Consider the following 55,080-nt stretch of genomic DNA (forward strand, 5'->3'; position numbering starts at 1 on the left):
GGGACTGCCCCGAAGCGCTATTTCGTCAAGACGTTCGGCTGCCAGATGAATGTCTATGACAGCCAGCGCATGGCCGATGCGCTTGCCGCCGACGGCTACAGCGCGACCGAGAACCCTGACGACGCGGACCTGATCCTGCTCAACACCTGCCATATCCGCGAGAAAGCGGCGGAAAAGGTCTATTCCGACGTCGGGCGGCTGCGGGAGATCAAGGCGCAGCGCAAGGCGGCGGGGCAGCAGACGACGATTGCCGTCGCCGGCTGCGTCGCCCAGGCGGAGGGCGCGGAGATCATCCGCCGCGCACCGCTGGTCGACCTCGTCATCGGGCCGCAGACCTATCACCGGCTGCCGGACGCGGTGCGCCGCGCCCGCGCGGGCGAGAAGGTGGTCGAGACGGACTACGCGGTCGAGGACAAGTTCGACCACCTGCCTGCGCCGAAGCCGGCGGCCACCCGCAGCCGCGGCGTGACGGCCTTCCTCACCGTGCAGGAAGGCTGCGACAAGTTCTGCACCTTCTGCGTCGTGCCCTATACGCGCGGCGCCGAAGTGTCCCGCCCCGTCGGTCAGATCGTCGCCGAGGCCGAGCGGCTTGCTGCGTCGGGCGTGCGCGAGGTCACGCTGCTCGGCCAGAACGTCAACGCCTGGCACGGCGAGGGGGCGGACGGCCGCGCCTGGGGGCTCGGCGAGCTGCTGCGCCGGCTGGCGGACATCCCCGGCCTCGCGCGCCTGCGCTATACGACCAGCCATCCGCGCGACATGGACGAGGGCCTCATAGCCGCCCACCGCGACCTGCCAAGTCTGATGCCCTATCTGCAACTGCCGGTGCAGGCGGGCTCCGACCGCATCCTGAAGGCGATGAACCGCAGGCATACGGCGGACGACTATCTGGCCCTGGTCGAGCGGATCCGCGCGGCACGGCCGGACATCGCGCTGTCGGGCGACTTCATCGTCGGCTTCCCGGGCGAGACCGACGAGGATTTCGAGGCGACCCTCGATCTGGTGCGCAAGGTCCGCTACGTCGCGGCCTATTCGTTCAAATATTCCCCGCGCGCCGGCACGCCGGGCGCCGGCATGGCGGACCAGGTGCCGGAAGCGGTCAAGGATGCGCGGCTCCAGGCGCTGCAGGCCTTGCTCAACGAGCACCAGGCCGATTTCGTCGGCGCGCTGAAGGGCAAGCCGGTCGAGATCCTCATCGAACGGCAGGGCAAGGAACCGGGTCAGGTCGTCGGTCGTTCTCCCTGGCTCCAGCCGGTGATTGTTGATGAAAAGGCCGGCGGAATCGGTGACATTGTCACAGTGCGAATCACAGGGACGGGGATTACCCTTTATGCCGAGCCGCTCTGACGGCGGCCGGCGCCCAACAAGGAGAGATGTTTGAACGCCGCTGCTGAACTGAAGACTACCCCCGCGGGGGCGTCCGACATGGCGCACATCGTCCTGACTTTCGACAACAACAAGCACGCCAGCGCGATCTACGGCCAGTTCGACCAGAATCTGGCCCTGATTGAGCAGAAGCTCGGCGTCGACCTGCGCTCCAAGGGCAACCAGCTCTCGGTGCGCGGCTCCACCGTGGCCGCCGAGCAGGCGCGCCGCGCGCTCGACTATCTCTATGAGCGCGCGCAGAAGGGCTCGGAGATAGCCCCGTCGGACGTCGAGGGTGCGATCCGGATGGCGGTCGCGGCCGACGACCAGCTGACGCTTCCGACGCTGGAGCGCAAGGGCCGGCTCGCCGCCGCGCAGATCTCGACCCGCAAGCGCACCATCTACGCCCGCACGCCCAACCAGGACGCCTATATGCGCGCGCTTGAGCGCTCGGAGCTTGTCTTCGGCATCGGCCCGGCCGGCACCGGCAAGACCTATCTCGCGGTGGCGCACGCGGCCATGCTGCTCGAACGCGGCATGGTGGAGCGGATCATCCTGTCGCGCCCCGCGGTCGAGGCGGGCGAACGGCTCGGATTCCTGCCCGGCGACATGAAGGAGAAGGTCGACCCTTATCTGCGGCCCCTCTACGACGCGCTCTACGACATGATGCCGTCGGACAAGGTGGAGCGGGCGCTCACCGCCGGCGTGATCGAGATCGCGCCGCTGGCCTTCATGCGCGGCCGCACGCTGGCGCACGCAGCCGTCATCCTGGACGAGTCGCAGAACACGACGTCGATGCAGATGAAGATGTTCCTGACGCGCCTCGGCGAGGGTGCGCGCATGATCGTCACGGGCGATCCGACGCAGGTCGACCTGCCGGCCAACACCAAGTCCGGTCTCGTCGAGGCGTTGAAGATCCTCGACGGCGTGCCGGGCATCGTCACGGTGCGCTTCAACGATGCCGACGTGGTGCGCCATCCGCTCGTCGCCGAGATCGTGCGTGCCTACGACCGCGCCGGCGCCGACAAGGGCGCCGTCTGACGAACATGCCGCGCGCTTCCGCAAAATCTTCGGCCACCGGTCTCCCGGTGGTCGAGATCGAATTTTCGGTAGAGGCCGGCGAGTGGCCGGCCGAGGCCGAACTCGCAGCGCTCGGCGATCGGGCCGTAGCGGCCGCGCTGCCCGAACTCGGCGCGAAAGGAAGCCGCAGCGAGCTCAGCATCCTTTTCACCGACGACGCGCATATCCGCACCCTCAACGCCGAGTGGCGCGGCAAGGACAAGGCGACCAACGTCCTGTCTTTCCCTGCTTTTCCGGTCCGGCCCGGCGATGCGCTGCCGCCGATGCTGGGTGACATCGTGCTCGCCGCCGAGACGGTCCGCGCCGAATCGGCACTGGAATCGAAGCCCTTCGACCACCATCTGACCCATCTCGTGGTGCACGGCCTGCTGCATCTTCTGGGCTACGACCACGAGACGGACGAGGAGGCGGAAGAGATGGAAGCGCTGGAACGTCGTATTCTTGCGAGGCTTGCCATCGCCGACCCCTATGCGGTAACGGATGAAGCCTGATTGAAGCGATGACGATGAACGACACTTCGGATAGCTCTGCGCCAGCGGGTTCGCCCCGCGACCAGGCGGGGGCGGACACCTCGGGCGACCCGCAAAATACGCCCGCGCGGACGTCTCCGCGCACCTCGCTCTTCGACGGGCTTCTGCATTTCTTCCGTGGCCGCAACGGCAACACGCTGCGCGAGGACCTTGCCGACGCGCTGTCAGAGGCGGCGCCCGACGGCGCATCCTTCACGCCCGCCGAGCGCGCGATGCTCAACAACATCCTGCGCCTGCGCGAGGTCCGCGTCGAGGACGTGATGATCCCGCGCACCGACATCGAGGCGGTGGAGATCGGCACGACGTTGGGCGAAGTAATGGAGCTCTTCGAGGAATCCGGCCATTCGCGCATGCCGGTCTATGCAGAGACGCTGGACGATCCGCGCGGCATGATCCACATCCGCGACGTCGTCGGCCACCTCACCCGCACCGCGCGGCAGAAGAAGGGTCGCGGCGCGCGCAAGGCCGATCCGTCGGGGCTCGACCTCGCCCAGGTCGACCTGAAGCGGCCGATCGGCGATCTCGGCCTGACCCGATCGGTGCTGTTCGTGCCGGCCTCGATGCTGGCCTCCGACCTGATGGCGCGCATGCAGGCCACCCGCACCCAGATGGCCCTCGTCATCGACGAATATGGCGGTACCGATGGCCTCGTTTCGCTGGAAGACATTGTCGAGATGGTCGTCGGCGACATCGAGGACGAGCACGACGATGACGACGAGCCGCTGATCACCCAGACCGGCGACGGCGTCTTCGTGGTAGATGCCAAGGCCGAGATCGACGAGGTCGCCGAGAAGGTCGGCGGCGACTTCACCGCCGGCGAGCATGGCGACTATGTCGACACGATCGGCGGCCTGATCTTCTCGACGCTCGGACGCATCCCGGCGCGTGGCGAGGTCGTCCGCGCCGTGCCCGGATACGAGTTCCACGTGCTCGACGCCGATCCGCGCCGCGTGAAGCGCGTGCGCATCGTCCAGGTGAAGGCGGCAGAGCCGCGTCGCCGTGCGCGGCCGGCGAAGGAAGAGACAGCGAAGCCCGAGGTTGCCGAGCCGGAGGCCGGCCCGGAGCAGTAGGCTCGATCAGCTCGCGTGCTTGAGGCTCAGTCCGCTGGCCTGGTCGAAGATCGTCAGCTTGTCCGGATTCCAGCCGAACCGCACCTCGTCCTCGATCGACAGGCTGGTGCGGGCGGGAACCGTCGCGCGCAGCATGTTGTCGCCGACGCGCAGCGTCAGGATCTTCTCGACGCCGTGGTTCTCGACATCGTGCACCTTGGCCGTCACCGGCGCTCCCTGTTCCACCTGCACGTCCTCCGGGCGGATGCCGAAGGTGAGCGGCCGGTCCGCCGCGCCGGCGGCAGCGGCTCCCGCGGGCAGTTCGAACCCCGGCGCGACCACGGCGCGGCCCGCGACGAGGCGGCCGTTGACCAGGTTCATTGGCGGCGAGCCGACCGAGCGGGCGACGAAGGTGTTCTTCGGGTTGGCGTAGATCTCCTGCGGCGTGCCCACCTGCACCAGCGCGCCGTTGTTCAGCACGCCGATCTTGTCGCCCATCGACATCGCCTCGATCTGGTCGTGGGTCACGAACAGGAAGGTCTGGCCGAGATTCATCTGGATGTTCTTGAGCTCGGTGCGCAGTGCCTCGCGCAGCTTGGCGTCGAGCGCCGACAGCGGCTCGTCCATCAGGAACACGCGCGGCTTGCGCACGATCGCGCGGCCGATCGAGACGCGCTGCATCTCGCCGCCCGACAGCCGGTCGGTCTTGCGCTGGAGCAGGTGCTCGATCCGCAGCGTCTTTGCCGCCTTGGCCACCCGCTCGGCGATCTCGCTGTCCGGCACGCGCCGCAGCTTGGATTTCAGCGGGAATTCGAGGTTCTGCTTCACCGTGTAGCGCGGGTAGAGCGAGTATTGCTGCAGAACCAGCGCCACGTCGCGCTCCGCCGCGCCCCAGTCGGCCACGTCGACGCCGTCGATGAGAACGCGTCCCTCGGTGGGCTTTTCGAGGCCGGCGATGATGCGCAGCGTCGTTGTCTTGCCAGCGCCGGTCTCGCCGAGCAGCACGAAGAACTCGCCGTCGGCGATCTCGAGGTTGAGGTTCTTGAGCGCGGTGTGGGCGCCGAAGGTCTTGGTGACGTTGTCGAGACGGATATGGGCCATCAGAATGTTCCTTCGGTCGCGTCTACGCCTGCGCCCCCTCCACCGCTTCGCGGTTCCCCTCCCCCGTAAACGGGGGAGGATCTGCGTCGCGGCCGGCCGCAGCCTTGGATCCTCCCCTGCGAAGCGGGGGAGCGGGACCGCCGAAGGCGGTGGAGGGGGCGGCAGGCGCTCACAGCCTCACCCCCAGGCTCTTGCCGCTGTCCGTGTCGAAGAAGTGTGCCTGCGCCGGGTCGATGCGGGCATAGACCTTCTCGCCCGCCCTCGGCACGAAGCCGGCGCGGGTGCGTGCCCGCAGCATGGTCGAGCCCACCGCCAGGTCGACGATGTCGTAAGCGCCGAGCGGCTCGATGATGTGTGCCTCGACCGGCAGGTAGCCCTGGCGCTCCTCCCGCTCGACCAGCACGCCCTCCGGCCGGATGCCAAGCTTCAGCGCGCCCGGTTTGTCCGCATGTCCGTTGAGCCTGCCCGCCAGTTCCTTCGGGAAGGCGAAGCCGTTCGCCTCTCCCCCCATCATCACGGTCGCCCCCTTGGCGTTTGACGTCACCGTAACCGGGGCGACATTCATCACCGGGCTGCCGACGAACTGGGCGACGAACAGGTTGGCCGGGTGGGCGTAGACCTCCTCGGGCGCGCCGATCTGCTGCAGCACCCCCTCGTGCATGATGACGATGCGGTCGGCGAGGCTCATGGCCTCGACCTGATCGTGGGTGACGTAGATCGTCGTCGATCCCTGCTGGAGATGCAGACGCTTGATCTCGGCCCGCATCTCCTCGCGCAGCTTGGCGTCGAGCGCGCCGATCGGCTCGTCCATCAGCATCGCCTTCGGCCGGCGCACCAGCGCGCGCCCGATCGCCACGCGCTGCATGTCGCCGCCCGACAGCGCCGACGGCTTGCGGCCGAGCAGGTCGGTGATCCGCAGCACCTTGGCGATCTCGCACAGAACGGTCGATGCCCGTCTTGTCGATGCCGGTGGCCCTGAGCGGGAAGGCGATGTTCTCGTAGACCGTCATGTGCGGATAGAGCGAGAAGGACTGGAACACCATCGCGATGTCGCGGTCCGACGCCTTCATGTGCTGCACCGGCTTGCCGTCGATGAGGATATCGCCCTCGTCGATGGTCTCCAGCCCGGCGATGGCGCGCAGCGTCGTCGTCTTGCCGCAGCCGGACTGGCCGAGAAGCACGATGAACTCGTTGTCGGCGATGGCGAGATTCATGTCCTTGACGACCTGGACGTCGCCGAACCACTTCTGCACGCCGCGAAGCTCGATCTGGGTCATGACTTGCCTTCGTGATGATCCGAGACGTCGAACACGCCGTCCTGGGCATTGTCCGGCTTGCCGAACCAGCCGGTGAACATGAAGGTGAGCAGGCCGACAATGATTACGGTCAGCCCGTAGCGGTGCAGGAACTCCACCCAGGGCTGGCAGAGGAAGACGATGCCGAGCACCATCACGATTTCCGCGATACGTTGCAGTTGCGTCGACTTGATCATTTGCGGATCGCCCCGAAGCTCATGCCGCGCAGCAGGTGGTTGCGCAGGAGGAAGGTGAAGATCGCCACCGGCAGCAGGAACAGGAAGGTGCCAGACGCGATCACGGTCCAGTCGGGCAGGCCAGAGCCGACCTGGCTGGGGATGAAGGGCGGCGCGGTCTGCGCGCGGCGGTTGGTCATGATCAGGGCGAAGGCATATTCGTTCCAGGCCGTGATGAAGCAGAAGACGGCGGTTGCGGCGATGCCGGTGGCGGCCTCGGGCAGCACGATCTTGAAGAAGGCCTCCATGCGCGTGTAGCCGTCGACGAGGGCTGCCTCCTCATATTCCTTCGGGATCTCGTCGATGAAGCCTTTCATCAGCCACACCGAGAAGGAGAGGTTGAAGGCGGTGTAGAGGATGATCAGACCCCAATGGGTGTCGTTGAGACCAACCGCCCGATACATCAGGAACATCGGGATCGCGACGACGACCGGCGGCAGCATGCGCGTCGACAGGATGAAGAACAGCAGGTCGCCCTCGCCCTTCACCTTGAAGCGGGAGAAGCCGTAGGCGGTGAGCGTGCCCATCCCCACCGCAAGCACCGTCGAGGTGATGGCGATGATCAGCGAGTTCATGAACCGGCTCGGATAGCCGGACCACTGAACTTCGCCCCGGCCGGAGCGCACGACCTTCTCGCCGCCGTCGAACACCAGCCGCTCCCACCACGGCGCGGCTTCGTATTCCTCGGTGGTGGGCGGCGCGCGCAGCTGCGAGCGCTTGGTGAACAGCTTGACGAAGGGCGAGATCTCGGGCGTGAACATCACGGTCGGCGGGATCGTCGTGGCAAGGTTGCGCGGCTTGAAGGCGGTCGAGGCGATCCAGTAGATCGGCGCCAGGAAGATCATCGTCACGACGAGCACCGCAACGATCGCCAGCCGGTTCAGGCCCTTTTCGGTGGAGGTCTGGACAGCAGCCATCTCAGCGCTCCTTCACCTTGTTCAGGTATTTGACGTAGATGTTGGTGATGGCCAGAACCATGATGAGCATGATGTAGGCGAGCGCGCAGGAGCGGCCCGTTTCCCAGGTCTGGAAGGCCATCTTGTAGAGCCGGATCGAGATCACTTCGGTCGTCGGCTGGCTGGTCAGGATGTAGGCCAGGTCGAAGGTCTTGAACGCTTCCATCGTGCGGAAGATGATCGCGATCATCAGGATCGGCGCGACCAGCGGCAGCGTGATGCGGAAGAAGGTGTAGATCGGTCCGGCGCGGTCGATCGCAGCCGCCTCGTAGAGATGCTTCGGCACCGCCGAGAGGCCGGCGAGCGACAGGAGCATCACGAAGGGCGACCACATCCAGATGTCGGTCAGCGCCACCGCGTAGAGCGCCATGTCGGGATTGGCCAGCCATTCGAAATTGCCGAGCCCGAGCGCGTAGTTGATGATGCCGAAGGACGGATCGTAGAGCAGCTTCCAGAACAGGCCGACGACCGCCATCGACAGCATCATCGGCAGGAGCAGCAGCGTCGTGATCAGGCCCTTGAGAGGAATGTCGCGGTTGAGCAGCATCGCCGTGCCGAAGCCGACGATCACCTGGCCCACCACCGAGACGATCACATATTTGGCCGTGATCGAGAAGTTCGCCCAGATGTACGGGTCGTTGAGCAGCTCGCGGTAGTTCTGCAAGCCGACGAAGTTGGCCGCGGCGCTGCCCGACGCGCGGAAATCGGTGAACGAGTAGCCGAGCGAATAGAGCAGCGGGAAGATGTTGAAGACGATCAGGAAGACGATCGTCGGAATGATGAAGAGATTGCGGATCGCAAGGTCGCTCATGCCGCGGGAGGCGGCGCGCGATGTGGGGTCGAGCGTGGTCAATGCTGCCGTGGCCAAGGCCACCTCCTCGGTGAGCGTCAGAGACGAAAACGGAGGGGGCGGGTCGCGCCCCCTCCGGCGAAGTCGGGATCACTTGATCCGGTTGTAGCTTCTTGAACGTGGCGTTCCAGTCGGCCGCCAGCGCGTCGAGCGCTTCCTTGGCCGTGCCCTGGCCGGCGGTGATGTACGGATAGATGCGCTGGTTCATCTGCATCAGCAGCTCCGCATATTCCGGCGTCGCCCAGAAGTCCTTCACCTTGAACATGGTCTCGTAGAAGGCCTTGTTGTAGGGCGTCGCATTCTGGAATTCAGGCGATTCCAGCACCTTGGCACTCGCGGTGTAGCCGCCGAGCTCTGCCCAGCGCTTCTGGGTCTCGTCCTTGATGAACCATTCCAGGAACTTCATCGCCTCTTCCTTGTTCTCGGAATAGGAGACGACGGAGATGCCCTGGCCGCCGAGCGCGGCGAACTGGTCGCCGTCCGGTCCCGCCGGATTCGCGAAGAAGCCCGTGACCTTGGCGTTGGGGTTCGAGGCCTCGTTCACCAGCGCCGGGAAGAAGGCGAAGTAGTTCATGCTCATCGCCGCCAGGTTCTCGGTGATCGCCTGGTTGTTCTCAACGAAGAAGGTCTTGGCCCAGCCCGGAGGCGTGAAGCCGTAGAGCTCGCGATAGGCCTCGAGCGCCTTGACGTTCTTGTCCGAGTTGATGATCCCGTCGACCTTGTAGGTCGCATAGTCGCCGAGTTCACCGCCATACGAGAAGATCGCGTTCTCGACGCCCATCACGAGGCCGTCATAGGAATTGTCGGTGTAGATCGCGACGCCGTAGCGCTTCTCGTCCGGACGGTGGAAGAACTCGGCGATGTCGCGCAGTTCCTTCCAGGTCTTCGGCGGAGCGAGGTCGTAGCCGTATTTGGCCTTGAACGCCTCCATCTCCTTGGGGTCCTCGAACCAGTCCTTGCGATAGGACCAGCCGACCGCGTCGCCCTCGGCCGGGATGGACCAGTATTTGCCCGAGTTGGACGGATACTCTGCGTAGTATTTCACCGTCGCCGGGGCCATCACCTCGCCGAGCTTGTGCTTGTTGAAGAACTCGGTCAGGTCGACATAGTGGCCGGCCTCGGACGCCGCGCCGATCCACTGCGAGTCGCCGACGACCATGTCGTAGGCCGAGCCCTTCGCGTTGAATTCCGTGAAGGCCTTCGTCTGGAAATCCTGCCACGGCGTGGTCTCGACCGTGACTTTGACGCCGGTTTCCTTTTCGTACTCGTTGACGAGTTCCTGCAGGTAGTTGGCCGGATCCCACTCCGCCCAGAAGATCGTCAGTTCCTGCGCGTGCAGCGACGAAACGCTGCCGGCAAGCGTAAGGGCCAATCCGGCCAAAAGGCCGGTCACTTTCCTGTGCATGTCATTTCCTCCCTGTCGTGCCTCGATCGGGCCCGTGCGCGGCCTGTCCGCGGCGCCGGCTCCCGTTGGCGGCTCTTCGCCGCCTCGTCCCGCCCTGGTCTCCTCCCGAGGCGAGCAGATTGAGATGACCGATCAGTTCTCCGCGGCAGACGCCGCGCTGGCCGGACATTCCCCTAAACTGGTATTACCAATGCCTCGGCCCGGTCAAGCGCTTTCTTTGCCGCCCCGCTCTTCCCCGCTTTTCTGCGGTTTTCCGACCTAGAGATGTCCACATACTGAACATTGTAATCGATTACATCGACGCGGCAACCGGGTGCTCAACCGCGACAGTGGCGCAATCTGGTAAGACCAGAGATGTATGAACTTTGAGCGTCGCTCCCGGCTGCTCCGGCAACCTGTGATCGTCCCATGTGAGACTATCATATCAATATGATACTCTCGTCTCAAAAAACCGCAATCCCCATTCCGCCCTGGACGGGGCGGGACCTTTTCCGCGCTCGACCCTATTGTTTCCGCAATCGCGACGATGAATTGTCCCGTGTCATCGGCTTGTGATCCCGCTAGGTTGGGATCGGCCGGCACCGGGCGGGTGGAGCGACGACATGTGGACTGCGTTTCTGGCGCGCGTGCCAGGCCTTGGAATGAGATCCGGTCTGGCCGCGGCGGCATGTGCCGTCCTCCTGGCGATGGGCGCGGCACCGGCTGCTGCCCTCGACATCATGCTGGACGCCCGTGTCGCCGAGGCGACCGCAAAGGGCGACACCGCGGCCGCGCTGGGCATCATCGACGCCGCGCTGGCGGCGGAGACTGATCCAGCCATCGTGGAAGACCTGCTGCGCCGTCGCGCCGTCGTCCATTCCGAGGCCGGGCAAGCGAAGGAGGCGGGAGAAGCCTGGGCGCGGCTTGCCGCGAAGCTTGCCGAACGTCTGAAGGACAAGGCACCCGAACTCATCCCGGTCTGGGAGAAGGCGGGGGCCGAGTTCGAGAAGGCCGGCGAGACCGGCCCGGCGGTCGATGCCTATGCCCGGGCGCTGGCCATCGTCGAATCCGCCGGCCTCGATCCGTCCGTGGCGGCGGAGACCTATGCGAAGCTCGACAAGCTGGCCGAGAACGCGCCCGACGGTCTCGTGGCCGACCAGGCGATCGATGCGCTCGAAGCCTTCGCGGATTATCGCCAGGACTTCGCCGACAAGGCCGCCGGCGGCCTGCGCGACACCTCCGATCCCGACAAGGGCTACAAGGAGGTCAAGATCTACTATGCGACCGACCGCGCCCGTTCGGGCAGCGAACTGCCGGGCGAGTTCTACGGCGGCCAGCGCGGCACGGCGCTGGAACTCGGCACCGCGGTCGTCTCCATTCCGCTCGACCATCGCCCGGGCCAGATCGAGGCGCCGTCGATCTGGAGCTTCGACTTCCGCGAAGACCCGCAGCGCCATATCGTCCTCGCCAGCGTCACGCCGTCAGCAAATGAAGCGGTGTTCGCGCAGATGCGCGAGCAGATGGCGAAAACACCCGCCAAGGAGGCATTCGTCTTCGTCCACGGCTTCAACGTGCCGTTCAACGAGGCCGCGATGCGCACCGCGCAGATGGCCTACGACATGAACTTCGAAGGCCTGCCGATCCTCTATTCCTGGCCGTCGCGCGGCTCGGTGCTGAGCTACATCGCCGACACGGCCGTGGTGAACCTGTCCGGCCGCCGCCTCTCGCTCTTCCTGGAGGATGTGGTGGCGAAGTCGGGCGCGACGCGCATCCACCTCATCGCCCATTCGATGGGCAACCGCGCGCTGACCGACGCGCTGGAACTCTTCGCCCTGCGCAACAAGGACAAGCCGCCGGCGTTCGACCAGGTTCTGTTCACCGCGCCCGACCTCGACGCCGGCCTGTTCGGCGAGATGGTCAAGACCATCCGGCCGACCGCGCAGCGCATCACGCTCTACGCCTCCAATCGCGACTGGGCACTCGCCGTCTCGCGCCAGCTGCATGGCGACGCGCCGCGCGCCGGGCAGGGCGGCAACGACATCCTGCGCCTGGCGGACGTGGATTCGATCGACATGACGACGATCGGCGAGGACATGCTGGCGCACAGCTACTACGCCAACAATCCCTCGGCGCTCACCGATATCCTGTCGCTGTTCTGGCGCGACGCGCCGCCCGAGCAGCGCTGCGGCATGACCAAGTCGACCACGGACAAGGGCGCCTACTGGGCCTATTCGCCCGAGCCCTGCGACAGCGCCGCACTCCTCTCAACCTTGTCGATCCTGCGGCGAGGCAGCGTCAAGAGCGCCAACGAGGCGCGCACCTTCCTCAACTCCTATATCCTCTCGCCGACGATCGACGCCGGCGAGCGCTCCCGGCTGGAGCAGGCGCTGGGACGGCTGTTCGGAAAGTCGTAGGAGTAAATCCCGCGTTCCCCGGGGCGGGTCCCGCTGCTTCGCAGCTCCCGCCCGTTCGATCCCTTCGGGAGGTCCACCGGACCTCCCGATCCGACTTCGTCGGACCGAGACCTCACCCCCTCGCCGGAATGTCCAACCCCCTCTGCACCGCCGGCCGCGCCACGCCGCGGTCGAGCCAGGCCTGCACATTCCTGAAATTGGAGAAGCCGACGAGGTCGCCTGCCTCGTAGAAGCCGACAAGGTTGCGCACCCAGCCGAGATGCGCCACGTCGGCGATCGTGTATTCGTCGCCCATCAGCCAGGTGCGGCCGGCAAGTCGCGCATCGAGGACGCCGAGCAAGCGGATCGATTCGTCCGCGTAGCGCTTGAGCGGGCGCTTGTCCTCGTAGTCCTTGCCGGCGAACTTGTGGAAGAAGCCGACCTGGCCGAACATCGGCCCGATCGCGGCCATCTGGAAGAATACCCATTCGATCGTCTCCCAGCGGGCGGCCGGGTCGGCAGGGATCAGCTTGCCGGTCTTGTCGGCGAGATAGAGCAGGATCGCACCGGATTCGAACAGGCCGATCGGCTTGCCGCCCGGGCCGTTGGGGTCGATGATCGCTGGGATCTTGCCGTTGGGGTTGAGCGACAGGAATTCCGGGCCCCAGGTCTCGTTCTTCATGATGTTGACTGCATGCGCCTCGTAGGGGAGGCCGATCTCCTCCAGCGCGATCGACACTTTCACGCCGTTCGGCGTGGGAAAGGAATAAAGCTGCAGCACTTCCGGGTTCTTGGCCGGCCAGCGCTTGGCGATCGGAAAGGCGGAAAGATCTGTCATCGTCGGGTCTCGCGTCATGAGGGGCGGATGCCGCCCCTGATATCGCAATCGCTCAGGCGGCGCGCAAGGCGATGACCGAATTCGTGCCGCCGAAGGCGAAGGCGTTGCTGATCGCCGCGCGAACGGGCCTCTGCCGCGCAACGTTGGGCGTCACGTCGAGATCGCAGGCGGGATCGGCCTCGCGATAGCCGATGGTCGGCGGCACCACGCCGTCGCGGATCGCCATGACGCAGGCGATCATCTCCAGCGCGCCCGAGGCACCGAGGCAGTGGGCGTGCATCGATTTCGTCGAGGAGACGGAGAGGCGGTCGGCATGCGCGCCGAAGACGCGGCGGATCGCCGTTGTCTCGATCTCGTCGTTTGCCTTGGTGCCGGTGCCGTGCGCGTTGATGTAGTCGATCTCATCCGGTGCAAGCCCCGCATCCGCAAGGCAGGCGCGGATGGCCGCCGCCGGGCCCTCGACGGTCGGCGCGACGATGTCGGCGGCATCGGCCGACATGCCCGAGCCGGCGAATTCTGCCAGGATGGTGGCACCCCGTGCCATCGCATGGTCGTAGCTCTCCAGCACCGCCATGCCGGCGCCCTCGCCGAGCACGAGGCCCTGGCGGTCGGCCGAGAACGGGCGGCAGGTGTCCGGCGACAGGATGCGCAGCGCCTCCCACGCCTTGAGTATGCCCCAGACCATCGGCGCATCGGTGCCGCCGGCCAGCATCACGTCGGCGCGTCCGAGCCGGATCTGGTCCGCCGCCGTCGCGAAGGCATGGTTGGAGGACGAGCACGCCGAGCTGACGCCGAAGACCGGCCCGTGCAGCCCGTACTGGATGCTGACCTGTCCCGCCGGCGCGCCCGGCATCACCCGCGGCACGGTGAAGATGCCGGCGCGGGTCTTTCCGTCGAGCAGCACACTGCGATAGTTCTCCTCGATCGCCTCCCAGCCGCAGATGCCGGTGCCGACCACGGCCCCGGTCCGGTCTGAGCTTTCGGGCTCGACGCTCAGCCCCGCCTGCGACAGTGCCTGGCCGGCGGCGAGCACCGCGAGCAGCGAGAAGCGGTCCATTGTCACCAGCCGCTTGCGGTCGATGTCGTGCGCGGGAAGCTGCTTGATCTCGCCGCCGGTGCGGATCTTGAGGTCATGCAGCGGAATCGTCTCCAGCGGCCCGATGCCGCCGCGGCCGGCCTGCATGGCGTTCCAGATGGCTTCGGTGTCCGTGCCTAGCGAGCAGAGCCCGCCCAAGCCGGTGATGACGATGCGGGGGCGGCTCATATCAGCCTTTTTTGTCGATCAGCGTTCGGACCGCGGCGACGATGTCGCCGATCGTCTTCAGGTTGTTCCAGGCGTCGACCGTGTTCATCTCGATCTCGATCGCGTGCCTCTCCTCGAGGTCGAAGATGATCTCCGTAAGCTCGAGCGAATGGATGCCCAGCGTGTCGAGTTCGGTTTCCGTCGTGATCTCCCCGGCGTCGGGACCGGCATGCGCCTTGATCAGCTCGATTGTTTCCGCGGCGAGCGGGTCAGACATGAATTTCCCCCTGTAAGGACATGCGAACGCGGACGTTCAGCCACCGTTCCCCCACTTCTGCGCCTTTTGAGCGGCGTTCGAGTTCCTCTATAGAAAGGGAAACCGGGGGTGGCAACAACTGGCGCCTCGACAGCGACATCATGCTCCGCCTAGGGTCGCGCACGATGATCCGCGTCTCGATCCCCCTGGACACCCCGACAGAGCCCGTCATGCAGCGCGTGCAGGCGACGGGGCAGCTCGCCGTCGCCGCGCATGGCGGCCGCACGCGCCTGGAGCGGCTGTTCCAGCAGGGGGCGGCCAAGATCAGGATGCCCGTGACGGCGGCCGGCCCGCTCGAGGCGATCCTGATCAACACCGCCGGCGGCATGACGGGCGGCGACCGGCTCGAATGGGAGATCGGGGTCGGCGCTGATGCCGCGGCCGTCGTGACCACGCAGGCCTGCGAGAAGGCCTACCGCTCGGCCGGCGGCGTCGCGCATATCCGGACCTCCGCACGCGTGGCGGCGGGCGGGCATCTCGCCTGGCTGCCGCAGGAGACGATCCTCTACGACCGCTCCGCGCTGCATCGCCGGCTGGATGTCGACCTCGCGCCGAGCGCAACGGCCCTCATCGTCGAATCCGTCATCTTCGGCCGCCGCGCGATGGGCGAGGTGGTGACGACCGCGCAGTTCCGCGATGTCTGGCGCATCCGCTCCGGCGGCCGCCTCGTCCATGCCGACGCGATCGCGTTCGACGGCGATGTTGCCGGCCAGTTGTCCCACGCTGCGGTCGCGGGGGGCGGCACCGCTTTCGCCACCGTGCTGCTGATTGCGCCCGACGCGGAAGAGCGCCTCGACCAGGCGCGGAAGATCGTCGGCGAGGCGGGCGGGGTGAGTTTCTGGTCGCTGCGCGGCGATGCGCAGGCGGCGAATGGCAAGCTTCTTGCGAGGCTCGTCGCAAGCGATGGCTACGACTTGAGGCGGCGGCTGGTTCCCTTGCTGGGCCTGCTCAACGCGCAGGCAGCTTTGCCTAAAGTCTGGTCAACATAGCATTCGGAGGGCGCATGAATCTGACACCACGGGAAAAGGACAAGCTGCTGGTCGCCATGGCGGCGATCGTCGCGCGCAAGCGGCTGGAGCGCGGCGTGAAGCTGAACCACCCGGAGGCCATCGCCCTGATTACCGATTTCGTCGTGGAAGGCGCGCGCGACGGCCGCTCGGTCGCCGATCTGATGCAGGCGGGCGCCCATGTCCTCACCCGCGACCAGGTGATGGACGGCGTCGCCTCGATGATCCACGACATCCAGGTCGAGGCGACGTTCCCGGACGGCACCAAGCTCGTCACCGTGCACGAGCCGATCCGGTAGAGCCGGCATGCTCGAGCTGCGCCCGAACTGCGAGTGCTGCGACCGCGACCTGCCGCCGGAGAGCGCCGACGCGATGATCTGCACCTTCGAGTGCACGTTCTGCAGCGACTGCGCGGAGCGGACCCTTGGCGGCACCTGCCCGAACTGCGGCGGCGACCTCGTGCGTCGGCCCCTGCGGCCGGCGGCGATGCTTCAGAAATATCCGGCCTCCACGCGCCGCGTGCTGAAGGCCGAAGGCTGCCCGCAGCGGGCGGCTTGACCGGCGACTGACAGAGAAGGGGACGACACAATGTTGAAGCGGATCGGATTGGCCTTCGTGGGGCTCGGCACCGGGGTAGCCCCGGCCTTCGCGCATCTCAACCCGGCCGAGCACGGCTCGTTCACGGCAGGTTTCACGCATCCGCTGTTCGGCCTCGACCATATCCTGGCGATGGTGGCAGTCGGCCTTTGGGCCACCCTGCTCGCCCGGGGCACCGACCGCAAGGCGGTCTGGCTGGTGCCCGCGGCCTTCGTCGGGACCATGCTCGCCGGCTTCGGCGCGGCCATGGCCGGAGCGCCGCTGCCTTTCGTCGAACCGGTGATCCTCGCCTCGGTGGTGGCCATCGGCCTGCTGGCGGCGGTCGCGCTCAGCGTTCCGACCGTTGCGGCCATGGCGATGGTCGGCTTCTTCGCCTTCTTCCACGGGCACGCGCATGGCGGCGAGCTTGGTGAGGCCGGCGCCTGGCCGTTCGCGATCGGTTTTGCTGCGGCGACCGCGTTCCTGCATGCAGCCGGCGTCCTGCTCGGCATCGGGCTTGGCGGTCGCTACGGACAGGCCGCGGCGCGCGCAGCCGGCGCGCTGGCAGCGGCGGGCGGGCTCTGGCTCGCCTTCGCGGGCTGAGGGGGATTGCCATGATCCTCGGAGATTTCGTTCCCGGCCAGATCATCACCGCCAAGGGCGACATCGAGCTCAACGCCGGCCAGCCGACGGTCACGCTCAAGGTCGCCAACACCGGCGACCGGCCGATCCAGGTCGGCTCGCACTACCATTTCTTCGAGACGAACGAAGGGCTCTCCTTCGACCGCGACAAGGCGCGCGGCATGCGGCTCGACATCGCCGCCGGCACCGCCGTGCGCTTCGAGCCGGGCCAGGAGCGCGACGTGACGCTGGTGCCGCTCGGCGGAAAGCGCGAGGTCTACGGCTTCCAGCAGAAGGTCATGGGCAAGCTGTGACGACCGGGGGCTCAGCCCGCCGGCTTCGCGGCCGCGTAGACGACGACGCGCCGGTCGTCGCCGATCTCGACCGCGAGCACGTCGCGCATCAGCACCTGCCGCGAATCGATGGCGTGGAAGAGCAGCGCATTGCCCTCGATCTCCTGCCGCAGCGAAGCGATCTCGCTTTCCCGCTCCTTCAGCTTGGCGTCGATATCGGAGGGAGGCCCGCCCTCAGCCGCCGTGGCGTCGGGCAGGAAGACGATGTCGACGCTCCTGACGTCGGTGACCTTGCGCACCGCTTCCGCGCTTTCACCTGCCCTGTCGATCGCCTTTACGATCCTGCCGTGGTCGGCGCTGGCCGAACTCTCCTGCTCGCGGATCTCCGAGCCGACGATGGCGTCGATCGCGCCTTCGGCGTCCAGTCCCTGCGCGAACGCGCCGCCTGCTGCGGTCGTCGCCGCGAGCAGGGCCATGCACATGGCTCGTCGCATCATCTCTCACCTCGTCTCGTTCGTGTCCGGATCATGGAAAACCGTCCGCATCGCGGATGGTTCCCCTCGCGATCCGGCATGTCCCCGTTTCCGCACGCTCACACCGGAGCCTGACCCATGCCCGCCCGCATTTCCCGCGCTTCCTACGCCCAGATGTTCGGCCCGACCACCGGCGACAAGGTCCGTCTCGCCGACACCGACCTGATCATCGAGGTGGAGAAGGACCTCACAACCTATGGCGAGGAGGTGAAGTTCGGCGGCGGCAAGGTGATCCGCGACGGCATGGGGCAGAGCCAGGTGACCCGCGCGGGCGGCGCGGTCGACACGGTGATCACCAATGCGCTGATCGTCGACGCGACCGGCATCTACAAGGCGGATGTCGGCTTGAGAGACGGCCGCATTCATGCCATCGGCAAGGCCGGCAATCCGGACACCCAGCCGGGCGTGACGATCGTGATCGGCCCGGGCACGGAGGCGATCGCCGGCGAGGGCAAGATCCTCACGGCCGGCGGCATGGACGCGCATATCCATTTTATCTGCCCGCAGCAGATCGACGAGGCGCTGATGTCGGGCATGACGACCATGCTCGGCGGCGGCACCGGCCCGGCGCACGGCACGCTGGCCACCACCTGCACGCCGGGGCCCTGGCACATCTCGCGCATGATCCAGGCGATGGACGCCGTGCCGATCAATATCGGCCTGTCGGGCAAGGGCAACGCCTCTCTGCCCGGCGCGCTGGTGGAGATGATCGAGGCCGGCGCTTCCTCGCTCAAGCTGCACGAGGACTGGGGCACGACGCCCGCCGCGATCGACAACTGTCTCTCCGTCGCCGACGACTACGACGTCCAGGTGATGATACACACCGACACGCTGAACGAGTCGGGCTTCGTCGAGAACACGGTGGCGGCGATCAAGGGGCGCACCATCCACGCCTTCCACACCGAGGGCGCCGGCGGCGGCCATGCGCCGGACATCATCAAGGTGGCGAGCTTCCCGAATGTCATCCCATCCTCGACCAATCCGACGCGGCCCTACACGGTGAACACGCTGGAAGAGCATCTCGACATGCTGATGGTGTGCCACCACCTGTCGCCGTCCATTCCCGAGGACATCGCCTTTGCCGAAAGCCGCATCCGCAAGGAGACCATCGCGGCCGAGGACATCCTGCACGACATCGGCGCCTTCTCGATCATCTCCTCCGACAGCCAGGCGATGGGTCGGGTCGGCGAGGTGGCGATCCGCACCTGGCAGACCGCGCACAAGATGAAGCTCCAGCGCGGCCGGCTGAAGGAGGAGACAGGCGACAACGACAATTATCGCGTGAAGCGCTACATCGCCAAATACACCATCAACCCGGCCATCGCGCATGGTCTGTCGCGGCACATCGGCTCGGTCGAGGTCGGCAAGCGGGCGGACCTCGTGCTGTGGAACCCGGCCTTCTTCGGCATCAAGCCTGACATGGTGCTGGTCGGTGGGATGATCGCAGCGGCCCCGATGGGCGACCCGAACGGCTCGATCCCGACGCCGCAGCCGGTGCATTACCGGCCGATGTTCGGTGCCTATGGCAAGGCGATGACGGCCTCGTCTGTGACGTTCGTCTCGAAGGCCGCCGTCGACCTCGGCGTGCGCGCAAAGCTCGGCGTCGAGAAGGAACTCGTCGCAGTGGAAAACACCCGCGGCGGCATCGGCAAGGCCTCGATGGTGCTCAATTCCGCGACGCCGCACATCGAAGTCGATCCGGAAACCTATGAAGTCCGCGCCGATGGCGAACTGCTCACCTGCGAGCCGGCGAAGGTGCTGCCAATGGCACAGCGGTATTTTCTGTTTTGAAACTCATCAACTGCGGATTGGTTCTGACCCACGGCTCTCAAGTCAGCACTTACTTATTTTTTGCTTCCAGAAACGTTTCACTGGCCGCATGATGCGCCCATGAACAAGGTCTTCCGCCTTCAGAAGTTGACGCCCTATGAGTCGGACTATGCTCTCTGGTGCGCCGAGCAGGGCGCGCTGCTGCGCGAGGGCCGTGTCGACGCGCTCGATCGCGAAAACCTTGCCGAGGAGATCGAGAGCTTGGGACGGAGCGACAGGCGGGAGATCGAGAACAGGCTGAAGGTGCTGTTGGTCCACTTGCTGAAATGGAGTTATCAGCCGGAAGGCCGAAGTGGAAGCTGGCGTTCGACGATCCGGGGGCAACGGCAGGGGATCGCGAAGATAATCAAGGAAAGTCCGAGTCTTCGCGGCCATCCATCGAAGGCACTTGCCGAGGAATACGCCTACGCGGTTCCGGAGGCTGCCGACGAAACCGGCCTTCCCGAAACGGTGTTCCCCACGACCTGCCCCTTCACGATCGAACAGGTTCTCGACTTGAACTGGCTCCCCGACGCAGGATAGATGCCCCGGCAGTCAAGTGCCTGGAGGAGACCTGCATGATCTACGTCGTCGCCACCATCGAGCTGAAGTCCGGCTCGGTCGATGCCATCCGCGCCGCGGCTGTGGCCTGCCGGGCCGAGACGCTGAAGGAGGATGGCTGCATCGCCTATGAGATGTTCTCCAGCCTGGAGAATCCCGACAAGCTGGTCGTGGTCGAGAAGTGGGCGACGCGCGAGGCGCTGACGGCGCATTCGAAGCAGCCGCACCTGAAAGCCTGGCGCGAGGCGAGCGCGCCGTTCACCACGTCGCGTAAGATCGAGATCGTGCACCCCGAGAAGGTCGAGGAGTTCTGAGCTTCGCCGGAGGCCGCGACGGGTTGATGCGACCCGCCTGCGGCGCTATCGATCCGTCATGGAACCGCACGCCGCAGCCGCCGACGTCTTCCCCCATGTCCGCGTCGTGCTCGGCATGGTCGTGGGGCTCGGCGTAACGCGCATCCTGTCGGGCTTCGCGCGCATCGTGCAGCACCCGACGCAATACCCGCTCTATCCGGTGCATCTTGCCTGGTCGGCGATGCTGCTGCTGGTGCTGGTGCATTTCTGGTGGTGGCAGTTCGGCCTGCACGCCATCCAGCACTGGACCTTTCCGATCTACCTGTTCGTGATCGCCTACGCGATCCTGCTGTTCCTGCTCTGCGCGCTGCTCTTTCCCGATTCGATGCGGGACTACGAGAGCTACGAGGACTATTTCTACGCGCGGCGCGGCTGGTTCTTCGGCATCCTCGCTGCAACCTACGTGCTCGACGTGATCGATACGATGATCAAGGGCGAGGAGCATTTCGCCAAGTTCGGAACCGAATATCTGGTGCGCACGCCGATCTTCTTCGCGCTGAGTCTCGTCGCGGCGATGACCAGCAGCCGCCGTTTCCACCTCGCCTTTGTTGCCTTGGCGCTGATCTACCAGATAGTCTGGATCCTGCGCCTGTTCGACGACATCGGCTGAGGCGCTTTCAGGCGGGAGGGATGAAGCGAATTACCAGGCCGTCGGATCTCCGGGCTCGCGCCTGACGCGGGTGACGTGGATGCTGGAGGAGCTCGGCCAGCCCTACGAGATCGTGCGGGCCAAGCAGTATTCGGACACGATGCACCGCTACAATCCGACCGGAAAGATGCCGGCGCTGATCGACGGCGATTTCGTGCTCACCGACTCGGCCGCCATCTGCGCCTATCTCGGCGAGAAGCATGCCGACCGGGGCCTCGGGCCGAACCCGGGCATAGAGGGCCGGGCGGAGATGACCTCCTGGATGCTCTATGCGCTGTCCGAGTTCGAGCAGCCGATGTGGAACAAGCTGAAGCACCGTTTCCTGTTGCCAACCGAACTGCGGGCCGAGGTGGCGCCTTGGGTCGGGCACGAATTCGCGGCCGAGATCAAGGGGCTGGAAGCCAAGCTCGCGGGCCGGCCCTATGCGCTTGGCAACCGCTTCTCGGCGGTCGACGTGATCCTTGGCCATTGCGGCCAGTGGGCCAGGAGCGGCAAGTTCGAGGTGGCGTCGAAGCCCGTGGCGGACTATTTCGAGCGCGTGCTCTCGCGTCCGGCGCTGGCGCGGGCAAGGCAGCGCGAGCAAGAGGTGCAGGCCGCATGAAACTGTCGATGAACACAGACTTCACCAAGATGCCACGCGCCGGCAGCGTCATTCGCGCTGCCGATCTGTCGGAAGGCGCGCGCATCATCCCGTTCGACCTTGCCGTGCTCGATCACGAAGGTCGGCACCTGCGCCGGCGCGTGGTCGAACTCGTCCACGGCGACAAGGTGCTGGTCGACCTGCCTGATGCCGTCCAGCTCGAGAACCACGACGTGCTGGTGCTGGACGACGGCCGGCATGCCGAGATCATCGCCGCCGAAGAAGAGGTCTACGACATCCGCGCGAAAGGCCCGGTGCATCTGGCCGAACTCGCCTGGCACATCGGCAACCGGCATCTCGCGGCCCAGATCGAGGAGGACCGCATCCTCATCCTGCGCGACCATGTCATCAAGGCGATGCTGGAAGGGCTGGGCGCCACGGTGACGGACGCGTCCGAGCCGTTCCACCCGGTGCGCGGCGCCTATTCCGGTCATTCGCACGGCCACGGGCCGCAGCCTGACGCCTACGGGCGTATGCCCCGCGATCCGCACTATGGTCACAATCACGGGCCGGATCAGCACCATCATGGCCACGGTCACCATGACCACGACCATGGCCACCACCATGGCGAGGCCGACCGTTTCGGTCGCCTCCCGGGCGACCCGCATTACGGCCACAACCATGGCTGACCTTCCCGGCCAGACGGCGCTGCTGCGCCTGATGGCCTGGCTGTCGCCGGCGTTCCCGATCGGCTCGTTCAGCTATAGCCACGGGCTGGAGACGGCCGCCCATCGAGAGCTCGTGGCAGACGCGACGGGCCTGCGCATCTGGCTGGCGGACCTGATCGAGCGCGGATCGGCGTGGAATGACGCGGTGCTGTTTGCCGAGGCGCACCGGCGGATGGAGGGTATCCTCGCGCCATCCGAAAGCGATGCCGCGCTTGCGGAGCTCTGCGAGCTTGCCGAGGCGCTCGCCGGCTCGCGCGAGCGGCATATGGAGACGATGCTGCAGGGCGCGGCGTTCCTGAAGGCGGCGGCAGCCTGGCCGCATCCCGCCCTTGCCGCGCTTCCGGCCGACTGCGCCTATCCGGTCGCCGTGGGCGCGGTCGCCGGCGCGCATGGCGTCGACCTGCACTCGGCGCTCGCGGCCTTCCTCCAGGCCTTCACCTCGAACCAGATCCAGGCCGCGATTCGCCTCGGCATCATCGGCCAGACGGATGCAATGGCGACGCTGGCCTCGCTCGAGGCTGCGATCTCGGATGCGGCCGGCCGTGCGACACAGTCCACGCTTGACGATCTCGGCTCGGCGACGATGATGGCCGAGGTCGCTGCGATGCAGCATGAAACGCACTATTCGAGGCTGTTCAGGACGTGACCCTGATCGCACTTGCCCTGACCGTGGTCCTCACCTTCGTGGCCGGTCTCCACGTCTACTGGGGGATCGGCGGCGTCTGGCCGGGAACCGACCAGCCCTCGCTCGCCCGCGCAGTGGCGGGGTTTCGCGGCATCGACGCGATGCCTTCTCCCACCGCCTGCTTCGCGGTCGCGGCCTGTCTGGTGCTCGCGGCACTCTGGCCGTCGGCCCTTGCCGGCCTGTTCGCCTCGCCGTTCCAGCTCGCCGGCCTCGTCGCCGGCGCCGTGATGCTGGCGCTGGTTTTCCTCGCGCGGGGCATAGCCGGCTTCACGCCGGCCTGGCGCCGACTTACACCGGAAGAGCCGTTTGCCACCAACGACCGGCGCTTCTTCTCGCCGCTTTGCCTCGCGCTCGGCGCGGGCTTCCTTTTTCTCGCTTTCGAAAGGGCATTGTCATGAACGCCAACGGACCCCTTCGCGTCGGCATCGGCGGGCCGGTCGGCTCGGGCAAGACGACGCTGACCGAGAAGCTCTGCAAGGCGCTGCGCGACCGCTACTCCATCGCGGTGGTCACCAACGACATCTACACCAAGGAGGATGCCATGATGCTGGCGCGCCTGCAGGCGTTGCCGGAGGAGCGCATCATGGGGGTGGAGACCGGCGGCTGCCCGCACACGGCGATCCGTGAGGACGCCTCGATCAACCTGCAGGCGATCGCCGAGATGAACCGCAAGTTCCCCGACCTCGACATCGTCTTCATCGAATCCGGCGGCGACAACCTCGCCGCGACCTTCTCGCCCGACCTCGCCGACATCACGCTCTACGTCATCTCGGTCTGCCAGGGCGAGGAGATCCCGAGGAAGGGCGGGCCGGGCATCACCCGCTCCGACTTCCTCGTCATCAACAAGTCCGACCTCGCGCCCTATGTGAACGTCAATCTCGACGTGATGGAGCGCGACGCGGGCAAGCAGCGCGGCAAGCGCCCGTTCGGCTTCACCGACCTGTCGCGCGGCAAGGGCCTGGACGAGGTGATCGCCTTCATCGAGGAGCATGGCGGCCTCGAAGCCCGCGAGGTGCGCGGCGCGGCGTAAGTCGCGGGCGTGGTTCCTCCTCCACGTTCACCGGGAGGAGGTGCGCGAAGGGCGGATGAGTGCATGTGCGATGTTTCGAAAGTACGCACTTTGGTGAACCATCGTCTCATCCCATATTAATCCCATGAACGACCCCCTGCGTCTCGACCGTGTCCAGCAGCTGCGCTCCGGCGCGCGCAATACGATTCATACCTGGCTTTTGGGCACAGGCAGCCTGCTGCTGCTGGCGGCGACGGCCTTTGCGCTCGCGGGCGGGCTCGGGCTCGTCTTCGCGGCAGGCTTCGCCTTCCTCACCAGCATCGCGGCGCGGCGCGTCAGCCCGAAGGTGGTGCTACAGATGTACAAGGCGCGGCCGGTTTCGCGGGCGAGCTTTCCTGGCGGCTTCGACATTGTGGAGCGACTGGCCGCGCGGGCGGGTCTGGAGCATGCGCCCGCGCTTTACGTCGTGCCGTCGAAGATGATGAACGCGTTTGCCGTCGGCAGCCGTCAAGATTCGGCGATCGCGATCACCGATGCGCTGGCGCGCAACCTCACGGTGCGCGAGTTCACCGGCGTGCTGGCGCACGAGATCAGCCACATCGCCAATGAGGACCTGAAGGTGATGGCCTTCGCCGATATGGTGTCGCGCTTCACCTCGCTGTGGTCGACCTTCGGCATCTTCGCGCTGTTCTTCAACCTGTTTGGCGTCGCGGGCGGTGGCGAGGCGATGGTGCCGTGGCCGGCGGTCGCGCTGCTGGTGCTGGCGCCGACGCTCGGCGGCCTGCTGCAGCTTGCCCTGTCGCGCACCCGCGAATTCGACGCCGACCTGCATGCCGCGATCCTGACCGGCGACCCGGACGGGCTCGCCTCGGCGCTGCGCCGGCTGGAGAAGGCGCAAGGCATGTACTGGGAGAGCCTGATGCTGCCCGGCAGCCGCACGCCGGTGCCCTCCGTGCTGCGCACCCATCCGGCGACGGAGGAGCGCGTCGCGCGGCTGATGGCTCTGAAGCGCGGCGGGCCGGTCGATCTCGGCCCGGACGGCCCTGTCATGCCGCCGCCGCAGCGCCGCCCGAGCATCGTGCCGCACATCCGGCCGCGCCACCCCGACCTCGCCGCCTTCATGCCGCTGCAGGCGATGGAGATGCCCATGCCGCATGACGAACCGGCCTGCGCGGCGGGACTGGCGGACGCGGACGGCAATCCGCGCATCCGGCCGATGCGCGGCGGGATCTATTTCTGAGGGGCCGGATGGCGAGGCCGAAGACCTATTCCGGCGGATGCCTGTGCGGGGCGATCCGCTTCGAGGCGGCTGGCCCGGCGGAAAAGCCTCATTCCTGCTCCTGCTCGATCTGCCGCCGCCACACCGGCGCGCCGACGGCCGTGTGGGTTGAGTTTCCGCGCGAATCCGTCCGCTGGACGGGGCCGGGCGGCGCGCCGGCGCTCTATCGCTCGTCCGATTTTTCCAGCCGCGCCTTCTGCGCGACCTGCGGCAGCTCGATCGGCGCGATCGACGACGCGCCGGTGGTGGCGCTGCTCGTCGGTGCGTTCGACCGGCCGGGCGTGAAGGAATTCGCACCGGCAAGCCATTCCTTCAAAGGCAACCGCCCGCGCTGGTGGCACCCGGATATGGCCTGAGGAGGCCGGAGCTGACGCGAATGTGATCGCGGGTTAACCGGCTGCTATCGCTTTTCAGGCATGCTGTGCGGATGCAAAGCACTGCCGCCGAACGTTCCCGTGTCGCCTGGGTCGACATCGCCAAGGGCATCTGCATCATCATGGTGGTGATGGTGCACGCGACGCTCGGCGTCGAACTCGCCCTCGGCGAGAAGGGCTGGATGCACTACGCGGTCGCATGGGCTCGGCCGTTCCGCATGCCCGACTTCTTCCTGATCTCCGGCCTGTTCCTTGGCCTGGTCATCGACCGGCCGTGGCTGCGCTATCTCGACCGCAAGGTGGTGCACTTCGCCTATTTCTACGTGCTGTGGCTGACGATCCAGTTCGCCTTCAAGGCGCCGGGCATGGCGATGGAGGAGGGCGCGGCCGCCGCGGCCTGGAACTATCTGCTGGCCTTCGTCCAGCCCTTCGGCACGCTGTGGTTCGTCTACCTGCTGCCGATCTTCTTCGTCTTCACCCGGCTGGTGAAGAGCGTTCCGGTCTGGATCGTGCTCGCCTGGGCGGCACTGCTGGAGATCCTGCCGGTCGCCACCGGATCGGTGGTGTTCGACGAGTTCTGCGCCCGCTTCGTCTATTTCTATGCAGGCTATGCGCTGGCCGCCAACGTGTTCCGCATCGCCGACTGGTTCAGGGACAATCCCGGCAGGACGCTGGCGCTGCTGGCGCTGTGGGCGCCGGTGAACGCCTGGTTCGTCTTCACGCCCGCATCGGCGGCCCTCGCGCCCTACCTGCAACCCGACCTCGGCAACACAGGCGCGCAGGGCGGTCTGGCGGAACTGCCTATCTTGTCGCTGCTTCTGGGTTCGGCCGGCCTGCTGGCCGTGGTCGCGGTCTCGACGCTGCTCTCCGGCCGGCGCTGGACCAAATGGCTGCGCTGGCTGGGCGAGCACTCGATCGTCGTCTACCTCGCCTTCTTCCTGCCGATGGCGGTGACGCGCGTCGTGCTGATCAGGACCGGCATCATCCCTGACGTCGGCACGATGTCCGTTCTGGTGATGATCGTGGCGGTGGCGGGACCGGCGGTGCTCTACGGCCTGGTGCAGTGGACCGGCTGGGGCAGGTTCCTGTTCGAGCGGCCGGACTGGGCGCATATCGACACGCCCGCCAAGGTGCGCAGCGCCGCGTGAGGCGGTTCAGGGCCGCGGCGCGAGCGTTGCCTCGATGGTGCTGACCATTCTGTCCACCGCGACCGCCAGCTCGCCGCCATTGTCGATCCGCACGATGTCGTCGCCGGCGAGGCTGATGCCGGGGTCGCGCGCCACCCGCGCGGCGATCGCCTCGCCGCTCTCGCGCCCGCGCCGGGCGATGCGTTCGGCGAGGATGGCGGGGTCGGCGAAGATATGCACCGCCACGACGGTGCGGTAGCGCTGGCGCAGGAGCGGCAGCACCGCGCGCGAGACATTGGCGATTGCGGCGCGGCCATGCCGCACCGCATCGTCCACCTCGGCCGGCAGGCCGTAGCTCAGCCCGTGCGCCGTCCAGCAGAGCGCGAAGGCACCCGCCGCATCGGCCGCGGCGAAGGCTTCGCGGCTCATCGTGTCGTGGTCCTCCGCTGCGCCGTCGGCCGGGCGCGTAACGATGCGGCGGACGAAGAAGGTGCGGTCAGGATCGACGCGGCGGCGCGCCTCGCCGATCAGCGTGTCCTTGCCCGAACCGCTCGGCCCCATGACGGCGATGAAGGCACCGGGCCCGATCGGTCCGGGCCACAGGCTGGGCCTCGACGCGATCGGGGACGCGCTCACGCGAAGCGCCGCTCGCGGCCGGCGCCGACCGGGTGCGACGACCAGACGATGAACGGCCCGCCGGAATCCGGCTCGACGAAGACAGCAAGCGTGTCGACGCTGAGCGGCGCGCCGATGACGTCGCCGAAATGCGCCTCGATCGCCTCGCGCACCCGCGGCACGTCCGACCCGCCGACCCGGCCGGTGAGCGTCATGTGGAAGCGGAAGCAGTCGAGCACATAGGGGTAGCCCCAGCGCTGCAGGTGGTTCAGCTCGCGCGGCGACAGCGCGTCCGGGTTGCGCCGGGCGAGGTCGGTTTCCGACAGCGGCGCGCGGAAGCGGTCGAACTGCTGCACGATGTCGGTCGCGAAGCTCTCCAACGGCAGGCTCCGCTCAGCGGGCACCAGCGCAAAGAAGCCGTCGATCTGCTTCAGCGCGAGGCGGGAGATGAGCGGCGGCGTGGCGGCGGCGGCGAAGGCGTCGACCGCGGCGGCAAGCGCGGGCTCGCTCTCGCCGGGCGCCAGCCGGAACGGCGCCTTCAGCGTCGCATGGAAGCCGTATCGCCGGGCCGACGCGGTGTGATAGGCGACCTCGCCGGCGGACAGCGGCCCAGACGCGATCGGCGCCGACTTCTCGCCGGTGAATGCATCGCGGCCGAGCCAGGTGGCGGCTTTTACCGCCAGCTCGCTCTGTTCGGGCGGACTGTAGTAGATCGCATAACGCATCGCTCTTCCTCGCCTGGGCGGTGGGAATAGGTGATTTCCATGACAGTTTGACGAAGCGGAAGGCCTGCGCGGACATAAATCGGCTAAAAGAAGAAACGCGCGCGCCGGTGCGGCGGACCAACACGGCGAAGTGACTTTTCCGGTCGCGATGTGCGTTGACGCTTCCGTGGCGCGGCGGCACAACCGGGCATCTTTTCCGGGAGATCGCCGTGAAGTTCCTGCTTGCCGCCGCCATGTCTCTGCTCGCCCTGTCGGGCGCGGCGCGCGCGGCCGATCCCGATCCGTCCGACTGGGCCAAGGTACTGGCCGAAGCGAAGGGCGAGACGGTCTACTGGAACGCCTGGGGCGGGGCGGAGAACATCAACGCCTATATCGAGTGGGCCGGCGACGAGGTCGAGAAGCGCTACGGCGTCAAGCTCGTGCACGTGAAGCTGGACGACACCGCCAAGGCAGTCGGCACCGTCGTCGCCGAGAAGGCGGCGGGCAGGAGCGAGGGCGGTGCGGTCGACCTGATCTGGATCAACGGCGAGAACTTCGCTTCGATGAAGCGCGAGGGCCTGCTGATGTCGCCGGGCTGGGCGGAGGAGCTGCCCAACTGGCGCTATGTCGACATCGACAACAAGCCGACCATCCGCACCGACTTCACCATTCCGGTCGAGGGGCTGGAAAGCCCATGGGGGATGGCGAAGCTGGTGTTCTTCCACGACTCGGCCCGCACCGACGCCGCCACGATGCCGAAGTCGGCCGACGGGCTGCTGGAATGGGCCAAGGCCCATCCCGGCCGCTTCACCTATCCGCAGCCGCCCGACTTCGTCGGCTCGTCCTTCCTCAAGCAGGTGCTGGCCGAGAAGATCGCCGACAAGGCCCTGCTGCAGAAGCCGGTGGACGAGGCGAATTTCGCCGAGGTGACCAAGCCGCTGTTCGACTATCTCGATGCGCTGAACCCGTTGCTGTGGCGCTCGGGCAAGGCGTTTCCGCAGAACTATCCGGCGATGAAGCAGCTGCTGGCCGACTACGAGGTCGACATCATCTTCGCCTTCAATCCGTCCGAGGCTTCGAGCGCGGTCGCGTCGGGCGAGCTGCCGGATACGGTGCGCTCGTTCACGTTCCCTAGGGGGACGCTGGCCAACACGCATTTCGTTGCGATCCCGTTCAACGCCAATGCCAAGGCGGGCGCGCTGGTGCTGGCCGATTTCCTGATCTCGCCGGAAGCGCAGGCGCGCAAGCAGGACCCGACGGTGTGGGGTGACCCGACGGTGCTGGCGGTGGACAAGCTGCCGGACGAGGCGAAGGCAGCCTTCGCGGCGCTGGACTTGGGCGTCGCGACACTGAAGCCTGAGGAGCTGGGCCCAGCGCTCGACGAGCCGCATCCGAGCTGGATGGAGCGCATCGAGACGGAGTGGAAGCGGCGCTATGGGGCGGCGAATTGAGAGACGGTAGAAACCGCGTCGCAGTGGTTTCGGCCGTCCACACCCCCTCTGGCCTGCCGGCCATCTCCCCCTCAAGGGGGAGATTGGCAGCTTCAACGGCATCAGCCATTCTCGAATGTAGGCGACAGGCGAAAGCCCTCGCCTCAGCCGATCTCCCCCTTGAGGGGGAGATGGCCGGCAGGCCAGAGGGGGGTATCGGCGCGAACGACCGGCGATCCGAATCGTTCACCTCTGTATCCCGCATCCTGCCATGCTGACTCGCCTCGGCCCGCCGCTGGCGATCCTACTCTTGACCGGGCCGATCCTGGCGGGGCTGGCTGGGACGTTGCTGCCGGCGTTCGGATACCTGCCGGCGCTCGGTGGGGACGTGGTGTCGCTGGAGCCGTTCCGGCAGCTGGTGGCGGAGCCGGGCATTATGCGGTCGGCGCTGCTCAGCCTCGGCACGGGGCTGGCGGCGACGGCGATCTCGGTGCTGGTGGTGGCGCTGTTTCTTGCCGGGTGGACGGGGACAAAAACCTTCGCGCGCGTGCAGCATCTGATCTCGCCGCTGCTGTCGCTGCCGCATGCGGCGGCGGCGTTCGGGCTGGCGTTCCTGATTGCGCCGTCGGGAATGATCGCGCGGCTGGTCTCGCCCGGCCTGACCGGCTGGGAGCAGCCGCCGGACTTGCTGATCGTCAATGATCCGATGGGACTGTCGCTGGTGGCTGGGCTGGCGGTGAAGGAGATCCCGTTCCTGTTCCTTGTGGCGCTCGCGGCACTCCAGCAGGCGAGCCCGGCGCCGCGGGCGGCGCTGGTGGCCTCGCTGGGCTATGGCAGGGTGGCGGGCTTCCTGTTCTCGACCTGGCCGGCGATCTACCGGCAGATCCGCCTCGCGGTCTTCGCGGTGCTCGCCTTCTCGACCTCGGTGGTCGACGTTGCCGCGATCCTCGGGCCGACCAGCCCGGCGCCGCTCGGCGTGCGGATCGTCGGCTGGATGGCCGATCCGGACCTGTCGATGCGCTTCAAGGCGTCGGCGGGCGCCCTGCTGCAACTCGCCGTCACGGCACTGGCGCTGCTGATCTGGACCGTGGTCGAGCGGGTGACGGCGGACATCCGTGACAGGCTGTGCGAGCAGGGCTGGCGCGCCCGGCGCGACGGCGCGCTGCGCTATGGCGGGCTGGGCGCGATGTCGCTGTCGGGGCTGGTGGTCATGGCCGGGCTGGCGACGCTCGGCATCTGGTCGGTCGCCGGCCTGTGGCAGTTTCCCGATGCGCTGCCTAAGGAATGGACCCTGTCGACCTGGATGAAGGTGCTGCCGCGCGTGGGCGGACCGCTGGCGACGACGCTGATCGTGGCGGCCATCGCGACGGCGATCGCTGTCTGGGTGACGATCCTCTGCCTGATGCGGGAGGACCGAACCGGCCGCGCCGCCGGCCGGGGGGCGCTGGCGATCGTCTACCTGCCGCTGATCGTGCCGCAGGCGGCTTTCCTGTTCGGACTGCAATTGCTGTTCCTGCTGGCGGGCTTCAACGCCTCGCTGCCGGCTCTGGTGCTGGCGCATCTCGTCTTCGTCATGCCCTACGTCTTCCTGTCGCTGTCCGATCCGTGGCGCGCCTACGACCGGCGCTACGACGCGGTCGCGGCCGGGCTCGGCAAGGGCCGGCTGCGCACGCTGCTGTCCGTCCGCCTGCCGATCCTCATGCGGCCGATCCTCGTCGCGGCTGCGGTTGGTTTCGCGGTGTCGATCGGACAGTATCTGCCGACGCTGCTGGTTGCCGGCGGGCGGCTGCCGACGATCACGACCGAGGCTGTGGCGCTTGCGTCGGGCGGCAACCGGCGCGTGATCGGCGTCTATGCCTTCCTCCAGATGCTCCTGCCTGTGATCGGCTTCGCGATTGCCACGCTGGTTCCGGCGCTGCTATGGCGGCGCTTCCGCGCGTTGCGATACTGACGGAACCCGATGTCCGAGAAAGGCCTCATGCTGGATCGCGTGACGATCGCGCTCGGCGGGCGCGTGCTCGTTTCGATCACGCATGCCGTGGCGCCGGGCGAGGTGCTGACCGTCATGGGGCCGTCAGGCTCCGGCAAGTCGACGCTGCTCGCCTATGTCGGCGGCTTCCTCGATCCGGCCTTCGAGGCGTCGGGGACCGTGAGCGTGGATGGCATCGACATCACCGGCCTGCCGGCGGAGGAGCGCCATGCCGGCCTGCTGTTCCAGGACGCGTTGCTGTTTCCGCACATGACGGTGGCCGACAACGTCGCCTTCGCGCTGCCGTCTGATGTGAAGGGCAGGGCGCTGCGCCGGACGCGCGCCGAAGAGGCGCTGGGGGATGTCGGGCTGGAAGGGCTGGGCGAGCGCGACCCGGACACGCTGTCGGGTGGGCAGAAGGCGCGTGTGGCGCTGGCGCGCACGCTGCTTTCTTCGCCGCGCATGCTGCTTCTGGACGAGCCGTTCTCGCGCCTCGACGCGGAACTGCGCCAGCAGATGCGCGAGCTGGTGTTCGGCAAGGCGAAGGCGTCCGGCCTGCCGATGATCCTCGTCACGCATGACGAGGCGGACGCGGCGGCTGCCGGCGGCCCGGTCGTGCGGATCGGGGCGTGACGATGCGCGACCTGCCGAAGCTTCCCGTCACCGAGGCGCTGCCCGGTCTGCTCGCGGCCTTGCGCGAGCGTTCGTCGGCCGTGCTGGTCGCACCGCCCGGCGCCGGCAAGACGACGCTGGTGCCGCTGGCCCTGCTGGACGAGCCGTGGCGCGGCGATGGAAAAATCCTGCTTTTGGAGCCGCGCCGCATCGCCGCCCGCGCCGCGGCGCGGCGCATGGCCGAGCTGCTGGGCGAGGAGCCGGGCGGCACGGTCGGCTATGCGATGCGCATGGAGAGCAAGGTCGGGCCGAAGACGCGCATTCTGGTCGTCACCGAGGGCGTGCTGGCGCGGATGATCCTCGACGATCCGGAGCTGACGGGTATCGCCGCCGTGCTGTTCGACGAATTCCACGAGCGTTCGCTCGACGGCGATTTCGGCCTGGCGCTGGCGCTGGACGTGCAGGGCGCGCTGCGGCCGGATCTCAGGCTGCTGGTGATGTCGGCCACCATCGACGGCGCGCGGGTGGCGTCGCTGCTGGGCGACGCGCCGGTGATCGAGAGTGAGGGGCGCAGTTTTCCGGTCGACATCCGCCACGAGGAGCGCGGGCCGGACGAGCCGGTGGAGGACGCGATGGCCCGCGCGATCCGTGGTGCGCTGGCGAAGGAGGAGGGGTCGGTGCTCGCCTTTCTGCCCGGCCAGCGCGAGATCGAGCGCACTGCCGAACGGCTGGAGGGCCGCATCCCGGCCAATGCCGACGTGGTGCCGCTGTTCGGCAATCTCGATGCGCGCACGCAGGACGCCGCGATCCGCCCGGCGCCGGCGGGGCGGCGCAAGATCGTGCTCGCCACTTCGATCGCGGAAACGTCGCTGACCATCGACGGCGTGCGCGTGGTGGTCGACAGCGGCCTGTCGCGGCTGCCGAAATACGAGCCGGCGACCGGCCTGACGCGGCTGGAGACGGTGCGGGTCTCGCGCGCCTCGGCCGACCAGCGCGCCGGCCGCGCAGGCCGCACGCAGCCGGGCGTCGCCATCCGGCTATGGCGTGCCGAGCAGACGGCGTCGCTGCCGGCCTTCACGCCGCCCGAAATCCTTGAAGCGGACCTGTCCGGCCTGGTGCTGGACGCCGCCGCCTTTGGCGTCGCGGACGTTTCGACGCTCGCCTTCCTCGACCCGCCGCCGAAGCCGGCACTGGAGGAAGCGCGCGCCCTGTTGCGCGAACTCGGCGCGATCGACGGCGAGGGGCGGCTGACCGATACCGGCAAGGCGATGCGCGGCCTGGCGCTGCCGGTGCGACTGGCGCACATGGTGGCGGAGGCGGCGAAGTCCGGCGAGGCACAGGCGGCAGCGGAAATCGCGATGCTGCTGACCGAGCGCGGGCTGGGCGGGCCGAGCGTCGATCTGGAGCGGCGGCTGGAGGGGTTCCGGCGGGATCGTTCGCCAAGGGCGGAGAATGCGCGGGGGCTGGCGCGAAGGCTGGCGAAGTCGGCGCTGCCCCTCATCGCCCTGCCGGGCACTTCTCCCCGTCATGACGGGGAGAAGGAGGCAGCTCCGGCGTCGATACCGGCACCGCAAACGTCCGCGGGCCCCTCTCCCCGTCCTTTACGGGGAGAGGGTAAGGGTGAGGGGCAGCCTCTCTCCCTCGGCGCGCTCCTCCTCTTCGCCTGGCCCGACCGTGTGGCTAAGGCGCGCGGGGCACTGGGGCGGTTCGTGCTGGCCAACGGGCGCGGTGCCATGGTCGAGGAGACCGATCCGCTGGCGAAGGCGCCGTTCCTCGTCGTGGCCGACCTGCAGGGCAAGGCGCAAAATGCGCGGATCGTGGCCGCGGCTGCGGTGACGGAAGAGGAGATCCGCGCCGCGCTCGGCGACCGGATTGCGCGGCGGATCGAGGCGTCCTTCGATCCGGAGAAGCGCGCCGTCAGGGTGCGCGAGGCGGTGACGCTGGGCGCGATCCAGCTTGGCGAGCGCCCATTACCGGCACCGACCGGCGTCGACGCCGACCGTGCCGTGGTCGAGGCGGTGCGCGAGAATGGGCTCGCGATCCTGCCGTGGGAGAAATCCGCCGAGGTGCTGCGGCGTCGGCTGGCTTGGCTGTACAAGGGTCTGGGCGCGCCCTGGCCGGAGGTGTCGGACGAGGCGCTGGTGGCGCGGCTGGACGACTGGCTGCTGCCCTATCTGCCGGGTGCTGCGTCGCTGTCGCGCATCGCTCCGTCGGTGCTGACGGAAGGGCTGATGTCGCTGGTGCCATACGATCTCCAGCGCAAGGTGGCCGAGCTTGCGCCGACCCACTTCACTGTGCCGACCGGCAACAGCTTGCCGATCCGCTACGAGGAGGAGGGACCGGTGCTGGCGGTGCGAGTGCAGGAGCTGTTCGGACTGGACGCGCATCCCTCGATCGCCGGCGGCACGGTGCCGCTGACGCTGGAGCTTCTGTCGCCGGCGCATCGGCCGATCCAGACAACGCGCGACCTGCCGGGCTTCTGGCGCGGCTCCTGGGCCGACGTGCGCTCCGACATGCGCGGCCGCTATCCCAAGCATGTCTGGCCGGAAGACCCGCGCCAGGCCGCGCCCACCGCGCGGGCCAAGCCGCGCGGGACGTGAGCGGGGCGGTTTTTGGTCTCGCCGGCGCCAGGACCCCCTCACCGTCTCGGGCTTCGCCCGATCCACCTCTCCCCCATTTCATGGGGGCGAGGAGTGGCAGCGTCGGCGATTGGCGTCTCCTCTCCCCCGGGCAGGGGGGAGAGGTGGCCCGAAGGGCCGGTGAGGGGGTGCTTGGCGCCATCGATGGAGGGAGGAACAATCTTCCCGACGACGACATATCGAGGCCCTTGGCCCGGCGGGCGCGCGGGCGCATAAGAGCGCGATGCTGCTCGACCTGCGTGCCCCGGACCCGCAACTTTCCCGCCGCCTGCGCCTCAACACGCTGATCCGGCTGCGCTGGCTGGCGGTCGCGGGCCAGAGCGCAGCGGTGATGGTCGTCGCCTACTGGATGGGATTCCCGCTTCCGGTCGGCCTCTGCTTCGCGCTCATCGCCTGCTCGGCCTGGCTGAACCTGCTGCTCGCCTTCCGCTATCCCTCGACGCACCGGCTGGAGCCGAGCGCGGCGATGGGCATCCTGCTCTTCGACACGCTGCAGCTTTCCGGCCTGCTCTACATGACCGGCGGCATGACGAACCCCTTCGCCGTGCTGATCGCCGTCCCGGTCGTCGTCTCGGCGACATCGCTGCCGCTCCAGCTCACCACGGGCCTGGGCGTCATCGCCATCCTGGCGACGACGGTGCTGGCCTTCTTCCATCTGCCGCTGCCCTGGTATCCGAACGCCGAGTTCCCGATCCCGTTCATCTATGTCGCGGGCCTGTGGATCGCGGTGGTCTCGACCATCGTCTTCACCGCCGTCTACGCCTGGCGCGTCGCCGAGGAGGCGCGCCAGCTCGCCAATGCGCTGACGGCGACCGAGCTGGTGCTGCAGCGCGAGCAGCATCTTTCCGCACTCGACGGGCTGGCCGCGGCCGCCGCACATGAGCTCGGCACCCCCCTCGCCACAATTGCGCTCGTCGCCCGCGAGATGGAGCGCGCGCTGGGCAGCGACCCGAAATTTGCCGAGGACGTGACGCTGCTCAGGACCCAGAGCGAGCGCTGCCGCGAGATCCTGAAGCGGCTGACCAGCCTTTCCTCCACCTCGGAGGAGCACATGGCGCGGCTGCCGCTCTCCTCGCTGATCGAGGAGGTGATCGCGCCGCACCGCGACTTCGGCATCCGAATCCAGCTCGAGGCGGGAGAAAAAACCGGGCCGGAGCCGGTCGGCCGGCGCAATCCGGGCGTCATCTACGGCCTCGGCAACCTGGTGGAGAACGCCGTCGACTTCGCCCGCGAGACGGTGACGATCCGTTGGGGCTGGAACCAGTCCAGCATCAGCCTCATCATCATTGACGATGGTCCGGGCTTCCAGGCCGAGGTGCTCGACCGGATCGGCGAGCCCTACATGACCACGCGGCCCGGCGGCGGTGCGGCGGACGGCCAGTCGGGCGGCGGTCTGGGGCTTGGCCTGTTCATCGCCAACACGCTGCTGGAGCGCTCCGGCGCGACGGTCTCGTTCCGCAATGCGAGCGAGAGCGGCAAGGGTGCTCTGGTAGAAGTTGTATGGCCGCGCGACGTGTTTCTGCGCGATGCGCCCGAAGAACCTGCGAAGATCGCTTCTTGAAGCCGGCGCAATGCTTGGATTATGAGCCGCGTGTCGCCTATAGTGCGACAAGAAGAAGCAGGGAAAAGGGATAGGGCGCCATGACGGCAGACACGATACAACCGGCGTTGGCTCCAGGCGAGGATGCAAGCCTCCTTATCGTCGATGACGACAAGCCGTTCCTCACCCGGCTTGCGCGCGCGATGGAAGGCCGCGGCTTCGCGGTCGAGACCGCCGAGAGCGTCGAGGAAGCCGTCGCCAAGGCCAAGGCGCGTCCGCCTGCCTATGCGGTGGTGGACATGCGGCTGGGCGATGGCAACGGACTCGACGTCGTCGCCGCGATCCGCGAGAAGCGGGCAGATTCCCGCACCGTGATCCTCACCGGCTACGGCAACATCGCCACCGCTGTCACCGCCGTGAAGCTGGGCGCCATCGACTACCTGTCGAAGCCGGCCGACGCCGACGACGTGGTGGCCGCGCTGACCCGCACCGGCTCCGAGCCGATCGCACCGCCCGAGAACCCGATGTCGGCCGACCGGGTGCGCTGGGAACACATCCAGCGCGTCTACGAGATGTGCGACCGCAATGTGTCGGAGACGGCACGGCGGCTGAACATGCACCGGCGGACGCTGCAGCGGATACTGGCGAAGCGGGCGCCGCGGTGAGAGAAGCCGGTTGGCCGCAGGCGAATTCGTCATGCCGGTGGCATGACGAAAGGCTTCGAGCGGCGGGAGGTGCCGCAGGCACCGGGCCCCGCCCGGTGTCTGCCGCAATGGTGCTTGCAGCAAGGCCTGAGAATCTGCGCTACTCAACGCATGACCGCGCCCATCAGCCCTCACTGGCTCCGCACCCCCTCCGGCCTCGTCCGCGCGCGTGGGCTCGGCCTACCTTTCCCCGGAGAGCCGGGGCCGCTCAACGCGATCACCGACGTTGCCGGCGTGGAGGTCGGCTATTCGACCATCATCCGGGGCGACGGGCCGCTGGTGGTCGGCCAGGGACCGGTGCGCACCGGCGTGACCGCCATCCTGCCGCGCGGCAAGGCCGGCCTGAACATCCCCTGCGCTGCCGGTTTCTGGTCGCTGAACGGCAATGGCGAGATGACCGGCACGATCTGGGTCGAGGAATCCGGCGAGCTCGACATGCCGGTGACGATCACCAACACCCATTCCTGCGGCGTCGCGCGCGACGCGACGATCCGCTGGCTCTATCCGCGCCTCGGCGGCATCTCCGATTCCTGGGGCCTGCCGGTGGCGGCCGAGACATTCGATGGCGACCTGAACGACATCAACGGCTTCCATGTGACCAACGAGCATGTGTTCGAGGCGCTCGACTCCGCGGCGTCCGGCCCGCTCGAACAGGGTTCGGTGGGCGGCGGCACGGGCATGATCTGCTACGACTTCAAGGGCGGCTCCGGCTCGTCGTCGCGGCGGGTGACGGCGGCTGGAGAGACATATACCGTCGGCGTCTTCGTCCAGTCGAACTTCGGCCGCCGGCACGAATGCACCATTCTTGGGGTGCCGGTCGGCAAGCATATCGGACACGATCTGCTGCGCGGCAAGCCGGCCGGCTCGATCATCGTCGTGGTTGCCACCGATGCGCCGATCGCAGGGCGCCAGGCGAAGAAGCTCGCCCGTCGCGTCGCGCTCGGCATGGCCCGCACCGGCGCACTCGGCCACGATTCCTCCGGCGACATCTTCCTCGCCTTCTCGACGGCCAATGCGGAGGGCTATGCGGCGCCGAGGGGCACGCTGAGGCGGATGGTCGAACTCTCCAACGCCGACATCGATCCGCTCTATGAGGGCGTGGTCGAGGCGACAGAGGAGGCGATCGTCGATTCGATGGTTGCCAACCACACGATGGTCGGCCGCGACGGCGCGACGTCGATCGCGCTGCCGCATGAGGAACTGGTGGAGGTCATGCGGCGGTATGGGAGGATGTAGGCTCCTCCACCGCCGTCATGCTCGGGTTTGTCCCGAGCATCTACCGACGTTGGCAAGTATCCGCCTCAACGATGTGTGCCAGTCTTGAGAGGCCAGTAGACCCTCGGGACAAGCCCGAGGATGACGACCAGCCGTCGCTACTCGCTCTCGCCGTCCACCGGCTCGATCGCAATACCGGCCATCTCCGCCGCCATCAGGCGCGCCGCACCCGTGCGGGCCATGCGCAGCGTCAGCGCCTTGCGCGTCGGGGCGGCGAGGCGGTGTTCCGGTGCCTCGCGCAGGATTTCGGCGCCGTAGCCGTCGGAGAGGATGAAGCCGCATTCGTCGGGGAAGATTTCGGCCGGCACGTCCGGGTGCGTGGCGAAGAAGAAACGGTCGCAGAACAAGCGATATTCCGGCCATTTGCGGTCGACGCGGAAATCCTCGATCGAGGATTTCACCTCGATGATCCAGACGTCGCCGTTCTTCATCAGCGCGACGAGGTCGGCGCGACGGCCCGTCACCAGGCACAGTTCCGGCAAAAGCGTCGCGCCCATCTCCCAGAACAGCCGCTGCACGCCGCGCCTGACCAGCATGGCGCGCTCGGACTGTCGGCCGTCCACCAGCGGGTTCGGGGGTTTGATCGGGGAGACAATGGGCATGGCGAGAGGTTAGGGGATTCGCCGCGGAAGGACAATATTCCCAAGTGCCGGGTCAACCATACATCGAGTTGATGACTCGGGGTGTTTTTTCGTGTACGGAATTGAAATGGAGATACTCTGGGACGAGCCGAAGCGGATCGCCAATCTCGACAAGCACGGCCTGGATTTCGCCGCGCTGACCGAAATGTTCTTCGAGACGTCAACGGTTATTCCCGCCAAGCACGAACGATGGATGGCGGTGGGGTATCTCGAAGGCCACAAGATCTCCGTGGTCTTCCGACCGCTCGGACGCGAGGCGCTGTCGGTGATGTCGATGCGACCCGCCGGTGCCAAGGAAAGGAAGCTGATATGACGAAGAAGATCAAACTCCTGAAGGAATTCCAGCCCGGTCGCGGCTACAGCAAGGAAGATTGGGACGCAGTCGACAGCCCGGAACCGACGGAAGAGGAACTGCGGCAGGCAAGACCATTCCGAGAAGCCATGCCTGACCTGTACGAAACATTGCAGCGGTCTCGCGGCCGGCCGCGTATCGAGAGCCCGAAGGAGGCCGTCACCCTTCGCCTGGATTCCGCGACCATTCAGAAATTCAAGTCCAAGGGTGCCGACTGGCGTGCGAGAATGGCAGAGGCACTCGACAAAGCGGCAAGCTGACCGCGCTCACCAGTGCGGCGGCCTGGTCACCGGGATCTCCGGGGCGGTCGCCTCTTCCAGTCCCGTCAGGCGCAGCGACATGGCGTCGAGGCGGCGGGTCAGGTCGTCGATGGTCTTCCAGGCTTTGCCGATCTCGGCGGAGAGTTCCTGGATCGTCCGCTCCTGCTCGGCGGCGAGCACTTCAAGCGAGGTGAGGCGCTCGTCCTTTTCCCGTGACATGACAGATGGCTCTCCGCGCTCGCTGTTTCGAAATTGACAATGACAGCCCGTTTTGTCGAGACTGCGTCCTGGGCATAGTTCCAGCGGGTTCTTGGCATCGAAACCCGCCGCATGCTAGGGATTTGACCAAACGATAAAAAGCCGGCGGGACCCGGCGTCGGAACGGGACGGCGTATGGCGGACGCGGCGATCGAACTGGTCGGCATCAACAAGAGCTTCGGCGCTGTTCGGGCCAACCGCGACATCCAACTCACGGTGGAAAAAGGCACCATCCACGGCATCATCGGCGAGAACGGCGCCGGCAAGTCGACGCTGATGTCGATCCTCTACGGATTCTACCAGGCCGATTCGGGCGAGATACGCATCGGCGGCAAGCCGGCTGCGATCAAGACGCCCAACGAAGCGATCGCACACGGCATCGGCATGGTCCACCAGCACTTCATGCTGGTCGAGACCTTCACCGTGCTGGAGAACATCATCCTCGGCGCCGAAGGCGCCGCGCTCCTCAACAAGGGCATTGCCAAGGCGCGGGGCGAACTGCACCGGCTGGAAGAGGAATACGGGCTCGAGGTCGATCCGGACGCGGTGATCGAGGAACTCGCCGTCGGCCTGCAGCAGCGCGTCGAAATCCTCAAGGCGCTCTATCGCGGCGCAGAAATCCTCATTCTCGACGAACCGACCGGCGTGCTGACGCCGGCCGAGGCCGACCATCTGTTCCGCATCCTGCGCAGGTTGAAGGATGAGGGCAAGACGGTCATCCTGATCACGCACAAGCTGCGCGAGATCATGGCCGTCACCGACAACGTCTCCGTCATGCGGCAGGGCCAGATGGTCGCGACGCGGAAGACGTCCGAGACGACCGTGGAGGAACTGGCCGAGCTGATGGTCGGCCGCCGCGTGCTGCTGCATGTCGAGAAGGGCGAGGCGAAGCCGGGCGAGGTGAAACTGTCGGTGCGCAACCTCACCGTCAAGGATTCGCGCGGCGTCACCATGGTCAAGGACGTGTCCTTCGACGTGCGCGGCGGCGAGATCGTCGGCATCGCTGGCGTTGCGGGCAACGGCCAATCGGAGCTGATCGAGACGATCGCCGGCATCCGCAAGGCGGTCTCGGGATCGGTCACGCTCGATGGCCGGCCGGTCGACGTCATGGGTGCGGCCGACCCGGCGGACCTGCGCCGGCGCGGCCTCGCCCACGTGCCGGAGGACCGGCACCACATGGGCCTGATCCTGCCCTTCGAGGAATACGAGAACTCGATCCTCGGCTATCACAACGATGCCGAATACGGCAAAGGCCCGTTCCTCGACCTCAAGGCGGTGGAGGCGGATGCCCGCGACAAGATCGCGAAATACGACATCCGTCCCGGTGACCCGCATTTGAAGACCGCGAATTTTTCCGGCGGCAACCAGCAGAAGATCGTGCTCGCGCGCGAGATGGAGCAGGACCCGGGCGTGCTGATCGTCGGCCAGCCGACGCGGGGCGTCGACGTTGGCGCGATCGAGTTCATCCACAAGCGCCTGATCGCGATGCGCGACGCCGGCAAGGCGGTGCTGCTGGTTTCGGTCGAACTGGACGAGATCCGCTCGCTCTCAGACCGCATTCTGGTGATGTTCGACGGCCGCGTCGTCGGCGAGCGCGGGCCGGACGCGACCGAAGGCGAGCTCGGCCTGCTGATGGCGGGTGTCGAGCAGAAGGAGGCGGCGGAATGAGCACGCCGGCTTTGCTCGTGATCGATGTGCAGAACGCGATCGACGATCCGGTCTGGGGCCGGCGCGGCCAGCCCGAGATGGAGGACAGGATCGCAGACCTGCTGCAGGCATGGCGCGCGCGCCACCTGCCGGTGGTCCATATCCGCCACGACTCGACCAATCTCTCCTCGCCCTATCGCCCGGGCAGTCCCGGGAACGATTTCAAGGCCGAAGTGGCGCCGCTGCCCGGCGAGCCGGTTGTCGACAAGCGCACCAACAGCGCCTTCATCGGCACCGACCTGATGGACGTTCTCGACGAACTCGACGTGCGCCAGCTGGTGATGACCGGCGTGCTTCTGGAGAACTCCATCGAGGCCACCGTGCGCATGGCGGGAAACCTTGGCTTCGAGGTGGTCATTCCCGAGGACGCCGTCGCCAGCGTCGATCGCACCGACCGGCGCGGCCGCCATTGGCCGGCCGAGGACGTGCATGCGCTCACGCTCGCGATACTTGAGAACGAGTATGCGCAGATCACCGATACGCGTTCCTTGATCGAGGCCCTGCCATGAGCACCCCGTATGCCAAGCTCCCAGGCTGGGCCGACTACGGCCTGCTTCCACTGATCAACCTGATCGTCGCCTTCTTCGTCGCCGGACTCGTGGTACTGCTCGTCGGCGAGAGCCCGTTCGAGGCGGTGCAGCTGATGCTCAAGGGCGCGTTCGGCAGCGGCCGCGGCATCGGCTACACGCTCTACTATGCGACGAATTTTATCTTCACCGGACTGGCGGTGGCGGTCGCCTTCCATGCCGGCCTCTTCAACATCGGCGGAGAGGGGCAGGCGTCAGTGGCAGGTGTCGGCGTGGCCATCGTCTGCCTCGCCTTCGATTCCGTCCTGCCGTGGTGGATCACCTATCCGATCGCTATCGTGGCCGCGGCGCTGTTCGGCGCGGCCTGGGCGCTGATCCCGGCCTGGCTGCAGGCCTATCGCGGCAGCCACATCGTCATCACGACGATCATGTTCAACTTCATCGCCGCCAGCCTCATGGTCTACCTGCTGGTGAACGTCTTCAAGGCGCCCGGCCAGCAGGCGCCGGAGACGCGCGTGTTCCTCGAAGGCGCCAACATTCCGAGCCTGGAGCCACTGCTCGGTGCGCTCGGCATCGCGGCACGGCGCACGCCGCTGAACATCACTTTCTTCGTCTCCCTGATCGCCGCCTTCGGCGTGTGGGTGCTGATCTGGCGCAGCCGTCTCGGCTATGAGATCCGCACAATGGGCCACAGCCCGAAGGCCGCGCGCTATGCCGGCATCGGCGAGAAGCGCATCATCATCGTGACGATGCTGATCTCGGCCGGCCTCGCCGGCCTGATGGCGCTGAACCCGATCATGGGCGCGCAGGACCGCATGCAGCTAGGCTTCGTCGGCGGCGCCGGCTTCGTCGGCATCGCTGTGGCGCTGATGGGCCGGTCGCACCCGGTCGGCATCATCCTCGCCGCGATCCTGTTCGGCATGCTCTACCAGGGCGGCGCCGAGATCGCCTTCGAGATGCCCAACATCACCCGCGAGATGATCGTCGTCATCATGGGTCTGGTGATCTTCTTCGCTGGTGCGCTGGAGCACATGTTCCGGCCGGCGGTGCAGGCGGTGTTCGCTTCGCTGAAACCATCGAGTATGGGGCTGAGGCCCAAAGCGGCGGGAGACGCCTGACATGTTCATCGACGTCCTCATCTCGCTGCTCGACCTGACGATCCGCCTGTCGGTGCCGCTGCTGCTGGCCTGCCTGGCGGGCCTTTATTCCGAGCGGTCGGGCGTGTTCGACATCGGCCTGGAGGGCAAGATGCTGGCCGGCGCCTTTGCCGGGGCCTCGGCTGCCGCCGTAACGGGGTCGGCGTGGCTGGGCGTGGGGGCGGCGCTGCTCGCCGCCGTCTTCTTCGCGCTGGTGCACGGCTTCGCCGCGATCACCAACCGCGGCAACCAGATCGTCTCCGGCGTCGCAATCAACTTCGTCGTCGCGGGCGCCACGATCCTGCTCGGCCAGGCCTGGTTCAAGGAAGGCGGCCGCACGCCGCAGCTCACCGGCGATGCGCGCTTCGACCCGATTACCCTGCCGTTCGCGAACGCGCTGCGGGAGGTGCCGATCATCGGGCCGATCTATTACGAGCTGATCTCGGGCCACTCCGTGCTCGTCTACATCGCCTTCCTGATGGTCCCGCTGACCTGGTGGGTGCTGTTCCGCACCCGCTTCGGGCTCCGCCTGCGCGCGGTCGGCGAAAACCCGGCGGCGGTGGACACAGCCGGCGTGTCGGTGGCATGGCTGCGCTATCGCGCCGTGATCGTCTGCGGCCTGCTGACGGGCCTCGCGGGCGCCTATCTGTCGCTGGCGCAGAGCCCCGGCTTCGTCAAGGACATGACCGCGGGCCGCGGCTTCATCGCGCTCGCAGCACTTATCTTCGCCAAGTGGAAGCCGGTGCCGGCAATGTTCGCCTGCCTTCTGTTCGGCTTCCTCGAAGCCTTCGGCATCCGTTTCCAGGGCACTGCCTTCCCGGTGATCGGGCAGGTGCCGGTGCAGCTGATGCAGGCGCTGCCCTATATACTGACGGTGATCCTGCTGGCCGGCTTCATCGGCAAGGCGGTGCCTCCCAAGGCGGGCGGCGTCGCATACGTCAAGGAACGCTGACATGGCCGTCACCGACGAGCTCTTCCTCGCCGCCCGCGCCGCGATGGCGAAAGCGCACGCGCCCTATTCGCACTTTCCGGTGGGTGCGGCGCTGCGCACCGCGGATGGGCGCGTCTACGCCGGCGCAAACATCGAGAACGCATCCTATCCCGAGGGCTGGTGCGCCGAGACGACGGCACTTGGCCATTACGTCATGGACGGCGGCGGCGAGATCACCGACATCGCGGTGGTGGCCGAGCGCATGGACCGCATCACGCCCTGCGGCGGCTGCCGCCAGCGATTGGCGGAGTTTTCGCGGCCGTCGACGCGGCTGCACCTGTGCGACCAGAACGGGGTGGTCGAAACCCTCACGATGGGCGATATTCTGCCTCTCGGCTTCTCCGGCGAGATCCTGAAATGACCAATGCCGTCGATATCCTGGTCGAACGCCTTGCCGGCCGCGCGCCCAAGGTCGCCCTCGTGCTGGGCTCCGGGCTCGGCGGCCTCGTGAACGAGGTCAAGGACGCGGTGCGCATCTCCTACGGCGAGCTGCCGGGCTTTCCGAAGAGCGGCGTGACCGGTCATGCCGGCGAGCTGGTGGCCGGCGACTTTAACGGCACGCCGGTGATCATGATGGCCGGCCGGGCGCATTATTACGAGCACGGCAATGCGGGCGCGATGCGTCCGGCACTGGAGGTGCTGCAGGGCATCGGCGTCGAGACGCTGATGCTGACCAATGCCGCCGGCTCGCTGGAGCCCGACATGGGGCCGGGCTCGGTGATGCTCATCACCGACCACATCAATTTCTCCGGCTCGAACCCGCTGTTCGGCGAGCCGACCGACAGGCGTTTCGTCGGCCTGACGCAGGCCTATGACGCCGACATGCGTGCGGCGCTCGAGGCTGCGGCGCAGAAGACCGGCACGCCGCTGCACAAGGGCGTCTACATGTGGTTTTCCGGTCCGTCCTTCGAGACGCCGGCCGAGATCCGCATGGCGCGCATCGTCGGCGCCAATGCCGTGGGCATGTCCACCGTTCCCGAAGTCATCCTCGCGCGGTTTCTCGGCCTGCGCGTAGCGGCCTGTTCGGTGATCACCAATCTCGCGGCCGGAATGACCGGCGGCGAACTCTCGCACCAGGAAACCAAGGATATGGCGCCGCTCGGAGGAGCACGGCTTGCGGCGATCCTGCGCGAGGCGATCGGAGGGTTCTGATGAACGCCAAGACGGAGCATGCGGTGGCGTCGGGCGCGGCGCCCGTCCACCTGTCCAATCTGCGTCCGCGCAACGACGGCACGCCGCTGAAGGCCGAATGGTTCGAGGCGATGGACGTCAACCTGTCGGCCGCCGAGCGCCGCGCCGCGACGCTGACCACGCGGCGCACGGTAAAAAAGGCCTGGCAGGCGGCATGGCTGATCCGTGCCATCGAGGTGATCGACCTCACCACGCTTGCCGGCGACGACACGCCCGGCCGCGTGAAACGACTCTGCGCCAAGGCGCGCCACCCGCTGCGCGACGACCTGGTCGAGGCGCTGGGGCTGACCGGCCGGCGCCTGACGACGGGCGCGGTCTGCGTCTACCCGACGATGGTGCCCACGGCCGTGAAGGCGCTGGAGGGATCGGGCATTCCGGTCGCCTCCGTCGCCACCGGCTTCCCGACCGGGCTGACGCCGCTGAAGCAGCGGCTGGAGGAGATCCGCTACGCGGTGGGCGAAGGGGCGGGCGAGATCGACATCGTCATCACCCGCGCGCATGTGCTGAACGGCGAGTGGGCGGCGCTCTACGACGAGGTCGCGCAGATGCGCGAGGCCTGCGGCGAGGCGCACCTGAAGGCGATCCTGGCCACCGGCGAATTGAAGACGCTGACAAACGTCTACAAGGCCTCGATGGTGGCAATGCAGGCGGGCGCGGACTTCATCAAGACCTCGACCGGCACGGAGGCTGTGAACGCGACGCTGCCGGTGAGCCTCGTCATGTGCCGCGCCATCCGCGACTATCTGGAGTTCACCGGCGGCGTGCATGTCGGCTTCAAGCCCGCCGGCGGCATCCGCGCCGCCAAGGACGCGCTCGCCTGGCTGATCCTGATGAAGGAGGAACTCGGCGACGCCTGGCTGCAGCCGGACTTGTTCCGGCTGGGGGCCTCGGCGCTGCTGGGGGATATCGAGCGGCAGCTGGAGCACTATGTGACCGGCCGGTATTCGTCCAACGACCGGCATGGGATGGGGTGAGATGCGGATGGCAACACCCCCTCACCCGGCCTCCGCTTCGCTCGGCCACCCTCTCCCCGAGGGGAGAGGAGGGCTGTCGGCGCTGCGGCCGATTTCCACCGAAAGCTGGCGCCGACGCTGGATCACCTCCTCTCCCCTCGGGGAGAGGGTGGCCGAGCGAAGCGGAGGCTGGGTGAGGGGGGCTTCGGCCAATGCCGGCTGCCCGCTGGACACTTCCTTCGCGCGCCTCTTCCATTCCGTTTCGGAGGTTCATCCATGAACCAGATCCAGGACATCCTGAAGACGATGGACTACGGGCCGGCGCCGGAGGAGGATGGGGTCGTTCGCGACTGGCTGAAGCGGCACAAGGCTAGGTTCGGCCATTTCATCGGCGGCAAGTTCACGGCCGCGACCGGCGACACCTTCGTCGTGCCGAATCCCGCCACCGGCGAGACGCTTGCCGAGGTCGCGATTGCCGGCAAGAAGGAGGTCGATGCGGCTGTGAAGGCGGCGACGAGCGCTTTCACCGCATGGTCGAAGCTCTCCGGTAACCAGCGCGCCCGGCACCTCTATGCCATCGCCCGGCAGGTGCAGAAGCATGCGCGCTTCCTCGCCGTGCTGGAGACGATGGACAACGGCAAGCCGATCCGCGAGACGCGCGACATCGACATCCCGCTGGTCGCGCGTCACTTCTATCATCATGCCGGCTGGGCGGAGCTGCGCGACGAAGCGTTTCCGGGTCATGTGCCGGCGGGGGTGTGCGGCCAGATCATTCCGTGGAACTTTCCGCTGCTGATGCTCGCCTGGAAGATCGCGCCGGCGCTGGCCGCCGGCTGCACGGTGGTGCTGAAGCCGGCCGAGCACACGCCGCTGACGGCGCTTGCGTTTGCCGAGATCTGCAAGGAGGCGGGCCTGCCGGCCGGCGTCGTCAACATCGTCAATGGCGGCGGCGAGACGGGGGCGCTGATCGCCGGGCATGACGGCATCGCCAAGCTCGCCTTTACCGGCTCGACCGAGGTCGGCCGTATCCTGCGCAAGCAGACGGCCGGCTCGGGCAAGAAGCTGTCGCTGGAGCTCGGCGGCAAGTCCCCCTTCATCGTCTATGCCGACGCCGATCTCGACGCGGCGGTGGAAGGCGTGGTCGATGCGATCTGGTTCAACCAGGGCGAGGTCTGCTGTGCCGGCTCGCGCGCAATCGTGCAGGAGGGCGTGGCCGAACGCTTCTACGCCAAGCTGCGGGCGCGGATGGAAAAGCTGCGCGTCGGCGATCCGCTCGACAAGTCGACCGATGTCGGCGCGGTGGTGGCGCCGGTGCAGATGGAGCAGATCGCGGCGCGTGTGAAGGACGGCATCGCCGAGGGTGCGGCGATGTTCCAGCCGAGCTGGGCAACGAAGCTGTCGACCAAGGGCTGCTTCTATCCGCCGACGCTGTTCACCGACGTGATGCCTGCCTCCAAGCTGGCGCAGGAGGAGATCTTCGGCCCGGTGCTGGTGTCGATGACCTTCCGCACGCCGGGCGAGGCGATCCAGCTCGCCAACAATTCGCGCTACGGCCTCGCCGCCTCGATCTGGTCGCAGAACCTCGACACCGCCTTCGACGCCGCGCGGCGGCTGAAGGCCGGCGTGGTGTGGATCAACTCGACCAACCTGTTCGACGCGGCGATCCCCTTCGGGGGCTACAAGGAAAGCGGCTTTGGTCGCGAGGGCGGCAAGGAAGGCATGCACGAATATCTCGTGCCGGGCTGGCTGAAGCAGGCGAAGCCGGCTGCGATCGCCAAGCCGCTGCCGGCGGCGGCGCCGCTCGATGCCGACGAGGGGCGCAGCGATGGCGCGTCGCTCGACCGGACGGTGAAGCTCTACATCGGCGGCAAGCAGGCGCGGCCGGATTCGGGCTATTCCTATCCGGTGCACGACCATGCCGGAAAATTCGTCACCGAGGCGCCGCTCGGCAACCGCAAGGACATCCGCAACGCGGTGGAAGCCGCGCACAAGGCGGACGGGTGGTCGGGCATGACCGGCCATGCCCGGGCGCAGGTGCTCTATTTCCTCGCCGAGAACCTGGAGCTGCGCGCGGCCGAATTTGCACGTCGGCTGGTGCAGGCGACGGGCGCGTCGGCCGCGAAGGCTTCGCGCGAGGTCGAGGCGACGGTCGCGCGGGTGATGTATTACGCCGCCTGGGCGGACAAGTATGATGGCGCGGCGCGCAGCCCCCAGGCGCGCATGCTGTCGGTGATGCTCAACGAGCCGTGGGACGTGATGGCGATTTCCTGCCCGGACGAGGCGCCGCTGCTCTCCTTCGTCTCGCTGGTCGCTCCTGCGATCGCGATGGGCAACCGCGTGGTGGTCACCCCCTCGCCGCGCCAGCCGCTGGCCGCGCTCGACCTCTACCAGGTGTTCGACACGTCGGACGTGCCGGGCGGGGTGGTCAACATCGTGACCGGAGACCGCGACCAGCTGGCCGGCGTGCTCGCCAAGCACGACGATATCGCGGCGCACTGGTATTTCGGGTCCAAGGAGGGCTCGGCGCTGGTGGAGAAGGAATCGGCGGGCAACCTGAAGGCCGTGTGGGCCAACCAGGGGCTGGCGCGCGACTGGTTCGATCCAGCGCAGGGGCAGGGGGAGGAGTTCCTCTTCCACGCGGTGAGGCACAAGGCGATCTGGACGCCGTTCGGGGTGTGACGATGCGCGGGCGGGCGATGTCGGCGATCCTTCGCGACCCCCTCTGGCCTGCCGGGCATCTCCCCCTCAAGGGGGGAGATTGGCAGCTCCGGCGTATGCGCCCCTCCTTCAGCGTCGGCGATTGGCGAAATCCCACGCGACAGACAATCTCCCCCCTTGAGGGGGAGATGGCCGGCAGGCCAGAGGGGGGCGCGACAGAGTGCGGCGTTTCCTCTGCTGGGGAGACCCACTGATGCTTCCCCAGGAATTCATCCGCCTCAAGCGCGACGGCAGGCCGCTGCCGAAGGCGGCCATCGCGGAATTCGTCCAAGGCATGGCCTCCGGCTCCGTCACCGAAGGCCAGGTCGCGGCGTTTGGGATGGCGGTGTTTCTCAACGGGATGAGCCGCGACGAAGCCGTCGCACTGACGCTCGCCATGCGCGATTCCGGCGAGGTGCTGGCGTGGAGCCTGCCGGGGCCGGTGGTGGACAAGCATTCGACCGGCGGCGTCGGCGACAACGTCTCGCTGATGCTGGCGCCGATCGTCGCGGCCTGCGGCGCCTATGTGCCGATGATCTCGGGGCGCGGGCTCGGCCATACCGGCGGGACGCTGGACAAGATGGATTCGATCCCCGGCTATGTCAGCCAGCCGGACAATGTCCGCTTCCGCAAGGTGGTGCGCGAGGTGGGTTGCGCCATCATCGGCCAGACCGGCGACCTCGCGCCCGCCGACAAGCGCTTCTATGCGATCCGCGACGTGACGGGGACGGTCGAGTCGATTCCGCTCATCACCGCCTCCATCCTGTCGAAGAAGCTTGCCGCGGGCCTTGGCGCGCTGGTGCTCGACGTCAAGTCCGGCAACGGCGCGTTCATGGCCAAGCCGCGCGATGCGTCGGCGCTCGCGAAAAGCCTGGTCGAGGTGGCGAACGGCGCCGGCCTGCCGACGACGGCGCTGGTGACCGACATGAACCAGCCGCTGGCCTCGGCCGCGGGCAATGCGGTCGAGGTGACGAACGCGGTGGATTTCCTCACCGGCCGGCTCCGCGACCGCAGGCTGGAAGAGGTCACGCTCGCGCTTGCGGCCGAGATGCTGGTCTCGACGGGTCTGGCGCGCAGCCAGAAGGAGGGGCTGGCCAATGCCCGCCAGGCCCTGGAGTCAGGGGCTGCGGCGGAGCGTTTCGGGCGCATGGTGCATGCGCTGGGCGGACCGTCCGATTTTCTCGCGAAATCCGCCGCTTATCTGCCGAAGGCGCCGGTCGAGCTGGCGGTCGAGGTGCGCTCGTCCGGCTATGTCCGGGCGATCGCGACCCGCGACATCGGCCTCGCGGTGGTGGCGCTCGGCGGCGGGCGGACGCGACCGCAGGATGCGGTCGATCCGGCGGTCGGGCTGACACGGCTCGCGCCCGTCGGCGCCGAAATACGGGCAGGCGATCCGCTCTGCCTCGTTCGTGCGCGCTCGGAGACGGATGCGAAGGCGGCGGCGAAGGCGGTGCTGGCGGCCTATGAGATCGGCAAGGCACGACCGCAGCCGTCGCCGGTGGTGTTGAGGCAGGTGTCGGGGTGAGGGTGGTCAGAACCCATCGCACGATCTAAAAACGACCGTTCGAGCCGCCCCTCACCTGCCTGCCGGCATCCTCTCCCCGTGAACGGGGAGAGGGACGATTGCCTCAGCGATTTCGCCAATCGCCGACGGTGAGTTAAGCGTCAAGATCGCGGACGGCGTCCTTCTCCCCGTTTACGGGGAGAAGTGCCCGGCAGGGCGATGAGGGGCGGGCGTCGGCTCCGCGCCGCCGCGTTTTTTCCCTACTGCTCAAGCAGCAAAGTCCCGTCCTTGACCTCGAAGCGGGCGAGTTGGCGCAGAAGGCTCATTCCGACGAGGATGCCGGATAGTGCCTCGTCCTCCAGCACGACGGCGTCGATGTCGGAGACCCGGATGCGGCCGATCTCGACCGTGTCGAGCCGCACCAGGGCCGCCTTCGTCTTGCCGTTGGCGGTGTCGATCTCGTGCTTGAAGGCCGTGCGCGGCACCGCCACGCCGACCTTGCGGGCGGTGGTCGCGTTCATGGCGATCAGCGTCGCGCCGGTGTCGATCAGGCCTTCCACCTTGCGGCCGTTGAAACGCAGTTCGGTGCGGAAATGACCGGCCTTGTCGGCGGGGATCGCAACCTTGCGGCCGGAAGGCGCGGTCGCGACGACGGGCTGCGCCGGAGTAGGCGCGACGATTTGGGCCGGTGCGGTCTGCGGTTCGTCGCGGTCGATGTCGAGGAAATAGGTGATGGAGGCGGAAACGCCGACAAGCGCGCCAAGCAGCAGGATGGTCCGCATCAGGTGAGTTCCCGTTTCGGGGGATGCTAACCCGGCGCGGTCACCACAGGTTTAACGAGGGGGAGAAAGGTGGTTGCCTTGGTTGACCGGCCACGTTGCAGGCAAGCCCCACGCCGTCATTCTCGGGCTTGTCCCGAGAATCTACTGTCGTTGATGGGAGAGACACGACGACAGTCCCGACCGTCGGTAGATTCTCGGGACAAGCCCGAGAATGACGGCGTGGGTTTGATGACGGCGTGAACTTTTTTGCCGGCGTAGGCGTGCGCAGACGTCGGCGCGTCCGGCTTCCCGGACCTACTTCGTCCCGTACATCCTGTCGCCGGCGTCGCCGAGGCCGGGGACGATGTAGCCCTTCTCGTTGAGCTTCTCGTCGATCGCCGCCGTGAACACCGGCACGTCGGGATGCGCCTTGGTGAAGCGTTCGATGCCTTCGGGGGCGGCGAGCAGGCAGAGGTAGCGCAGGTTGGTTGCGCCGCGGCTCTTCAGCTTGTCGATCGCAGCGATCGCGGAATTCGCTGTTGCCAGCATAGGGTCGACCACGATCACCAGCCGGTCGCCCAGGTCGCTCGGAGCCTTGAAGAAATATTCGACGGCCTCCAGCGTCTCGTGGTCGCGATAAAGGCCGACATGGGCGACACGAGCGGCTGGCACGAGGTCGAGCAGGCCTTCCAGCAGCCCGTTGCCGGCGCGCAGCACCGAGGCGAAGACCAGTTTCTTGCCTTCCAGCGTCGGCGCGTCCATCGGCTGCAACGGCGTCTCGATGCGCGTCGTGGTGAGCTCCAGATCGCGCGTCACCTCGTAGCCGAGCAGCAGCGAGATCTCGCGCAGCAGCCGGCGGAAGCCCGCCGTGGAGGTCTCCTTTTTGCGCATGATGGTGAGCTTGTGCTGAACGAGCGGGTGGTTGACGACGGTTACGCTCATTCGGGCAGCTCCTGACAGGCACGGGTCCCCGGGACTTTAACGAACCGTCCCGGCACGCGAAACAGCCGGCGAAGGTTCAGCCACAGTTTTGTCGGCGGCTTCACCGTCCCGCGCGGGCCGGCTCGCCGAGCTTTGCCAGCAGTGCCGTCCGGGTCTTCCTGTCCACGAATGCGGCCTCGATCGCCGTGCGGGTGACGGCGGTCAGGTCGCGGTCGGTGAGGCCGAAATGCTCTTTGGCGACCGCGTATTCCTTGCCGAGGCTGGTCCAGAAATAGGGCGGGTCATCGGAAGACAGCGTCACCTTGCATCCGGCTGTCCTGAGCTTGGGGAACGGGTGGTCCGCATAGGAGGGGAACACCTTCAGCTCGATATTGGAGACCGGGCAGACTTCGAGAACGACGCCTTCGTCGGCGATCCGCTTGACAAGGTCGGGGTTCTCGATGGCCCGCACGCCGTGGCCGATGCGGGACGGGCGGATGTGGTCGAGCGCGTCGCGCACGCTTTCCCAACCGGCAAGCTCGCCGGCATGGACCGTGATGCCGAGGCCGGCCTCGCGGGCGATCTCGAAGGCGCGCACATAGTCCTCGACGTCGCCGAACCGCTCCTCGCCTGCCATGCCGAAGCCGGTGACGAGCGGGTGGCCGCATTTGACCGCGAAACGGGCGGCCGCCTCGACCGATTCGACGCCGAAATGGCGCACGCCGGTGACGATCATCCGGCCCTCGATACCGGTCTTCGCATTCGCGCGCCGGATGCCCTCGCCGAGCGCGTTCGTATAGGCCGTCGGCGACAGGCCCGACTTCACCGCGTGGTCGGGCGAGGTGAAGACCTCGGAGTAGATGGCGCCTTCGCGCGCGAGACTGGTGAGATAGGTCTCGGTCAGCCGGGCATAGTCCTCCTCGTCGCGGAAGAGGTTCGACGCGGCGTCGTAGGCAGCCAGGAAGGAGGTGAAATCGTGCCAGACGAAGGAGCCGTCGCTGATGAAGCCCGAGACGTCCGCCCCGTATTTGCGCGCCTGCTTGATGACCAGTTCAGGAGAAGCCGCGCCTTCGACATGGCAGTGGATCTCGGCTTTCAACACCATGGGCACGCTCCGATCTACACGATATGCCCGCGTTCATTATGATTCGGCGCGCGGCGGTTCATCGCGCCCCGGAACATAGCGCTGCCGGATCGCATCGGCTATGGTCCGGCCCGATTTCGACAGGACACAATCATGTCAGAAGAACGCACCACGGTTCGCGGCGGCATGGAGACCTCCTACGGTTTCCGCAGTGTCGCGCCCGGCGAGAAGCAGGGTCTGGTCAACGACGTCTTCCACAAGGTCGCCGACCGATATGACCTGATGAACGACCTGATGTCGGCCGGTATGCACCGTGTCTGGAAGGACGCGATGGTGACCTGGCTCAACCCGCCGAAGCGCGGCAACTGGCGCTCGCTTGATGTCGCCGGCGGCACTGGCGATATCGCCTTCCGCATCGTCGAGGCGTCGGACCGCAACGCGCATGTCACCGTGCTCGACATCAACGGCTCGATGCTCGGCGTCGGCCGCGAGCGCGCCGAGAAGCGCCGGTTGGCGGAGAACGTGGATTTCGTCGAGGCGAACGCCGAGGAACTGCCCTTCGCGGACGACACGTTCGACGCCTATACGATCGCCTTCGGCATCCGCAACGTGCCGCGTATCGACGTGGCGCTGTCGGAGGCGGCGCGCGTGCTGAAGCCGGGCGGGCGCTTCCTGTGCCTCGAGTTCTCCGAGGTCGAGATGCCGCTGCTCGACCGCGTCTACGACGCATGGTCGTTCAATGCGATTCCCCGCATCGGCCAGATGGTGGCGGGCGACGGTGAACCCTACCGCTACCTGGTGGAATCGATCCGCAAGTTTCCGAACCAGCGTGATTTCGCCGCCATGATGACGGCAGCCGGCCTGTCGCGGGCGACCTGGCGCAACTATTCCGGCGGCATCGCGGCACTGCATTCAGCCTGGAAGATCTGACCGGGCATGGGCACATCGGGCGCTTATTTCCGTCTGGCCCGTGCGGGCTGGATCATGGTTCGCGAGGGCGTGATCGCGGCATTGCCGGGCGACCAGCTCTGGGGCCTGCCCAAGCTCGGCTGGCGGATCGGCAGGCTGTTCTCACGCCGCCGCTCGTCGCGGCTGGACCGCAGCGAGCGCTTTTCCAAGGCGGTGGCGCGGCTGGGGCCTTCCTATGTGAAGCTCGGCCAGTTCCTCGCCACGCGGCCGGACGTGGTGGGCACCGAGATCGCCAACGACCTGGCGAAGCTGCAGGACAGCATGCCGACCTTCCCGCGCGAGCAGGCGGTGGCGGCGATCGAGGGGTCGCTTGGCCGAACCGTGGATGATCTCTACGTGCATCTGGGCGAGCCGGTGGCGGCGGCCTCGATCGCGCAGGTGCATCCGGCCGAGGTGGCGAAGGACGGCGTGCTGCGCAAGGTCGCGGTCAAGGTGATCCGCCCCGGGGTGCGGCGACGCTTCTTCCAGGACCTCGAAAGCTACTTCGTCGCCGCCCGGCAGATGGAGCGCTTTGTTCCGATGACGCGCCGCCTGCGCCCGGTGCAGGTGACCGAGATCCTGGAACAGACGACCAAGATCGAGATGGATCTGCGGCTGGAGGCCGCGGCGCTGTCGGAGATCGGCGAGAATACCGCCGCGGACCCCGGCTTCCGCGTGCCGGCCGTCGACTGGGAGCGCACCGGGCGCGATGTGCTGACGCTGGAATGGATCGACGGCGTCAAGATGTCGGACACGGAAGGGCTCAGGCTCGCCGGACACGACCTCAACGCACTGGCGGCGACGCTGATCCAGTCGTTCCTGCGGCACACGCTGCGCGACGGCT

At 67.3% G+C, this 55,080-nt stretch carries 56 protein-coding genes and 3 pseudogenes (2 of these 59 cut by a window edge); 42 read left to right on the forward strand and 17 right to left on the reverse strand.

The window, feature by feature from the left end; genetic code table 11:
* The 4 genes from miaB to LRS09_RS13535 all read left to right on the forward strand — a co-directional run.
* On the forward strand, window positions 1-1,344 hold the 3' portion of the coding sequence (gene miaB, locus LRS09_RS13520; protein WP_374684838.1) for a tRNA (N6-isopentenyl adenosine(37)-C2)-methylthiotransferase MiaB. 54 nt of this gene lie to the left of the window's left edge; 1,344 of the gene's 1,398 nt are visible here — the last part of the coding sequence; the start codon falls outside the window, past its left edge; its stop codon occupies window positions 1,342-1,344.
* A gap of 78 nt (window positions 1,345-1,422) precedes the next feature.
* A complete protein-coding gene (locus LRS09_RS13525; RefSeq protein WP_257810188.1) occupies window positions 1,423-2,403 on the forward strand; it encodes a PhoH family protein in 981 nt (326 codons plus the stop codon).
* Between the two features lie 5 nt (window positions 2,404-2,408).
* Window positions 2,409-2,933, forward strand: a complete 525-nt coding sequence (gene ybeY, locus LRS09_RS13530) for an rRNA maturation RNase YbeY (protein WP_257807284.1) — start codon at window positions 2,409-2,411, stop codon at window positions 2,931-2,933.
* 14 nt (window positions 2,934-2,947) lie between these two features.
* Window positions 2,948-4,042, forward strand: a complete 1,095-nt coding sequence (locus LRS09_RS13535) for a hemolysin family protein (RefSeq protein ID WP_257807285.1) — start codon at window positions 2,948-2,950, stop codon at window positions 4,040-4,042.
* Between the two features lie 6 nt (window positions 4,043-4,048).
* Here the strand turns inward: LRS09_RS13535 and LRS09_RS13540 are convergent, their stop codons facing one another.
* The 6 genes and pseudogenes from LRS09_RS13540 to LRS09_RS13565 form a co-directional block, all read right to left on the reverse strand.
* A complete protein-coding gene (locus tag LRS09_RS13540; protein WP_257807286.1) occupies window positions 4,049-5,122 on the reverse strand; it encodes an ABC transporter ATP-binding protein in 1,074 nt (357 codons plus the stop codon).
* Between the two features lie 169 nt (window positions 5,123-5,291).
* Window positions 5,292-6,399: pseudogene (locus tag LRS09_RS13545) on the reverse strand (ABC transporter ATP-binding protein).
* Window positions 6,396-6,614, reverse strand: a complete 219-nt coding sequence (locus LRS09_RS13550; protein ID WP_257807287.1) for a hypothetical protein — start codon at window positions 6,612-6,614, stop codon at window positions 6,396-6,398. Before LRS09_RS13550 ends, LRS09_RS13545 begins: the two are co-directional and overlap by 4 nt.
* Complete coding sequence (locus tag LRS09_RS13555) at window positions 6,611-7,570, reverse strand: carbohydrate ABC transporter permease (protein WP_257807288.1); 960 nt, start codon at window positions 7,568-7,570, stop codon at window positions 6,611-6,613. The genes LRS09_RS13550 and LRS09_RS13555 overlap by 4 nt, the downstream gene beginning before the upstream one ends.
* Before the next feature lies 1 nt (window position 7,571).
* Window positions 7,572-8,477, reverse strand: coding sequence for a carbohydrate ABC transporter permease (locus LRS09_RS13560; RefSeq protein WP_257807289.1), 906 nt, complete (start codon window positions 8,475-8,477; stop codon window positions 7,572-7,574).
* A 91-nt stretch (window positions 8,478-8,568) separates the two neighbouring features.
* Window positions 8,569-9,864 (reverse strand): annotated as a pseudogene (locus tag LRS09_RS13565) (extracellular solute-binding protein); the annotation flags it as partial.
* A 641-nt stretch (window positions 9,865-10,505) separates the two neighbouring features.
* On the opposite strand from LRS09_RS13565, the gene LRS09_RS13570 reads away from it, so the two are divergent.
* A complete protein-coding gene (locus LRS09_RS13570; RefSeq protein ID WP_257807290.1) occupies window positions 10,506-12,257 on the forward strand; it encodes an alpha/beta hydrolase in 1,752 nt (583 codons plus the stop codon).
* A gap of 112 nt (window positions 12,258-12,369) precedes the next feature.
* On the opposite strand, the gene LRS09_RS13575 is transcribed toward LRS09_RS13570, so the two are convergent.
* The 3 genes from LRS09_RS13575 to LRS09_RS13585 are packed head-to-tail and all read right to left on the reverse strand — an operon-like array spanning window position 12,370 to window position 14,594.
* Complete coding sequence (locus LRS09_RS13575) at window positions 12,370-13,074, reverse strand: glutathione binding-like protein (RefSeq protein ID WP_257807291.1); 705 nt, start codon at window positions 13,072-13,074, stop codon at window positions 12,370-12,372.
* A gap of 52 nt (window positions 13,075-13,126) precedes the next feature.
* A complete protein-coding gene (locus LRS09_RS13580; RefSeq protein ID WP_257807292.1) occupies window positions 13,127-14,338 on the reverse strand; it encodes a beta-ketoacyl synthase in 1,212 nt (403 codons plus the stop codon).
* A 1-nt stretch (window position 14,339) separates the two neighbouring features.
* On the reverse strand, window positions 14,340-14,594 hold the full coding sequence (locus LRS09_RS13585; RefSeq protein ID WP_257807293.1) for an acyl carrier protein: 255 nt from the start codon (window positions 14,592-14,594) through the stop codon (window positions 14,340-14,342).
* A gap of 209 nt (window positions 14,595-14,803) precedes the next feature.
* On the opposite strand from LRS09_RS13585, the gene LRS09_RS13590 reads away from it, so the two are divergent.
* The 5 genes from LRS09_RS13590 to LRS09_RS13610 are packed head-to-tail and all read left to right on the forward strand — an operon-like array spanning window position 14,804 to window position 17,151.
* Window positions 14,804-15,622 (forward strand): urease accessory protein UreD, encoded by an 819-nt coding sequence (locus tag LRS09_RS13590; protein ID WP_257807294.1) that lies wholly within the window; start codon window positions 14,804-14,806, stop codon window positions 15,620-15,622.
* Window positions 15,623-15,636: 14 nt separating this feature from the next.
* Window positions 15,637-15,939 (forward strand): urease subunit gamma, encoded by a 303-nt coding sequence (locus tag LRS09_RS13595; protein ID WP_085463540.1) that lies wholly within the window; start codon window positions 15,637-15,639, stop codon window positions 15,937-15,939.
* A 7-nt stretch (window positions 15,940-15,946) separates the two neighbouring features.
* On the forward strand, window positions 15,947-16,198 hold the full coding sequence (locus LRS09_RS13600; protein WP_257807296.1) for a DUF1272 domain-containing protein: 252 nt from the start codon (window positions 15,947-15,949) through the stop codon (window positions 16,196-16,198).
* A 30-nt stretch (window positions 16,199-16,228) separates the two neighbouring features.
* Complete coding sequence (locus LRS09_RS13605; RefSeq protein WP_257807297.1) at window positions 16,229-16,819, forward strand: HupE/UreJ family protein; 591 nt, start codon at window positions 16,229-16,231, stop codon at window positions 16,817-16,819.
* 11 nt (window positions 16,820-16,830) lie between these two features.
* Window positions 16,831-17,151 carry an urease subunit beta gene (locus LRS09_RS13610; RefSeq protein WP_257807298.1) on the forward strand — a complete coding sequence of 107 codons (321 nt, stop codon included), beginning with the start codon at window positions 16,831-16,833 and terminating at the stop codon, window positions 17,149-17,151.
* Between the two features lie 11 nt (window positions 17,152-17,162).
* On the opposite strand, the gene LRS09_RS13615 is transcribed toward LRS09_RS13610, so the two are convergent.
* Window positions 17,163-17,606, reverse strand: coding sequence for a hypothetical protein (locus LRS09_RS13615; RefSeq protein ID WP_257807300.1), 444 nt, complete (start codon window positions 17,604-17,606; stop codon window positions 17,163-17,165).
* Window positions 17,607-17,741: 135 nt separating this feature from the next.
* Here LRS09_RS13615 and ureC point away from each other — a divergent pair, with 135 nt between their 5' ends.
* From ureC to LRS09_RS13675, 12 genes and pseudogenes are all read left to right on the forward strand, one after another.
* Window positions 17,742-19,454, forward strand: coding sequence for an urease subunit alpha (gene ureC / locus LRS09_RS13620; protein WP_257807301.1), 1,713 nt, complete (start codon window positions 17,742-17,744; stop codon window positions 19,452-19,454).
* A gap of 99 nt (window positions 19,455-19,553) precedes the next feature.
* A complete protein-coding gene (locus LRS09_RS13625; RefSeq protein ID WP_257807302.1) occupies window positions 19,554-20,015 on the forward strand; it encodes a DUF29 domain-containing protein in 462 nt (153 codons plus the stop codon).
* A gap of 35 nt (window positions 20,016-20,050) precedes the next feature.
* The gene (locus LRS09_RS13630; protein WP_257807303.1) at window positions 20,051-20,347 is read left to right on the forward strand and encodes a putative quinol monooxygenase; all 297 of its coding nucleotides are present in this window, start codon (window positions 20,051-20,053) and stop codon (window positions 20,345-20,347) included.
* A gap of 58 nt (window positions 20,348-20,405) precedes the next feature.
* On the forward strand, window positions 20,406-20,996 hold the full coding sequence (locus tag LRS09_RS13635; RefSeq protein WP_257807304.1) for a hypothetical protein: 591 nt from the start codon (window positions 20,406-20,408) through the stop codon (window positions 20,994-20,996).
* Window positions 20,997-21,054: 58 nt separating this feature from the next.
* Window positions 21,055-21,636, forward strand: a pseudogene (locus LRS09_RS13640) (glutathione S-transferase family protein); the annotation flags it as partial.
* Complete coding sequence (locus LRS09_RS13645; RefSeq protein WP_257807305.1) at window positions 21,633-22,304, forward strand: urease accessory protein UreE; 672 nt, start codon at window positions 21,633-21,635, stop codon at window positions 22,302-22,304. The pseudogene LRS09_RS13640 and the gene LRS09_RS13645, both read left to right, overlap by 4 nt.
* Window positions 22,297-22,989, forward strand: a complete 693-nt coding sequence (locus tag LRS09_RS13650) for an urease accessory protein UreF (protein ID WP_257807306.1) — start codon at window positions 22,297-22,299, stop codon at window positions 22,987-22,989. Before LRS09_RS13645 ends, LRS09_RS13650 begins: the two co-directional genes overlap by 8 nt.
* Complete coding sequence (locus tag LRS09_RS13655) at window positions 22,986-23,426, forward strand: DUF3995 domain-containing protein (protein WP_257807307.1); 441 nt, start codon at window positions 22,986-22,988, stop codon at window positions 23,424-23,426. The genes LRS09_RS13650 and LRS09_RS13655 overlap by 4 nt, the downstream gene beginning before the upstream one ends.
* Window positions 23,423-24,058: an urease accessory protein UreG gene (ureG, locus tag LRS09_RS13660; RefSeq protein ID WP_257807308.1), complete on the forward strand. Its 636-nt coding sequence runs from the start codon at window positions 23,423-23,425 to the stop codon at window positions 24,056-24,058. Before LRS09_RS13655 ends, ureG begins: the two co-directional genes overlap by 4 nt.
* Before the next feature lie 124 nt (window positions 24,059-24,182).
* Entirely contained in the window at window positions 24,183-25,277 is a 1,095-nt protein-coding gene (locus tag LRS09_RS13665) for a zinc metalloprotease HtpX (RefSeq protein ID WP_257807309.1), read from the forward strand.
* Window positions 25,278-25,285: 8 nt separating this feature from the next.
* Window positions 25,286-25,672 (forward strand): GFA family protein, encoded by a 387-nt coding sequence (locus LRS09_RS13670; protein ID WP_257807311.1) that lies wholly within the window; start codon window positions 25,286-25,288, stop codon window positions 25,670-25,672.
* A gap of 71 nt (window positions 25,673-25,743) precedes the next feature.
* Complete coding sequence (locus LRS09_RS13675; RefSeq protein ID WP_257807313.1) at window positions 25,744-26,838, forward strand: acyltransferase family protein; 1,095 nt, start codon at window positions 25,744-25,746, stop codon at window positions 26,836-26,838.
* A 6-nt stretch (window positions 26,839-26,844) separates the two neighbouring features.
* Here LRS09_RS13675 and phnN read toward each other — a convergent pair whose 3' ends face one another.
* On the reverse strand, window positions 26,845-27,453 hold the full coding sequence (gene phnN / locus LRS09_RS13680) for a phosphonate metabolism protein/1,5-bisphosphokinase (PRPP-forming) PhnN (RefSeq protein ID WP_257807315.1): 609 nt from the start codon (window positions 27,451-27,453) through the stop codon (window positions 26,845-26,847).
* Window positions 27,450-28,157, reverse strand: a complete 708-nt coding sequence (locus LRS09_RS13685; RefSeq protein ID WP_257807317.1) for a DUF1045 domain-containing protein — start codon at window positions 28,155-28,157, stop codon at window positions 27,450-27,452. Before LRS09_RS13685 ends, phnN begins: the two co-directional genes overlap by 4 nt.
* Before the next feature lie 233 nt (window positions 28,158-28,390).
* Between LRS09_RS13685 and LRS09_RS13690 the strand changes: the two genes are divergently transcribed.
* From LRS09_RS13690 to LRS09_RS13720, 7 genes are all read left to right on the forward strand, one after another.
* Window positions 28,391-29,587, forward strand: coding sequence for an ABC transporter substrate-binding protein (locus LRS09_RS13690; RefSeq protein ID WP_308240352.1), 1,197 nt, complete (start codon window positions 28,391-28,393; stop codon window positions 29,585-29,587).
* 250 nt (window positions 29,588-29,837) lie between these two features.
* Window positions 29,838-31,517, forward strand: a complete 1,680-nt coding sequence (locus LRS09_RS13695) for an ABC transporter permease (RefSeq protein ID WP_257807320.1) — start codon at window positions 29,838-29,840, stop codon at window positions 31,515-31,517.
* Between the two features lie 9 nt (window positions 31,518-31,526).
* Window positions 31,527-32,168, forward strand: a complete 642-nt coding sequence (locus LRS09_RS13700) for an ATP-binding cassette domain-containing protein (protein WP_257807321.1) — start codon at window positions 31,527-31,529, stop codon at window positions 32,166-32,168.
* 2 nt (window positions 32,169-32,170) lie between these two features.
* Complete coding sequence (gene hrpB / locus LRS09_RS13705) at window positions 32,171-34,747, forward strand: ATP-dependent helicase HrpB (protein ID WP_257810189.1); 2,577 nt, start codon at window positions 32,171-32,173, stop codon at window positions 34,745-34,747.
* A 262-nt stretch (window positions 34,748-35,009) separates the two neighbouring features.
* A complete protein-coding gene (locus LRS09_RS13710; protein ID WP_257807323.1) occupies window positions 35,010-36,347 on the forward strand; it encodes an ActS/PrrB/RegB family redox-sensitive histidine kinase in 1,338 nt (445 codons plus the stop codon).
* Window positions 36,348-36,427: 80 nt separating this feature from the next.
* Window positions 36,428-36,991: an ActR/PrrA/RegA family redox response regulator transcription factor gene (locus tag LRS09_RS13715; RefSeq protein ID WP_257807324.1), complete on the forward strand. Its 564-nt coding sequence runs from the start codon at window positions 36,428-36,430 to the stop codon at window positions 36,989-36,991.
* A 150-nt stretch (window positions 36,992-37,141) separates the two neighbouring features.
* Complete coding sequence (locus LRS09_RS13720; protein ID WP_257807325.1) at window positions 37,142-38,266, forward strand: P1 family peptidase; 1,125 nt, start codon at window positions 37,142-37,144, stop codon at window positions 38,264-38,266.
* 137 nt (window positions 38,267-38,403) lie between these two features.
* On the opposite strand, the gene LRS09_RS13725 is transcribed toward LRS09_RS13720, so the two are convergent.
* Window positions 38,404-38,907, reverse strand: coding sequence for an MmcB family DNA repair protein (locus LRS09_RS13725; protein WP_257807327.1), 504 nt, complete (start codon window positions 38,905-38,907; stop codon window positions 38,404-38,406).
* 106 nt (window positions 38,908-39,013) lie between these two features.
* Here LRS09_RS13725 and LRS09_RS13730 point away from each other — a divergent pair, with 106 nt between their 5' ends.
* Together LRS09_RS13730 and LRS09_RS13735 are read left to right on the forward strand one after the other, a co-directional pair.
* Window positions 39,014-39,259 (forward strand): BrnT family toxin, encoded by a 246-nt coding sequence (locus tag LRS09_RS13730; protein WP_257807328.1) that lies wholly within the window; start codon window positions 39,014-39,016, stop codon window positions 39,257-39,259.
* Entirely contained in the window at window positions 39,256-39,558 is a 303-nt protein-coding gene (locus LRS09_RS13735) for a BrnA antitoxin family protein (RefSeq protein WP_257807329.1), read from the forward strand. Before LRS09_RS13730 ends, LRS09_RS13735 begins: the two co-directional genes overlap by 4 nt.
* Window positions 39,559-39,564: 6 nt before the next feature.
* Here the strand turns inward: LRS09_RS13735 and LRS09_RS13740 are convergent, their stop codons facing one another.
* Window positions 39,565-39,777 carry a SlyX family protein gene (locus LRS09_RS13740; RefSeq protein ID WP_257807331.1) on the reverse strand — a complete coding sequence of 71 codons (213 nt, stop codon included), beginning with the start codon at window positions 39,775-39,777 and terminating at the stop codon, window positions 39,565-39,567.
* 174 nt (window positions 39,778-39,951) lie between these two features.
* Between LRS09_RS13740 and LRS09_RS13745 the strand changes: the two genes are divergently transcribed.
* The 9 genes from LRS09_RS13745 (at window position 39,952) to deoA (ending at window position 50,543) form a co-directional block, all read left to right on the forward strand.
* Window positions 39,952-41,484, forward strand: a complete 1,533-nt coding sequence (locus LRS09_RS13745) for an ABC transporter ATP-binding protein (protein ID WP_257807334.1) — start codon at window positions 39,952-39,954, stop codon at window positions 41,482-41,484.
* Window positions 41,481-42,032 carry a cysteine hydrolase family protein gene (locus LRS09_RS13750; protein ID WP_257807336.1) on the forward strand — a complete coding sequence of 184 codons (552 nt, stop codon included), beginning with the start codon at window positions 41,481-41,483 and terminating at the stop codon, window positions 42,030-42,032. Before LRS09_RS13745 ends, LRS09_RS13750 begins: the two co-directional genes overlap by 4 nt.
* Window positions 42,029-43,168 carry an ABC transporter permease gene (locus LRS09_RS13755; protein ID WP_257807338.1) on the forward strand — a complete coding sequence of 380 codons (1,140 nt, stop codon included), beginning with the start codon at window positions 42,029-42,031 and terminating at the stop codon, window positions 43,166-43,168. The genes LRS09_RS13750 and LRS09_RS13755 overlap by 4 nt, the downstream gene beginning before the upstream one ends.
* Window position 43,169: 1 nt before the next feature.
* A complete protein-coding gene (locus LRS09_RS13760) occupies window positions 43,170-44,138 on the forward strand; it encodes an ABC transporter permease (RefSeq protein ID WP_257807339.1) in 969 nt (322 codons plus the stop codon).
* A 1-nt stretch (window position 44,139) separates the two neighbouring features.
* Window positions 44,140-44,538 carry a cytidine deaminase gene (gene cdd, locus LRS09_RS13765; RefSeq protein ID WP_257807340.1) on the forward strand — a complete coding sequence of 133 codons (399 nt, stop codon included), beginning with the start codon at window positions 44,140-44,142 and terminating at the stop codon, window positions 44,536-44,538.
* Window positions 44,535-45,329: a purine-nucleoside phosphorylase gene (locus tag LRS09_RS13770; protein ID WP_257807341.1), complete on the forward strand. Its 795-nt coding sequence runs from the start codon at window positions 44,535-44,537 to the stop codon at window positions 45,327-45,329. Before cdd ends, LRS09_RS13770 begins: the two co-directional genes overlap by 4 nt.
* Window positions 45,329-46,342 carry a deoxyribose-phosphate aldolase gene (deoC, locus tag LRS09_RS13775; RefSeq protein ID WP_374684839.1) on the forward strand — a complete coding sequence of 338 codons (1,014 nt, stop codon included), beginning with the start codon at window positions 45,329-45,331 and terminating at the stop codon, window positions 46,340-46,342. Before LRS09_RS13770 ends, deoC begins: the two co-directional genes overlap by 1 nt.
* A 255-nt stretch (window positions 46,343-46,597) precedes the next feature.
* Window positions 46,598-49,000, forward strand: a complete 2,403-nt coding sequence (locus LRS09_RS13780) for an aldehyde dehydrogenase family protein (protein WP_257807342.1) — start codon at window positions 46,598-46,600, stop codon at window positions 48,998-49,000.
* A 232-nt stretch (window positions 49,001-49,232) separates the two neighbouring features.
* Entirely contained in the window at window positions 49,233-50,543 is a 1,311-nt protein-coding gene (gene deoA / locus LRS09_RS13785) for a thymidine phosphorylase (RefSeq protein WP_257807344.1), read from the forward strand.
* Window positions 50,544-50,782: 239 nt separating this feature from the next.
* Here deoA and LRS09_RS13790 read toward each other — a convergent pair whose 3' ends face one another.
* The 3 genes from LRS09_RS13790 to LRS09_RS13800 all read right to left on the reverse strand — a co-directional run bounded on the left by LRS09_RS13790 (window position 50,783) and on the right by LRS09_RS13800 (window position 53,309).
* Window positions 50,783-51,304: a TIGR02281 family clan AA aspartic protease gene (locus tag LRS09_RS13790; RefSeq protein WP_257807346.1), complete on the reverse strand. Its 522-nt coding sequence runs from the start codon at window positions 51,302-51,304 to the stop codon at window positions 50,783-50,785.
* Between the two features lie 294 nt (window positions 51,305-51,598).
* On the reverse strand, window positions 51,599-52,225 hold the full coding sequence (gene upp, locus LRS09_RS13795) for a uracil phosphoribosyltransferase (protein WP_257807348.1): 627 nt from the start codon (window positions 52,223-52,225) through the stop codon (window positions 51,599-51,601).
* 100 nt (window positions 52,226-52,325) lie between these two features.
* Entirely contained in the window at window positions 52,326-53,309 is a 984-nt protein-coding gene (locus LRS09_RS13800) for an adenosine deaminase (RefSeq protein WP_257807350.1), read from the reverse strand.
* A 132-nt stretch (window positions 53,310-53,441) separates the two neighbouring features.
* Between LRS09_RS13800 and ubiE the strand changes: the two genes are divergently transcribed.
* Window positions 53,442-54,218: a bifunctional demethylmenaquinone methyltransferase/2-methoxy-6-polyprenyl-1,4-benzoquinol methylase UbiE gene (gene ubiE / locus LRS09_RS13805; RefSeq protein WP_257807351.1), complete on the forward strand. Its 777-nt coding sequence runs from the start codon at window positions 53,442-53,444 to the stop codon at window positions 54,216-54,218.
* A gap of 6 nt (window positions 54,219-54,224) precedes the next feature.
* Window positions 54,225-55,080: the 5' portion of a 2-polyprenylphenol 6-hydroxylase gene (gene ubiB / locus LRS09_RS13810; RefSeq protein WP_257807353.1), read on the forward strand. Its footprint extends 719 nt past the window's final position; the window shows 856 of its 1,575 coding nt (coding positions 1-856); its start codon is at window positions 54,225-54,227; its stop codon lies beyond the right edge, outside the window.

This window comes from Mesorhizobium sp. J428 (genome assembly GCF_024699925.1).
Taxonomy (GTDB): Bacteria; Pseudomonadota; Alphaproteobacteria; order Rhizobiales; family Rhizobiaceae; genus Mesorhizobium_A.

Coding starts and splice junctions, on each gene's coding strand:
- LRS09_RS13730 (WP_257807328.1), top strand. CDS start 39,014: ATGGAGATACTCTGGGACGAGCCGAAGCGGATCGCCAATCTCGACAAG.
- LRS09_RS13635 (WP_257807304.1), top strand. CDS start 20,406: ATGGAACCGCACGCCGCAGCCGCCGACGTCTTCCCCCATGTCCGCGTC.
- LRS09_RS13600 (WP_257807296.1), top strand. CDS start 15,947: ATGCTCGAGCTGCGCCCGAACTGCGAGTGCTGCGACCGCGACCTGCCG.
- LRS09_RS13575 (WP_257807291.1), bottom strand. CDS start 13,074: ATGACAGATCTTTCCGCCTTTCCGATCGCCAAGCGCTGGCCGGCCAAG.
- LRS09_RS13615 (WP_257807300.1), bottom strand. CDS start 17,606: ATGGCCCTGCTCGCGGCGACGACCGCAGCAGGCGGCGCGTTCGCGCAG.
- LRS09_RS13570 (WP_257807290.1), top strand. CDS start 10,506: ATGAGATCCGGTCTGGCCGCGGCGGCATGTGCCGTCCTCCTGGCGATG.
- LRS09_RS13550 (WP_257807287.1), bottom strand. CDS start 6,614: ATGATCAAGTCGACGCAACTGCAACGTATCGCGGAAATCGTGATGGTG.
- LRS09_RS13670 (WP_257807311.1), top strand. CDS start 25,286: ATGGCGAGGCCGAAGACCTATTCCGGCGGATGCCTGTGCGGGGCGATC.
- ureC (WP_257807301.1), top strand. CDS start 17,742: ATGCCCGCCCGCATTTCCCGCGCTTCCTACGCCCAGATGTTCGGCCCG.
- LRS09_RS13650 (WP_257807306.1), top strand. CDS start 22,297: ATGGCTGACCTTCCCGGCCAGACGGCGCTGCTGCGCCTGATGGCCTGG.
- LRS09_RS13740 (WP_257807331.1), bottom strand. CDS start 39,777: ATGTCACGGGAAAAGGACGAGCGCCTCACCTCGCTTGAAGTGCTCGCC.
- LRS09_RS13735 (WP_257807329.1), top strand. CDS start 39,256: ATGACGAAGAAGATCAAACTCCTGAAGGAATTCCAGCCCGGTCGCGGC.
- LRS09_RS13800 (WP_257807350.1), bottom strand. CDS start 53,309: ATGGTGTTGAAAGCCGAGATCCACTGCCATGTCGAAGGCGCGGCTTCT.
- LRS09_RS13690 (WP_308240352.1), top strand. CDS start 28,391: ATGTCTCTGCTCGCCCTGTCGGGCGCGGCGCGCGCGGCCGATCCCGAT.
- hrpB (WP_257810189.1), top strand. CDS start 32,171: ATGCGCGACCTGCCGAAGCTTCCCGTCACCGAGGCGCTGCCCGGTCTG.
- LRS09_RS13715 (WP_257807324.1), top strand. CDS start 36,428: ATGACGGCAGACACGATACAACCGGCGTTGGCTCCAGGCGAGGATGCA.
- LRS09_RS13780 (WP_257807342.1), top strand. CDS start 46,598: ATGAACCAGATCCAGGACATCCTGAAGACGATGGACTACGGGCCGGCG.
- LRS09_RS13755 (WP_257807338.1), top strand. CDS start 42,029: ATGAGCACCCCGTATGCCAAGCTCCCAGGCTGGGCCGACTACGGCCTG.
- deoA (WP_257807344.1), top strand. CDS start 49,233: ATGCTTCCCCAGGAATTCATCCGCCTCAAGCGCGACGGCAGGCCGCTG.
- LRS09_RS13695 (WP_257807320.1), top strand. CDS start 29,838: ATGCTGACTCGCCTCGGCCCGCCGCTGGCGATCCTACTCTTGACCGGG.
- LRS09_RS13610 (WP_257807298.1), top strand. CDS start 16,831: ATGATCCTCGGAGATTTCGTTCCCGGCCAGATCATCACCGCCAAGGGC.
- LRS09_RS13675 (WP_257807313.1), top strand. CDS start 25,744: ATGCAAAGCACTGCCGCCGAACGTTCCCGTGTCGCCTGGGTCGACATC.
- LRS09_RS13535 (WP_257807285.1), top strand. CDS start 2,948: ATGAACGACACTTCGGATAGCTCTGCGCCAGCGGGTTCGCCCCGCGAC.
- LRS09_RS13790 (WP_257807346.1), bottom strand. CDS start 51,304: ATGCGGACCATCCTGCTGCTTGGCGCGCTTGTCGGCGTTTCCGCCTCC.
- LRS09_RS13665 (WP_257807309.1), top strand. CDS start 24,183: ATGAACGACCCCCTGCGTCTCGACCGTGTCCAGCAGCTGCGCTCCGGC.
- ybeY (WP_257807284.1), top strand. CDS start 2,409: ATGCCGCGCGCTTCCGCAAAATCTTCGGCCACCGGTCTCCCGGTGGTC.
- LRS09_RS13745 (WP_257807334.1), top strand. CDS start 39,952: ATGGCGGACGCGGCGATCGAACTGGTCGGCATCAACAAGAGCTTCGGC.
- upp (WP_257807348.1), bottom strand. CDS start 52,225: ATGAGCGTAACCGTCGTCAACCACCCGCTCGTTCAGCACAAGCTCACC.
- LRS09_RS13770 (WP_257807341.1), top strand. CDS start 44,535: ATGACCAATGCCGTCGATATCCTGGTCGAACGCCTTGCCGGCCGCGCG.
- LRS09_RS13555 (WP_257807288.1), bottom strand. CDS start 7,570: ATGGCTGCTGTCCAGACCTCCACCGAAAAGGGCCTGAACCGGCTGGCG.
- LRS09_RS13580 (WP_257807292.1), bottom strand. CDS start 14,338: ATGAGCCGCCCCCGCATCGTCATCACCGGCTTGGGCGGGCTCTGCTCG.
- LRS09_RS13590 (WP_257807294.1), top strand. CDS start 14,804: ATGCAGCGCGTGCAGGCGACGGGGCAGCTCGCCGTCGCCGCGCATGGC.
- LRS09_RS13720 (WP_257807325.1), top strand. CDS start 37,142: ATGACCGCGCCCATCAGCCCTCACTGGCTCCGCACCCCCTCCGGCCTC.
- LRS09_RS13525 (WP_257810188.1), top strand. CDS start 1,423: ATGGCGCACATCGTCCTGACTTTCGACAACAACAAGCACGCCAGCGCG.
- LRS09_RS13630 (WP_257807303.1), top strand. CDS start 20,051: ATGATCTACGTCGTCGCCACCATCGAGCTGAAGTCCGGCTCGGTCGAT.
- LRS09_RS13700 (WP_257807321.1), top strand. CDS start 31,527: ATGTCCGAGAAAGGCCTCATGCTGGATCGCGTGACGATCGCGCTCGGC.
- LRS09_RS13595 (WP_085463540.1), top strand. CDS start 15,637: ATGAATCTGACACCACGGGAAAAGGACAAGCTGCTGGTCGCCATGGCG.
- LRS09_RS13760 (WP_257807339.1), top strand. CDS start 43,170: ATGTTCATCGACGTCCTCATCTCGCTGCTCGACCTGACGATCCGCCTG.
- deoC (WP_374684839.1), top strand. CDS start 45,329: ATGAACGCCAAGACGGAGCATGCGGTGGCGTCGGGCGCGGCGCCCGTC.
- LRS09_RS13540 (WP_257807286.1), bottom strand. CDS start 5,122: ATGGCCCATATCCGTCTCGACAACGTCACCAAGACCTTCGGCGCCCAC.
- ubiE (WP_257807351.1), top strand. CDS start 53,442: ATGTCAGAAGAACGCACCACGGTTCGCGGCGGCATGGAGACCTCCTAC.
- LRS09_RS13685 (WP_257807317.1), bottom strand. CDS start 28,157: ATGCGTTATGCGATCTACTACAGTCCGCCCGAACAGAGCGAGCTGGCG.
- LRS09_RS13710 (WP_257807323.1), top strand. CDS start 35,010: ATGCTGCTCGACCTGCGTGCCCCGGACCCGCAACTTTCCCGCCGCCTG.
- cdd (WP_257807340.1), top strand. CDS start 44,140: ATGGCCGTCACCGACGAGCTCTTCCTCGCCGCCCGCGCCGCGATGGCG.
- ureG (WP_257807308.1), top strand. CDS start 23,423: ATGAACGCCAACGGACCCCTTCGCGTCGGCATCGGCGGGCCGGTCGGC.
- LRS09_RS13625 (WP_257807302.1), top strand. CDS start 19,554: ATGAACAAGGTCTTCCGCCTTCAGAAGTTGACGCCCTATGAGTCGGAC.
- LRS09_RS13585 (WP_257807293.1), bottom strand. CDS start 14,594: ATGTCTGACCCGCTCGCCGCGGAAACAATCGAGCTGATCAAGGCGCAT.
- LRS09_RS13725 (WP_257807327.1), bottom strand. CDS start 38,907: ATGCCCATTGTCTCCCCGATCAAACCCCCGAACCCGCTGGTGGACGGC.
- LRS09_RS13605 (WP_257807297.1), top strand. CDS start 16,229: ATGTTGAAGCGGATCGGATTGGCCTTCGTGGGGCTCGGCACCGGGGTA.
- LRS09_RS13645 (WP_257807305.1), top strand. CDS start 21,633: ATGAAACTGTCGATGAACACAGACTTCACCAAGATGCCACGCGCCGGC.
- LRS09_RS13750 (WP_257807336.1), top strand. CDS start 41,481: ATGAGCACGCCGGCTTTGCTCGTGATCGATGTGCAGAACGCGATCGAC.